Raw genomic sequence first — 57671 nt, forward strand, 5'->3', positions numbered from 1 at the left:
CTTCCCAAAACTAAAGTTAATGCAACTGGGTTTCCGATATCCAATGAAAACATACAGCTTTCGATTATGGTGAAAAAAGCGGCAAATCAGGGTGCTTGGCAGGACCTCTGGATTTCTAAACATCTGGAAGAAAAGCTGGGAGGAAAAATCGTTGCCACGGAAGTGGACGACGCTTCATGGAATGAAAAGAAGAATCTTGCCTTTGCTGCAGGTGAATTGCCTGATTTCTTTATGACAAACAGTGCATTTACATCTAATGATGTTTTGAATTATGGACAGCAGGGACAACTGATTCGGTTGAATGAATTAATCGACAAGTATGCTCCGAATATTAAAAAGTTTTTGGACGCAAATCCCGATGTCAGAAAGTCGATCACGGATCCTAAAGGAAACATATATGCGCTTCCCGGTGTTAATCCGGTGAAAAGAGAAGCCTCAATAGGACGGTATTGGATTAATAAGCAATGGTTGGATAAGCTAGGTTTAAAAATGCCTACCACACTGGACGAATTTTATACGGTTCTGAAAGGGTTTAAAGAGAAGGATCCGAATGGCAATGGCAAAGCGGATGAAATTCCAGCCTCAGGCAGTACAGCAAACCCGCTGAGCATGATTGTCTTAAGTGCTCTTGGATTGGTAGAAGGGTCATGGAATGGCATTACCTTAGACAAATCGGGCAACAAGGTCATTTATGCGCCAGAGCAGCCAGAATATAAAGAATATTTGATTTTTATGAATAAGCTGTTCAAAGAAGGCTTGATCGATCCGGAATACTATACACAGAATATTCAAGCATACCGGGGAAAAGCGCAACAAGGACTAGTGGGTTTCTTCTTTGATGCATCACCAGTTCTTTCCGTAGGTGCAGAGAAATATACCGACTATCCGAGCTTTCCACCACTAACTAGTCCACAAAATAATACGAAAATGTGGCCTGTCCAACGCATTGTAACGCTAGGTGGACTGAGTTCAATGGCCATTACGTCCAAAAACAAAAATCCTGAAGCTACCATGCGTTTATTTGATTATGCCTATACGCCAGAAGGAGGTATGTCCATTCGCTTTGGTCCTGAGGTGGGTGTGCTGCGGCAAGATGCGGGCGTTGTAAAGAACAGCGACAACACATGGCAATTTAAGGCACCTGCAGATATTGACAGCTATACCTATCGTTCGAAGTTCGTGACTAATATGAGCTTGACTTATACAGATCAGTTCTCAGTCAGTAATAAGGAAGCGCCAGATTCGATATTCTTAACACAGAATATCGTGAACAACCAGATTCCTTACGGAAAACCAATTTATCCAAATGTCTTTCTGACAGCAGCGGAGACGGAAAAAGTAAATAAAATTCAAACGGATCTCAAAACATACGCTGAACAGCTAGAAGCCAAATTCATTTATGGCGAGACACCGATCTCCAAATGGGATGAGTATATTGCTACCATGCAGAAAATCGGTTCAAAAGATCTGGTCGACGTATACCAAGCGGCCTTCGACCGTTGGAACAAATAAATGGAGAGCTGACGGAATCAAGGTGGTGATAATGCAATAGCCGAATATACGAAAGCTTATCACGGAGCGAAATAACTACTGTAAACAGCCGAGGAGTGGAGAATAGGTAATCTTCATTTCCTCCTTTTTTATATACGGGAGGGATTAGTGATGAAAGATCAGCAAAATAGAATGAGATTACGTGTAAACAATCGGATAGTTAGCATATTGCTGGCAATCATATTAGTGCTTCAACTTTTTCCAGTCTCCCTATATGCCGATGATCCAGACCCATCCGAATCGCTGGCAAATTACGTGGTGTATGTCGATGGCGTAGGATCAGGGGCTGAAGACGGCACGACACGGAATAATGCGTTTCAATACTTGTCAGAGGCGTACGGAGTATTTGCTAGTTCGTTGGAAGCGGGTGAAAGGGCGGTTATCGTCATTGCCGGACCCGTATCGATTTCAAGTGACACAGGGCTGGCGAAACCGGCGAACAGGGCAGATGCCTACGCATTACCGGCTCATCAGGGGCTAGTCGTGCTTACAAGCAAATACGATGAGGAGGATTACACCTCCACCGGGACACTGGCGTTCAACAACAAGGTACTCCATCTATTTGGTGACACGAAGCTGGAGAAGCTCGTCGTGTCCTCAGCGCTGGCGACGTTGTATGGAGGGTACCATGCGATTCACTTTGGAAAAGGCATCAGCTCGAGTGCGTCGGGGAATTGGGTTGTCAAGGATATTTACGGTGGGACGAATGTGGATGTCGGACTCGCAGCTCCGATCAACCATACATCAATCAGGATTGAAAGTGGGAAATACGACAATGTATACGGAGGCGGTTCCTACTATCAAGGCGTGATCCTGCGGGCGAAGAATTACAGCAGCCACATTACGATGGACGGCGGGACGGTGAGCAACATATATGGAACGGGGCTGGGGAATACAGACAATCCTCATCAGAAAAGCGTAAAGATTGACATGAACGGGGGAACAGTAGGCAATATTTATGGGGCCCATAAAGAGGGAACCGTTTATGAAGGTGTTGAAATCAACATCACAGGTGGAACGGTGACAACTGCCGTATATGGAGCCAATCAATATGTCCGGCCTCCAAGCGGCAGCAACACGTCCTTTACGCCAACCTTGTATGGAAGTGTGACGGTTGCTGTCTATCAAGATGCCACAATAGGAGCTATTTATGGTTCAGAAGCGGGAGCGAATGTCGTCGGAGAAAGAACAGTGGTGCTGGAAGGGTTCGGGACGGAAGAAGTATTAGCAAGTCCGGGGAGTACGCTGGGAAATGCAGATGTGCTGAAGCTGAACCACTCTAACTTGAAGTTGGGTAGTGCTAGCACAGATTTTTGGAGCAGCTTGGACGGTCTAAAGATGACGGATGATAGCCGTCTGAAACTGGAATTTAATCCCGGTGCATTGCCGGCGTTAGGACTTTCGGTGTTGAAGTCGCAAGCACGGTATGTGCTGGATGTACCGCTTATCACCGCCCCATACGGTACAGCTAATCTGTTTGCCCTCCAAACTCCCTTTCAGTATTCATTAGGGTATGAACCTGGAGATGGGTCAACCGATGCGTGTTGGCAATTGTCTCCAAGCTCTTCCGACGCGCCAGCAGATTATGTGGTGTATGTCGATGGCGTGGGATCAGGGGATGAAGACGGCACGTCACGGAATCATGCCTTTCAATATTTGTCGGAGGCGTACGGAGCATTTGCGAATTCCTTGAAAGCTGGCGAAAAGGCGGTTATCGTGATTGCCGGCCCCGTATCGATTTCAAGTGACACAGGACTGGCGAAACCGGCGAACAGGGCAGATGCCTACGCTTTACCGGCACATCAGGGGCTAGTCGTGCTTACAAGCCAATATGATGAAGAGGATTACACATCAACTGGGAGTTTGGCGTTCAGCAACAAGGTACTGCATCTATTTGGCGACACGAAGCTGGAGAAGCTCGTCGTCTCATCAGCGCTGGCTACATTATTTGGAGGCTACCATGCGATCCATTTTGGAAAAGGCATCAGCTCCAATGCATCTGGTAATTGGGTTGTAAAGGATATTTACGGTGGGACGAATGCGGATGTCGGACTCGCAACTCCGATCAACCATACATCCATCAGGATAGAAAGCGGGAAATACGACAATGTATACGGGGGTGGTTCTTACTATCAAGGCACGATCCTGCGGGCGAAGAATTACAGCAGCCACATTACGTTGGATGGCGGAACGGTGAGCAACATTTTCGGAACGGGGTCGGGGAATACAGATAATCCTCATCAGAAAAGCGTGAAGATTGACATGAACGGGGGGACGGTAGGCAATATCAATGGGGCCCATAAAGAGGGGACCGTTTATGAAGGTGTTGAAATCAACATCAAAGGCGGAACGGTGACAGCTGCTGTATATGGTGCCAATCCATATGTCCGGCCACCAAGCGGCAGCAACATGTCCTATACGCCAACCTTGTATGGAAATGTGACGGTCGCTGTCTATCACAATGCCACAGCAGGATCTATTTATGGTTCAGCAACGGGAGCGAATGTTGTCGGAGAAAGAACAGTGGTGTTGGACGGGTTCGGGACTGAAGAAGAATTAGCAAGTCCAGGGAGTACGCTAGGAAATGCAGATGTGCTGAAGCTGAGCCACTCTTACTTGAGGTTGGATAGTACGAATGCGGCTTTTTGGAGCAGCTTGGACAGTTTAAAGCTGACGGATGATAGCCGACTGAAACTGGAGTTTAATCCCGGTGCATTGCCGGCTCTAGGACTTTCGGTGTTGAAGACGCAAGATCAATATGTGCTGGATGTACCGCTTATCACAGCCCCATACGGTACAGCCAATCTGTTTACCCTGCAGATTCCATTCCAATATTCATTAGGTTATGAACCAGGCGATGGGTCAACCGATGCCCGTTGGCAATTGTCCGATGAAGGCTTTTCGATCGGCCAGCGAGGAGCGGATGGCATGCCGCTGGACGTTGATTTGGGGTTGCCGACAAGCTATGATGCTGAACTGGACGGCGAATCTGTATTCCATCGGTATGAACAGCGGTTAGAGGAGCTTGGTGATGCTGCGGAAGCTGCCAACGTCATTGTACCTGCAGTAGTTCAAGGTGAAGTAGAGATTTATGTTGCACCAGACGGAAGCGACACCAATAGCGGCAGTAAATTAGCGCCATTGCGTACCATTCAAAAAGCATTGAGCTACATTCCCTTGATTCGGGCCAGTTTGAACGTCAAAGGGATTGTGATCTACCTACGTGAAGGTACTTATATCTCCGAAGAACCCATTGTACTTGGCGAGCAACATTCTGGAACTAACGAATCGCCTGTGATCCTAAGCGCGTACTTGAATGAAGAAGTGCATATCGCAAGTGGTGTTGAAATAAGCGGCGACGACTTCTCCCCTGTAACAGATGAGTCGGTAAGAGAAAGATTGCCTTCCACAGCATTGGATCATATTGTAGTGACTGATTTGCGAGCACTTGGCATTACTGATTACGGCTCTATCGTTTCTGGCCGGCCTGGCGGTCCGACTTACCAGGTATTTATGGATGGCGAGGCGATGAGGTTAGCTCGTTATCCCAATGTTACCAAGCTTCCACTTGGCAAGGTGCTTGATATTGGGCCTGTAACAGCTAGTTACAGCAGTTTTGCTCAAGGAACGAATGCGAGTTCCACAGGCATTGAATTTGTTGAGCCCAATAATAGACCCTTTAAATGGCTGGATAATGACAACATTTGGCTGAATGGATCATTGTTTGCGGAATGGGATACACGAAATCTGCGTATTTCCGACATTAAGCAAAGTTCATCCAGTATTAAGCTGGCTGGAGGAACTACTCTCGGCGCATTAAGCGGTCCCGACCAGACCTACTATTATTATAATGTTCTTGAGGAAATGGATGTACCTGGCGAGTTCTTTCTAGATACGGTGAATGGGCTTTTGTATATGTATCCGATGCACGATTTAACATATGCAAAAGTGACGTTTGTGTCCAAACCTCATGATATTGTGCAATTAAAAGGAACACGAAATGTCGTGTTAAATGGCTTAAACATTGAATACGGCGGCAAAAATGGAATTGTAATGGATAACAACAATTACAAGACGGTTATCCAGAACAGCACCGTACAGTATGTTGCACAAACCGGTGTCGTGATAGCTGGCAAAAAAAGTGGACTCATCCAATCCACCATTCACGATACTGGGAATAATCCCGCGAGTTTTACAACGGATTCCGATTATTTTGATTACACGCCGGATCAGAACTTTCTGCAAAACAGCTATATTTACAATACCGGCCGACTCAATCCCGAGTACGGATATGTTCACTTAAATGGCGTAGGCAATGTAGTCTCGCACAATTTGATTCAAGGCACTTACGGTGTCAGTATTTATACCACCAATGTCAACGAGTCAATCGTCGAGTATAACGAGATTGTCGGCGGACCTGTAGATACTTATGATAGCGCGGCAATCTACGCCATAGGCTTTCCGGTATCCAAAGGCAATCATTATCGCTACAACTATATTCATGACATCGGTATTTCATCGGAGAGCTACAATCCGCACGGCATTTATTTTGACGAAAGCTCATCTGAGAATTATGTATACGGAAATGTAATGAATAACATACCAACTGGATTTTTCACGAATTCTGGTGGAGACAATGTAGTGACGAATAACATCGTCATGCATGGCAGGTCAAATTCGATTGCCTCCATCTGGGGAAGCTCTAATTTTGACAACTTTACACTGCCACAGCGTCTACTCCGTGCTCCACTATTACAATCCAGTTATAACCTGTATCAAAGTATGTCAAGTACAGCGAAAGCTGCCTTGAGTAGTAGACAGCCTGCCCTGTGTGACTATTACGATAAGATGGGAGAGGTACTTGCCGAACGGGCAACGCTGGGCAGTGCTTATGTCATAACGGCCAAGGAACGTGAGCTTGTAAAAGCCACTGGCAATACATTTATCGGAAATATTTCCTATGATCACAAAAATATAATAGCCAACGGAACCAATCATACAGTAGAACCTAATTTGGTTACGGATATAGATCCTTTTGTCGACTCTGTTAACGGAGACTTTTCTCTAAAGAGTGGCGTGGAGCTAGAATTCGCGTATAAACCGATTCCTTTCGAGCAAATAGGTATTATCGGAACCAAGAGGGGGATAGGAGACTTCAATCCCTACGGTCCTAGTAATGGCAGTCATGGGGAAGTGTATTCAGGTGATGTCTTGCTGCAATGGACCCCAGCGGCTGGAGCAGACCATTACATTGTTACGGTGGCTACGGACGAAGTATTGACGCAAGACGTGAGAGTTATCGATACAGAAAAGCCTTACCATCGATTGGCAAACGATGCTTATTTCCAATATGACCACACCTATTATTGGACGGTTACAGCTGCTACGTATGCCAATTCTAGAATAGGTATACCGGTCAGCCATAGCCAAGTGTATTCATTTACGACAATGTCGTTTGAGGAATATCTCGCAGCAAACAAAGCCGACACGGCTAATTTGGAACTCGCAATTATCCGAGCAGTGGCATTAGTGGGAACAATAGAGGAAGGAATTGAACCTGGACAATACGTAGTTGGTGCCAAATCTACGCTTGAGGCCGCAATTGTTGATGCTGAGCTGATTATGGCAGAAGCGGAGTCCAAGCTGCAAGAGGAAGTGAACACGGCAACCGAAACACTATGGCAGGCGATACAGGAAGCAATTACCCAGAGGAATATTGCCTTCCGGACTTTCGATACCGATCTTGTTAAATGGAGTGAAACAGGTGATGCCGTACCGCCCCGTATAGCTGTTACTCACAACGTATATGAATTATCCATGGGGGTTACAGGAAGTGTTACGGAGATTGTGTATAAAGAAAAGGTCGATCTTCGCGAAATCCTGACATTTGATTTCTATTTGGAGGATTTGGAGCAATGGAATGGTTTTGTAATAAGACAATCCAGCAAAGATGTCATAGCAACCAAAGTCGCAAACACGGACTCTTATTTTATTGTCATTAAGGGCGACCAGTTGGAACTGCAAAAGCGCAATGGTGGGATCAGTTATGGCAATCTAGCTGTTGTGTCTAATAATGATGTCATTCTAACCTCTGGTCAATGGTACAACATAGAGCTGGGGGCCGTAAATGAATCCGGCGGAACTGTTCATGTTTCATTTAAAGTCGATGGTGTAACCGTATTTGATTATGTAGATACGACGAATCCCATCATGGAAGCTGGGTATTTCGGAATTGTGTTGCAGGAGGCGAATGGCATAGCAAAATTACGAGCGGCTGATTCGACACCTCCCACGGAATAAGGAATAACCCTACTAAATCATAGCGAAGGCGGCCTATACCATGAAACAGAAATTTGCTGTACAGCTGTATACCCTGCGTAACGAATGCGCACAAGATTTCCCAGGCGTACTAAGAGAACTGAAGGGAATGGGCTGGGCAGGCGTTGAATTTGCTGGACTGCACAGTTATTCAGCAGAAGAGATTGCCGAAGTGCTGCAAGGAACAGGCTTACAAACGGCAGGTATGCATGTTTCGTTCGAGCGTTTAAACAGTGAACTAGAGAGCGTGCTCACGGAAGCAAGACGATTGAATACGTCAACTTTAATATGTCCTACAGTACCCCGTGAGCTACGGAACGAGGAAGGATTCGAGCAATTTCACGCTCAATTAAATGATACTGCGAAGAAGATACAACCGGGTGGTTTCACGCTCAGCTTCCACAACCATGCTTTCGAGTTTGAAACCATTATTAATGGTAAGAATGCGTTGGAATATATCCTTGAGCCTTCTGCTGATAATGCCGTATTGGCTGAAGTTGATGTGTATTGGGTGGCGAAAGCCCGGCAAGATCCGGCTGCATTTATTCGTTTGTACAGCCATCGGATGCCAACGATTCATTTGAAAGATATGCGAGACGATGAGAGTCGATCGTTTGCGGAAATTGGCACCGGCGTGATCAATTTCGATCCTATTTTAATATGGGGTGAGGGGAATGGTGTTGCTTGGTATGTTGTGGAGCAGGATGTGTGTCAAGGCAATCCGATGGACTGCGTGAAGCTTAGCTTAACGAACTTGCACCGGATAGCGGAAAGGCTTGGAGAAGACCTATAATACTCCCATAGGATTAAATTGTTTGAACTCATAAGCTGTAATTGTACTTGGCTTGAGTTCGATGAGGAGGCTGTCTCAAAAGTCCGTTCGGACTTTTGAAACGGCCTCTTTTTGTTACCACATTAGAAAGTATAAGTTTTCGGTTCCCGAAAACATCTTGATAATTGGCGATAAAAACTACCTTTAAAACGCGGTCGCACATCCTCGAAGGACTTCGATAGAAGTTTTTCTCAATAACGGATGAGCTAATAAACCTGCCTTCCGTAATATAACTGGATTTTTATACGAAAATAAAAACGTAACTTTACTTGCTAAACTAACTTAGCATGGGTTTGAAACGTCACTTTTACGTCGATACTACCTCTTAAAGCAAAAAAAAGACCCTCCACCTGAAAATGGTTATATTCGAAAAAAAAATTAACTCGTTTCCGTAGAGCTTACTTTTATCTCGAACCCCATGTCTTGGATTTGCTTTAAGTAATAGTTTAATGTTTTCTCATTAGGCGTGCGCTCAGGCACGTCTATTTCTTTGTATGCTGACTTGTTTTTCATCATTGCATATATAATCCGGAGTATTAAATGAGCTGTTGCTACACTCGCTTTTTTATCACCTCTTCGTTTTCGAATTCGCCTAAAATGTTGCCCGATACGGTTCTGAGATTTATCATTTGCCCACGATGCTTGGGTCAGTGCTCGTTTCAGATATTTATTTCCCTGAGGGCTTTTTGTTTTTTTTATTTTCCCCGCACTTTCATTATTACCAGGACAAATACCTGCCCATTGTTCCTCCGTGGGGAATCGCTCATGGATGTTGGGGCCGATTTCAGCAAAAATGGCTGCAGCCGTATCTCTTTCAATGCCTGGAATGGAGTCCAACCAGTCGATTTCCTCTTTGTAGATACTTAACTCTCTATCGATTTGAGTCTCTAATTGCTCTACTTGTTCTTCGAGGTACGTTAAGTGCTTCCAATGAAAGGTCATTAGCTTGCGATGATGAACGCGCAGTTTACCATTAAGTGCTTCAATAAGTTCAGGCACTTTTTGTTTAAGTCTAGTTTTGACTATGCTTTTGATTTCATTTTCTTCCAGCACTTCGCCATCCATGAGCTTTTGTAAAAGCAATCGTCCCGATACCCCAAACACATCCGACATAAAACTCGATAGCTTGATGTTGGCATCTTGAAGCATCTTGTGGATGCGATTCTTTTCTGCCGTTATAGCTTGAACAAGCTTTACACGATACCGAGTCCAGTCACGTAAATCTCGCATATGCTCAGGTAATACGACACTTGGTTCAATAAGACCGCAGCGGTGAAGTTGAGCAATCCAGTGGGCATCTTTCTTATCCGTCTTACGTCCAGGTATGTTTTTTATTCTTCGAGCATTAGCTAAAACCAAGTTGCACGTCGACTCTAAAACATTCCAAACTGGTTTCCAAAGCACACCTGTACTTTCCATCGCAACTTCTTGGCATCCATGTTCTAGTAACCAATCTTGAAGTTGAAGAAGCTCTTTAGTCGTTGTTCCAAATGTCTGAATCAGCGATTTTGGCTTTGCTTCTACATCACCTGTAAGTATACAAGCAACTACCGTTTTTTGATGAACATCCAAGCCTGCGCAACACTCACGTATGGCATCCAAACTCATTCCCGCTTTCATAGAAATTAACAAATCTTGCCCCCGTAGAATTGTAATTTTATACACGCACATGGGAGTGCAATTGGCGGTGCTCGAGGGCGGCAATAGAACGGTTTCTCCAACAGGGTCAAGCCCCAATAAATCCTCGTCCATTGATTTGTTATCTTTCATTTTTAACGGTTTTAAAGAAATTGAAACTCAGTTCAGTAAACCACATTATTTTCATTCTTGGGGGTGACGTCGGTAGTCGTCATGGGCGTTTCTCCATCTATTTGAAACGGATTTCTTAAAATTGAAAGATTAACTGTAGTTCTTGAAGTTATATTCCGTCCATTTGCTCGATTTTTGAAATTATATACAAATTAAATGTATTATTTCCATTAAATCGCGAAAATACCTCAGATTCGAGCAATTTAGCTGTAGTTTATACATCTAAATACGAATCGGCAGTCACCTTACGATTGCAAGCCACAAACTAACCTCAACCAGCTACAATTCTACGCCGTATCCTAGTTTCCTTTTCTCAGGTTTGTCTTTTGGGACAGCCGACTGGAATTTGACTTCCACGAACTTGCTTTTTAATTCAAGAAGCAGTGGATGGATCAGAAGAAGGCTTAGTTAAAATTTGATGCTTAAGTACATATTTTTTAAATGTTCAAGGTCGAAGCAAGATTTATAATAGAGGCAAGCTGTTAGTGAAAACGGTTACTATAAACAGAATCAAGGGAGGCAACGCGTCGGTGGATCAATCGCTCGCAAGCGTCGTTGGGTGAAAATTAGCGAAGTCTAAGATATAGGGAGGAGCGGTTTACAATGAGTCAGAAACAAGCTTTAATTGTATGGGGTGGCTGGGAGGGTCATCAACCCGAGGAGGTTGCGGGTATTTTTACAGGTTTGCTGCGGGAAGAGAATTATGCTGTGGAAGTTTCTAATACATTGGACAGCTTCCGTGATAAGGAACGCTTGGCTAATGTTGATTTGATCGTACCCGTGTGGACGATGGGTAAAATCGAGAATGAACAATTGTATCCATTGATAAACGCAGTTAAAGTAGGCGGCACAGGCATTGCAGGCTGTCACGGCGGCATGGGGGATTCATTCCGTAACGAAGTGGAGTATCAATATATGGTTGGCGGCCAATGGGTGGCTCATCCAGGAAATGGTGGCGTAACGTATAAGGTTCGTTTCAAGGATAGTGAGCAGCCCTTGACTGCGGGCATCGGTGATTTTGTGGTCGTTTCGGAAAAATATTATATGCATGTCGATCCAGCGATTAACGTGCATGCGGTGACAGACTTCGATGACGTTGAGATGCCCGTTGTGTGGACGAAAACATACGGCGCAGGCAAAGTGTACTATAACTCACTGGGTCATCAAGCTAACATTGTGCGTATGCCGGAAACATTGGAATTAATGCGACGCGGGTTGCTATGGGCAACGCGCTAATCGTAAGGGGGAAGTAAGAAGATGAACAAAATGAAGGTTGGTATTATTGGCTGTGGGAATATTAGTGCAGCTTATATGAAAAACATTCCTGGATATGCGCATCTTGAGCTTTACGCTTGTGCGGATATTCTATTGAAATCTATGGCAGCCACGGATCCTTACGTGTACCTGACCCGAATACGTTCGGCGATCAGGTGATGATTCGCAAAAACGGTTCCGATTGGGAACCGATTCCGCTTTCACACGGCTACAAAGACCCAAACCGTGGACTAGGAGTTGCGGCTATGGCGCAGGCGCTCATCACAGGAGACAGCTCCGCACACCGTGCTAATGGTGAGTTAGCTTACCACGTGCTTGAGGCGATGCATGGTTTCCATGATGCTTCAGAAGCGGGGCGGCATTATGTAACGAAGAGCAGCTGTGAGAAGCCAGCTGCGTTGAATCCACAAACGGTGTTATAAACAACAATAAGCGATTGACTGTCAGAATGATCATTCTGATGGTCTTTTTTCACCTATGGAAGCAAACAATTATTAAGATGGAAGTGGATGAGTCAGGGAGCAGCGTATTGAAAATTTGATGTTTTAGTACATATTTTTTAAATGATCAGGGTCGAAGCAAGATTTATAATAGAGGTAGGCTGCTTGTGAAAGCGGTTACTATAAACTGAATCAAGGGAGGGATCGAGTTAACATGAGTAAATGCTTTCCCAAGAATGTTGCACCGGTTATCGATGTTTTTCCAGATCTATGTGGTGTGCCTTATCGGTATGGATCAATTCGCAATAAAATGGAGCTGCTTGCCCAACTCGGCTATAAACGTGTTTACCTTGTGATCTCCTTGCCCGGTTATCCAATGTACAGCAATCCGTGGCTGAGCGTGATGAATCCAGACAATCAAGCGGGTAATTACAGCATAGAATCTATTCTATCTGTAGGAGATCCTGTATTTGAACATATATTCGAAGCGCATCGAGTAGGCATGGAGGCCTTTGCTGTTATGAAACCTTATGAAGGCGGAGGCGGCTATACGATTCCTCATGGAAGGCAAGGTTTGTTCAAGGGCCGTTCCCTTTCTTGCATCGGGGGAGAACGCATAGGACTGGACTCATTTCTGCCTGACCATGGCAACATGAGAGTGATGCGGAAACCTATTCCGAATTATGAGCAATTGATTGCTCAGCCGATTACGCGTCTAACGCTTAGCTTCTGTTTGGATCAAGTTGAGGAAAGAATCGGCTATGATCGGTCGGATGTATTTGCCTCTAAACCGGACGCTAGCCTGATTGATCATCCGATGAAGGGAATTCAATTGTGGACGAGTGTCGATAATGGCGCTTATCAGCTCTATGAAGGAAGCTTGGAAATACGTGAGGAGCTGGTTGTTAAGCCTCTATTTGATGCAAACGGATTGCCCTTGTTTGATGAACCGAAGCGATGTCGGGAAGTGCACATTATCTCGCTGAATATTCCTCCGGATGCTGGCTATCTTGCAATAACGATGGAAATGGAGCAGGAGCAGGTCGTGATGATTCCGTATTCCATGATTCGTGTATATGGCGATATGGGCGAGATTCCGGTGACCTGTACACCTTATGTACGAAACGAAGCTGTAACTAATATTACAGACAGTGATGCTGAGGATCCGTTCCAACCATTCGCACCTGGAACGGATAAATGGTTTGATCCTACGTATCCTATCAAAGAGGATGCTGGTTCTGGCAGTAATAACGGAGCTAAGTCTATTTTTAAACGCAATGGGTTTGAATTTGAATGGTATGGAGCAGGTATCTGGGGCAATGGCTGGATGGGAGGCACCTGCTATGGAATTGCACGGGGAAAGATGACATATATGAAAGGCACCCATTGCGAAGCCTATCCAGAAGTGCGGGAATATTGGTTGGATGTCGTGAAAAAATTGATAGCGGTTGGTATCGATGGTGTGGATTTTCGGTTACAGAATCACTCGGGTATGGTTAGTGATTATGTAAACTACGGCTACAATTCACCGATTGTTGAAGCTTATCGAAAAGAATACGGCATAGATATCCTGACGGAACCAGCAGATCCGATCAATGTGATGAGGATCCGAGGGGGATTTTATCTGCAATTTGTCACTGAAGCTGCGCATGTGCTGCATGAGCATCACAAAATGGTTCAGATTCATCTCCACGATTGCTATGAAAACCCGCGATTATCCAGTTCATTTGGTGAACTGGGGTTTTGGGCAATGCCGAAGGTTCTTCCAGATTGGGAGAAATTGATCGAGCTTGCCGATGAGATTACAATCAAAGATTACAATTGGGGCACTTATCGAAACTCATTGTCTACACAGATTAAGGACCGGGCAGCGTCATTGCACAAACCTCTGTGGGTTCATTGCTATATCGCACAGGGAGATGATTTGCGGGCGGAATTCGTCGAGGGTGTTGAGAAGGATGACAGAGTGACTGGCGTGTTATTGTATGAAATTGGACATAATCCTTATGCCTATAACCCATGGTTGGGTATGATCGAAGTGCGTTCTGATGGAGTGGCAGTGTTTAATAAAGAGGTTGTAGATAGGGTTGTTGCGCTTTTTGGCAAGAGCAGTTGAAATACATTGTTTAATTCATGAAAGGTACCTGCATGATGTAAATGAAGATTTTTTGTGGAGGAATCTTGGATGCGATATATTGCGATTGACGTGGGAAGTACATTTCTTAAAGCGGGTCAGCTCGATGTTCAGAATCTTGCGATTACGCATATGGAATCAATTCGTATGCCCGAACCGCTTCCCAATGAAAATCCACTGCGTAAGGAATGGAATGCGATCCAACTGCTTGAACTGATGAAAGGGTTGATCGATCGCCAATTGGCCAGTTGTCCAGGATGTAAGGGGATATGGATTACGACGCAAATGCATGGATTTATTATAACCGATGAGTATGGCGTAGCTGATACCCCTTATATTAGCTGGCAGGACGAGCGTGGCTTAGAGTACGCTGATAAGCTTGGCACAAGCTATTTCTCCGCACTGATGGATCGGGTAGGGGAGAAAGCTTGGAGACGGACCGGACTATGGGAGAAGCCCGGAGTGGCTGCGGTTGGTTTATTTCATATGCTGCAGCAAGCGGATTTGGGGCTGGAGATTAAGCGGGAGAGGCAGGGTAAAGCATGTGCTGCCTCCATGAATGATATACAAACATTAGACTCTAAACGACTGTGCACTCTAGGCGGCTATTTAATTCAAAGCTTGACGGGGAGTCATGTTTGTCATATCACGAATGCAGCGCCTACCGGACTTGTTGATGTTCGGGCAGGAAAATGGGATAAAGATATCGTTAGCGCTGTCGGTTGCCAAGCGCTGCAATTCCCTCGGATTGTGGTTGGTATTGATAGTGTGGGTCATTATCATAGCCGGTGGGGAGGGGTTCCAGTGTATCCCGACATTGGCGATCATCAGGCATCTGTACTAGGGAGTCTAGCTGATGCGAAGAACGAGGCCATCGTCAACATGGGAACAGCTGGCTGGATCTCGCGAGTGTCGGATGCCTATCGGATCGGTGAGTGGGAGTTGCGGCCTTATTTTGAAGGTCGCTATTTACCTACAATTACGAAGCTGCCTGGTGGTCGGAATATGGCAGTACTCGTTCGTTTTATTGCCGATGTGGGACAATCGATCTATGGGATAACATTAACAGAAGATACGCTGTGGGAGCGGCTATTAGCAGAAGCAGACAGTTTTTCGCAAAAGTTCTTAGCTGGGGAAAGGCAAGCAGGTAAAGGACAGCTACATGTACATGTTGGATTTTACGGAGGACAAACAGGTACTGACAGCGGAGCGATTGACTGTATTAATGGCGATAATTTGCAAGTTGGCGGCCTGTTTGCCGCTGCAATGGAAGAAATCGCCGCGATTTATGAGCGTAATCTGTATGTACTGGCAACAGCTGGCGAAGCGATCAGGCGAATCACTTTTTCTGGCGGGGTGATGATGAAAAACGCTTTTTTGCGGGATGCGATTGCGAAGGCTGTCGGAATTGAAGCCGTCATGGCTCCCGAACGTGACGAAGTTTTTCTCGGCTTACTGCGACTAGCGCTAGTAAGCGAAGGCTTGTACGCCAGCGTGGAAGAAACGCGAGAAGTATTGCTGCAGAAATTACATGCCAATAATAAGGGGGCGTGACATGAGCGTTTTAAAAGACAGACTGAAGTCCGGCGAGCTTGTGATTGGAACGATGGCGGTGGAATTTAATACACCGAATCTTCCACGCATGCTCCAGGTCAGCGGCTTCGAATATGTGATTGTGGATTGTGAACATGGTTACTTCGATTATACGTCTGTGGCTAATATGATTGCCGTTGCCAAGGGGTGGGGAATGTCAGTGATCGTACGAATTCCGGATACGACTCGGACCTGTATATTGAAATACATGGACATGGGGGCTAGCGGTCTCTTGGTGCCGATGGTATCGGGACCGGAGGACATGCAACGGGTTGTGGAGTACGCCAAATACAGGCCGATAGGGAAAAGGGGCGTAGCCCTGAACCGAACGCATGCCGGCTATGAGGTTCCTGATGCAGAAGCTTACATGAGGCAAGCGAACGAAGATACGATTCTGCTCGGACAGATAGAGACGGTAGAAGGTTTGGAGCGGATAGATGAGATTTGTGCGGTAACCGGCATCGATGGCATGCTGCTTGGACCTAATGACCTACTTCAGGATATTGGGGGAGATGGAGATGCGCTGAGTACTGAAGCAGCGAGAGCTCATCTCAACGGAGCTATAAGCAAACTCGGGAAAGCTGCTCATCGGCATGCGATTTGGTCGGGTATTATATCATCGGACCAGTCGCATCTGAAGACAAGTGTTGAGCACGGCATGCAGCTGCTGAGCTGGAGCAGCGACGTTCGTCTGATGATGGCACAAGCCAGCATTGGTCTGCGACAGTTGGAAGCATTACGACATCTGCATTAAGCAGTGCTTGAGATGAGGAATGCTTAACTCGGAAAGATTTAATTGAATTGCACCGCACCATTCCGGCCGGTAATATCTCGCAAAAGTGGCATTTACATTGAAAAAGAGGTATATTGGCAGGAATGTCCTTCATAAATGGAGGTTGATGTGGCGTGATTGTGATGGTTGGTATCCTAGTAGCCCTAATAGTGCTCCTAGCACTATTTATTATATATAGCACTCTGTGGGTGAAATATTCCTTTACTCAATTAGGTGATCCAGTGAAAGAGAATGTTACTCTTGTACAAATTTCTGATTTGCATGGACAAACCCGTTTCATCAATGGTTCTTTGAGTACTTTGGTGAATAACGTGAACCCTGATTTTGTAATGATTACAGGTGATTTGGCGTCTACCAAAGAGCAACTGGACCAAGTTTTGATGGAAATTCGTCAGATCAAGTGCGAGCGATTATTATTTGTTCCAGGTAATCATGAACGTTATGGGGTCGTGCAGTCCCGTCTCCAATTATGTTCGGACCAAGACTACGAGGAGATTCTGCGTACGATTCAAGACGCGAATATTACGGTGTTATCTAACCGTGATTTCCCTGTTGAGATTGGAGATAAGAAGTGGTTGATCTATGGATTTGATAACTCCTTATATGGTAAAGAGAAGCTACATATATCAGCTGAAAAGCTCCAAAATTATGACGTCATCATCATGCTAGCTCATTCACCGAGTATAATTGAAACATCACTTCATCAGCACATTCCCTATGACTTATTGCTCGTAGGACACACGCATGGGGGGCAAATTAGGTTATTGGGTCGAACGATTGGCGCATATAAAAACTATCATGTCGGGCTTAAACGTATCGATAAGCGAAAGCATTTCTATATTAATCGAGGGCTCGGAACCTCGCGGTTGTTACCGATACGCTTGGCTTGTTCGCCAGAGATTGCTGTATTCAAGATTGGTTTGTAGACTTGAGATGAGATAAGGCTGCTGCGGAAATTCGCGGTGGTCTTTTTTTGGTGAAAAAAGGAAATAAATACGGGTATGCAGAAGCGCTAGCTGCGGCTAAGAGGCCAGTCATCTTATTTGATCAACCGTACAATCAGAGTCTTGCAAATGAGTTTATGTACCGAGCTTCGAATTGGTTGGAAGTCAAGAACCAGATCGATTATCTAGCTTCAATGAATTTGTAAATAGATACACCAAACAATGTTCTTGTCACTAAACAATGAACGTTATTTATATGCTTGATTACAACGTCTGTCCACTATCAACAGTAATGATTTGGCCAGTCATGGCTTCCTGCTCCAAAGCTGCACATATAAACTGAGCGATGTCTTCAGGAGTTGCAATTTGTTGAAGCAATAGGGTAGGAGCTAGGTTCTGCATGAGTTCTACTCTTCCAGCCCACCAACGTGTGGCTACTGCGCCTGGTGCGACACAATTGACCCTAATATGTGGTGCTAGCGCACGTGCCAAAGATTTGGTTAATCCATGGACAGCCGACTTGGAAATGGCATAGGGAAGAGAGGAACCAACTCCAGTTAATCCAGCTATACTGCCTACATTCACAATGGCACCTTGTCCGCTTGTTTTCATCATTGGGGCAACAGCTCTTGCACAATAGAACATTCCTTTGGCATTTACATCGAATAAATCATACCAAATATCTTCCGTTACTGCGTCAAGATCATAGAGTGGAATATGATGAGTAATACTTGCATTATTAACCAATAAATCAACATTCCCCAAAAGATTTTCAATGGACTTTACCATCTCGATGACTTCATCGTTATTGGAAACGTCAGCTTGTATGGCTATCGCACGGCCACCTTCTTCTATGATCTTTTGAACGGTTTCCTCGGCGTCCGCCTTTGAGCGTGAATAGTTCACTGCGACCGCAGCCCTTCGCTTAGCTAGTGCGAAGCTGACCGCTTTTCCTATACCCGTACCTCCCCCTGTAACGAGCGCTACTTTATTAACGAATGGCATGGAATCTCCTCCTTATTTACTAAATGCTAATCTACATTCATTGTAATGGTTGAACCTTGTTCTGTATAATTGAAGATATTGAACTTTTAATTCAAATATTTTGAACTATTAGATCGGGGCACAACCATGGATATTAAAACGTTAAAAACGTTACACATGATTGTAAAATATGGCAGTTTCCATCAAGCAGCTGAGGAACTGAACTATGCGCAATCTACGGTAACGATGCAAATTCAAAAGTTGGAAGTCGATTTAGGCGTTCAACTCTTAGATCGTGGTAAGAAAATCCGATTAACGGAAGCAGGTCAATTATTTTACGAGGAGAGTTTGGAGATTGTAAAACGAATGGAGAGGTTGCAAACGAACCTATCCCAATTGCAATTGGGTGAAGTGGGGAGCGTTCGAATCGGGTTGACCGAACCAACTGCCAGTTATCGCTTACCTCTATTGTTAAAAGAGTTCATGACGATGTACCCGCGAATTCGTGTTTCGCTTGAAATTGCTAGCACGCCTGCTCTATTTGAGTCATTGCTTCATGGAAATATCGACTTTGCGTGCGGCTCTGCACCAGAGGTTGGAACCGATCTCTATTTTCATCCTTTATTTTCGGAGAGGTTTGTAGCGTTAATCCCTGAAGAGCATCCCCTGAGTCAGTATGAGGAACTTGAACCCAGTCTTTTCCAAAGGCATCGTCTATTAATAACGTCAGCAACGTGTCCCTATCGGAGAAAGCTTGAAATGATTCTCCAAGAGTTAGGTCATATTGATTTAGATACGATGGAGATTGGGAGCATTACTGCATTGAAAACTTATGTCGAAAATGGATTCGGATTTTCACTCCTGCCTGAAATTGTACTTGACCCGTTGCCTCGTGGAACCAAGTCGCTTCCAGTGAGTGGTGCATCTATAGATATGTTGACGGGGCTCATCTACAAATCTGCTCCATTAAGCTATGCGAGTGGACAGTTTTTTCGATTTTTGAAAGAGAAGCTGACCTCCTTAGATGTCTAAGATGGACAGAAAATCATTCCTATGCTAGCTAAATATGATGATAATGATTATCAATGAGAAAATAATTGGATGAATCACAATTGGAGATGATGAAGTTGCAAGGAACGTTGGACAAGTTAGAATTCGCAAATCGTACGATTTATGTCTATACACCACCATCCTACAGCAAGGATGAATCAAGACGTTTTCCGTCCATTATCGTGCAAGATGGCAATTATCTATTCGTAGATTCCATGAATGAGCTTGAAGCTGATTTTGCAAGTGGTGTAACGGAAGAAGTTATTTTCATTGGCATCGAACCGGAGGATCGCAATCGAGAATACACGCCGTGGAGAGCCGATAATCTGATGAATGATGGTGGTTTCTATGAGGGTGAAGCTGATGTGTATTTAAATATGGTCACAGAGGAAATCATTCCATATGTGAGAGCACACTATCGGATCACAGAAGATGCGGCTCTATATGTATGTAGGAGAGCAAGAAGGGGGGGGAAGAACGACCATACAGCAATATATGGTACCGAATACGAGAAAAGCGTATGAGCTATTAGTTCAGAAAATAGCGGGCGGCAACGAATGTATGCGGTTAGAGACAGATCCTGTTGGCTTGCATTTACATAGTTATTTTAATGCGAATTTCCCTCATGCGATCAGATTTATTTATCCAGGTGACAGGAAGTAAATAAAACCAGCAATCAAGGACTTTTAATGAAGTCCTTGATTGCTGGTTTTTCGCGTATTGACGCTCCAATTTGATAGAGCATCTAATAATGCTACAGCGTAACGGATCTACGTTCCATAACTTTGAAGAAGAGTAGAAATATCACGTTCCAGCGTAAGTGCAGCTTGTTTCATCGGTCTTCCCACAGGAATATAGATGACATTGTCTACTGCCATTAGCCTCGATACAACCTCATCGGACAAGACGTTACGGCCATCCAGTAGGATTGGCTGGCTCATGCCCCCAACCATGGAAACCCAATCTAATTCTGCAAATTGCGGCCATTCGGTCATGATGATCATCGCATGCGCACCTGCAGCAGCTTCATAAGCTGTCTCCATCTGGCTCACATTATCAAATGTGTTTAGTTGGACGACAGGATCATAGGTCTGCACCTCAATCCCATACAAGTAACATAATCGTAGGAGAGTGAGAAATGGCGCGTCACGCATATCATTCGTATGGGGTTTGAAAGAAATACCGAGCACAGCAAGTCGCTTACCGCGTGGATTTCCCCATAGTGAAATCAGCTTCTCCACCAACTGAGGAATGCGTTCCTCATTGATTTGAGCGGTTGCTTCGAGTAAGGGAAGCGTGCGGCCAATAGCTTTGCCTGATGACAGAAGGGATTGCAAATCTTTGGAGAAACAGGAGCCACCATAACCAATGCCTGCTTGCAAAAAGTGAGAACCGATGCGTCGATCCGCACCTACACCTTGCATGACCTGCCGATTGTCTGCACCGTAGCCTTCGCATAGATCCGCTATCATATTGGCAAAAGAAATCTTCATTGCCAAGAAGGCATTGGACGCGTATTTGATCAGTTCTGCGCTGCGACGATCACATACTTGAATTGGTGCAGGAATCCCTCGGTAGAGTTGTTGAAGTGCTGCCTTAGCTAGATGCGATCGACAACCAATAACGATGCGATCCGGGTTCATGAAATCGTTAATCGCACTACCCTGACGCAGAAATTCGGGATTGAACACGATTTCTGTATGCAGTCCGGCAGCATGCAGATCCGCCTCCAATTCATCGCAAGTGCCCACAGGTACTGTGCTTTTCATAATGATAAACGGAGGACAGATGACATCTGCTAGCTTTAATTGCGAGATCACATTGTCAACTTGACTCAGATCACTTCGACCATTCTCACCTGTTGGCGTTCCAACGGCAATCATGAGCGCATCAGCATCTTTCGCTGCATGGACGACATCAGTATCAAAGGACAAACGGTCTTCATGAAGGCACGTCTCAAGCATTTCCTGCAGATTAGGCTCCCAAATGGCTAATTTATGCGCACGAAGGTCCTGGATAATAGGTTCCCGATCGACAGCTGTGACAAGATGACCCAACTTCGCAAAGCAAACCGCAGCTACCAAACCAACATATCCCGTTCCAATAATCGTTAATCTCATGTGGTTTCCCCCTTCAAGCCGAATAGAAGCCAGATTTCTTGCCGATACGTCGAAAATCAATGATCATCTCATAATCATGAAGCAATTGATCGAAGATCGCGTGCCACGAGCGACCGAGTGCGAATTCTCTCGCTTTGAAACGAAACTTCGCCATTCGGTCACTGTCTTCTACCAAAGAGATGATCTCTTGAACGAACGATTGCGGTTGACGCGGAGCGCATAACATCCCATTTTCCCCGGAACTCACCATTTCACGAACTCCACCGCTATTCGCTGCTATCACAGGAAGCCCTGATGCCATCGCTTCTTGAACGACATTGCCGAACGTTTCCGTGCTTGAAGGAAAGACGAAGAGATCAGCAGAAGCATAGATCTGAGCGAGTTCCTCGCCACTTTTATATCCAGCAAAGGTAACATTCGAAGGAGCTGACTCCCGCAGTTCATGCAGCTGAGGACCATCTCCAACAATGAGCCAATGTACTTGCGCTTTCACAGAGTCCGGCAACAATTTCATAATCGCGGATAGGGTATCTATATCTTTCTCAGGCGCAATGCGACCTACATAAAGGAGGAGATAAGGAGCAGTAATGCCATATCGTTCGCGAACGTCGACACTCTTCTTATCTGGTGAATATAAGGCGCAGTCGACGCCTCTCGTCCATAGCAGCAAGCGATCTATTCCTTGTTCTTGCAAGATGTCTAAAGTATCGCGAGAAGGAGCGAAAGTGGCATCACAGGAGTGATGAAACCATTTCATGTAACTCCAATACAGGGGAATTGCAGCTTTCATGTGGTAATAAGCCAAGTAGCGATCAAAGTGAGTATGATAGGAGGCTACATGTGATATGCGGTGTTTGCGAGCATAGTGCAGACCACATAATCCAAGGTTAAAAGGGGTTGCCAGGTGGAGCAGATCGGGCCCAAAACGATCAAGCTCAGTGCGAATAGCGGCTAAGTTCGGTAAGGCAAGGCGACATTCGGGATACAGAAAAAAAGGAATGCTGGTTACGGGGCGAATGGGATCGGAATAAACCATATCAGCCGTGCTTTTTGGAGAAAAAACAAGATGCTCAATACCTCTTCGATTCAAATAATCCGTTAAACGTCCAAGTGTGAGTGCAACGCCGTTCATTTGAGGAACAAAAGTGTCGGTAAACAACGCGAGACGCATATGAATCCCTCCTGTAGTTCCAAGTTTAGTTTCAGCGTAGCAAGGTAGTGTTCGGGGAATGTCAAGGGAATATGAAAGTCATATTATAATTTGGCCTTTGTTCTATGGTGATTTGCAAATTATATACTGGCGAGAAATGTTTTTCCTGTATACAAGAAAAATGAATATTGCTTCGCGTTTAGCTTCCCTTGTATGGTGAGGTCGAATGAACATCGTAACGCTGATATTGCATGTAACGATGTATTTCACGACCAATCTAGGAATGAAAAGGAGCCATACAAGATGAAGAATAAGTTGAAATTAGGTATCGCAGGGGCAGGAAATATTTTCAAAGTTGCCCATGCGCCAGTCCTTGCTGAACATCCTGAAATCGAGCTCGTAGCCGTTTGCGATCCGATTGCCGATAGAGCGAAACAGCAAGCTGAGCAATGGGGGATTCCGCATTACTATACGGATTATCAAGAAATGTTGGCTAATCATCCTGAATTGGACGCTGTTGACATCTGTGCACCGAATAAATTCCACAGCGATATTGCGGTTGCGGCACTTGAAGCTGGTCTTCATGTGTTCTGTGAGAAACCAGATGCGATCTCGCCGGAAGAAGCGAGCCGAATGGCGATTGCTGCTGAGAAATCGGGCAAGCTCCTGATGACGATGCGGAATAATCGGTTTCGTCCAGCAATCCAATTCCTGCACAAGTACGTGACTGCTGGACATGCCGGAGATATTTATACGGGTCGTTGCGGTTGGGTAAGACGCAGAGGAATCCCAGGTAAAGGCGGATGGTTTACAACCAAAGAATTGTCAGGCGGAGGCCCACTGATTGATTTAGGCGTACATTTTATTGACGTTGCAGTATGGCTAATGGGGAATCCAAAACCTGTTTCGGTTGTGGGAGCCACGTATACTAAATTTGCTGATACCTCTCTAAGTGATTCCGCACATAGTCAATTCGGTGAGAAATTAGATCAAGGCATCTACGATGTGGAGGACTTGGCTACTGGCTTTATCCGGTTTGACAATGGGGCAACACTCCAAATTGAATTCAGCTGGGCCTCGAATATTGAAGAAGAGATGAATTTTGTTGAATTGAGAGGAACTCAAGCAGGGTTCACTTTTAAACGCGGGGAAACGAAGATATTCACAGAAATTGAAGGCACCTTATGTGACATTACACCGAAGCTTCCGAAGGACAACCACGGTCATGGTGAGCATTTGCATCACTTTATCGATTGTGTGCAGGGCAGAGATCAACCAATTATTACGCCAGCGGATGGCTTGCACATGATACAAATTTTATCAGCTATTTATGAATCGGCGCGTACGGGATCTGAAGTGAAACTATAAGGTAACCAAGAGCTATAATTTATATGTTTGTGGTTAAGGGTAAGCGCAGCTTACCCTTTTACTAATAGGGGTTCTGTAGATGATTAGATGGATAATATGTAGTTAATTCTCAGGATTTCCTAGTCAATTCCACAATAGATGGAAAACCTGCAGTTAATTTTTAACATTTTAGTCGAAATAAGCTTAAGAGGCAATTTTAACTACATATTCTACAGTTAAATTAAATTTCCAACTGAAAATTCCGAAAATAACTGTAGTTTTTCCAGTTAATAGAAATTTCCGGTTGTCATTCTCACAAGACCTCACCCAGCCCTGTCAGGCTTCTCAAATTTAGATAAGGAGTGTAAACAAGATGATTAGAGAACACGTATATTTACATAATGTGACAGAAGTAGAGGAGCATCCAACGACGAGAGAATTGCAGCTATATCGGTTTCCTAAGCATGTGCGCCATGCAATGGGGGATCGAGGACGTATCGTGTCCGAAGAGGCCAGCGGTTGTGAGATTAGGTTTGTAACAGATGCTCCTACGATTCGTGTCACGCTCTGTATACCGGAAACGGACGGGGATGTGTTTATTTTCAAAGGGGGACTGTTTCATTCCCAGCATCGATTGCATGCAGGTGTAAGGCATACGCTACAACTGGATTCACCGAATCGTATTCATACCGTGGATCGCGAGCAACTGCTGCAAGCTGGATTTGCTCCCGAGGTATGGCGGATCTTCTTCGGAAGGACGACTTGTCTTATTTCCCATATGCACACATTCGGTTATCCTGTACGCCCACCACAACCGCATGAAATGCCACAACTGAAGTGGCTTGCATACGGTTCGTCGATTACGCATGGCATGTATAATCAGCCAATGACCTACATTCAACAAGCTTCACGAAGATTAGGTATGGATGTGTATAATTGCGGTCTTAGCGGTTCCTGTCTATGTGAGAAAGAGGTTGCAGATTTCTTATCGGATCGTCAAGATTGGGAGATTGCGACTATGGAGTTAGGTGTGAACATGCGGGATCGTTTCACGGTGGAACAATTTCATGATGCTACCGCGTATTTGTTGAATAGACTGATTACGAATCATCCGGATAAGCCAATTCTCGTCCTTACGATTTTTCCAAACTTTGCGACCTACAATGACAGTGAAACTACGAAGAAAGATGCCGCATTCAACGAGATCCTTCGCACGCATGTAAAGAAATTCAATCATCCTCATATACATCTCATTGAGGGTACTGACATTTTAGATGACTTCTCAGGGTTATCCGTAGATCTCGTGCATCCTGGAGAATACGGCCATATGAGAATGGCTTCTCAGTTGGCAGAGCAAATAAAGAAGATTGTACACGGGAAAAGCTAAGCTGATAGGATTAACGAGAAAGTTGATGATGTCTTTTTTGCCTGATTTCCTTTAAAATGAGTTGTAAAATCGATGCTATCCAGCAACAGGAGAGATGTGCCGTGCAGAAAAAATGGTTGTATCGCTTAATCATGTCTTACATTCCTATCTTTTTCGCGGTGATCTTTTGCCTAATGCTGTTATTTTTTATGACCATGAGTGATTTGGTTCGTAAACAGACACTTCAAGCTAACGAAGTTTTCGCTGGACAGGTTGTACAGATTCTAGATTCTACCTTAAAAAATATAGACACAGTCGCCAGTAAAAATGTGCTGCTAAACAGTAAAATTACGGCTTATTTTAATAGTAAAGCGCAACAGTCCGTATATAATTATTATGAGGTGACGGAAGTTCTTCAGGATTTCATGGCATCTGTCCCTATGATCGAATCGGTATATTTATATCGAGAGTCTGATGGCAAAATCATCATGCAGCACTTCTCGTCGGAGCTAAGCCAGTTTGGTGACAAAGCGTTCGTCAAAGCATCAATGTCGGTTCAAAGCCCTATGATATGGAGTAATCTGCGGACACTATCGATCTTCCAAGATGAGGAGCAGGCGAAGCGTGTCATATCATTGGTCAAAAAAGTTCCTTATTACTCCGGTGAGCAAGGACTAATCGTGATTAATGTAAGAGCAGACTCTCTGCATGATTTGACGCGCGAAATGAAAATTGATGGTGTTTCCTCTTTGTGTCTTGCTGATAGCAACGGGAATAGCTTCGAAGGCTCTGGTCGGAAATGTGTTCAACCGGGTCAAGATGAATCGGATGATACGATTGTCAAATCGTCGTATTCCGATTGGACACTACACATTGGGATGAAGCACGAGGGTCTCTTCGCGTATGTTTCAACCTTTTCTTATGTATGGGTATTGCTTGGGTTTATGACCATTATTGGCGGGATTGCCGCTATGACTTATATTAGTCATCGTCATTATCGCCCGCTCGATCAGGTTATGAATCGGATTTCCACATTCTCGGAGCACAAGAACAGTTTAGTGAAGCGCCAGGAAACGGATGATGAATTCGCTTTTATCGACAAATCCCTCGAAAGTTTAATTGAACATACGAATAACTATGATAAATTACAAGCGGAAGGCATGTTATTCCGTCGTGCTCAACTGTTTAAGGATGTGCTGGATGGCACGCGTGTATTGCCAACGCATAAACTGGCAGCTGAACTAGCAGCTGTTGGGCTCCATGAGGCATTCGATCATATCGTGGTTGCCGTTATTGAGATGGATGATTATCGGTCATTTGCAGAGTCGTATACGCAAAAGGATCAATCCCTTTTCAAATTTACGCTGCGGAGTGCTGTTCAGGAAATTGCAGAAGCAGAGAATGAGCATCTCTGGACAGAGTGGATTGCTCCTCATCAGTTAGGTTTACTGTACCGAACAGAGGGAGAAGATCGTGAGAGACAAACGATTCTCAAGATCAAAACAATGGCCGAACGTGCAAGAGCTTGGATCGAACAATATTTGACTTTCACCGTGACGATTGGGATAGCGAATATACTCAAGCAGACGGAGACGCTATCCGTTTCCTTCCTTGAAGCACGCAAAGCATTGGAGCGCAAGATTTCGGTTGGTCCAAATGGTGTACATATCTATGATTCTCGCTGGGACTTGCTTACGGAGGGAAGAGGGCTGGATACGTTGCAGATGGATCTACGTGAGGCTGCTCAGCTATTCCGCATCGGAAATCCCGAGTGGGAGATGCTGCTCCAACAATCGTTTGATACTATGGTAGCGGGGTTCTATACCAAAGCAGAATTAACCAGCTTGCTGCGTACTTTCAAAATGCAGTTGCATCGCGAAATGCAGGAACTGCCGCAAGAGTTTCAAGAGAAATGGCTTGGGGGCGGCTATGTGCGAATGAATGCCCTGGCGGATGACTTTGAGTGGATTGGGGAAGCGCAAGCGAAGCTGCTGCCGCCTCTGAAGGAGACACATAGTGAGCTGCAAGAATTGCGAATGAATCGTGAGCAATATACATTGGCATCAAACGTACAAGCCTACTTGGCTGCTCATTATGGCAACCCGGATGTATCGTTAGCACAAGTTAGTGAAACCTTTGATGTGAATACCAAAACATTAAGTCGTATCTTTAAAGAAGAAATCGGTGAGAAGTTTGTTGATTACTTGGCGAGAATTCGAACAGAACAAGCGAAACAACTACTGGAAGAAACAAAGGAGCCTGTGCAGGTCATTTCCGAGAAGGTAGGTTACTTGTACCCGATGTCTTTTATCCGCGTATTCAAGAAAATCGTAGGTACGACGCCTGGCGATTATCGCAAAGAATTCGAGGAACGCAAGGGAAATCCAAGCTAATTCTCATCATCAACTTTCTCATTCATTCGTTAGAAACCCGGCCATTGGCCGGGTTTCTTTGCTTCCACAATAAACATGTATACGAGAAAAGTGAATATTGCTCGGAGTGCTTGGAAGACGGTATGTTGGTGTCAGCCAAGGCACAACACAACTGACACAAGGAGGTATGACATTGGAAACAAGTCCAATACTCGAAACAAGAACTAAGGCCAACATGAAAGCCAATCAGAACCCAACATCGAAAGCTAGAACCTTTTGGATGAGCCGCCGGGTTCGGCAAAACATCCCCCTCTGGATCATGTTTCTACCGATCGCGGCCTTTTATCTCATTTTCAAATATACGCCGATGCTTGGACTTGTGATTGCTTTTAAAAACTACAATTTCTATGAGGGGATTTGGGGAAGCCCGTGGGTGGGCTGGCAGAATTTCCAACATCTCTTCACACAAGCGCAATCCGTACAAATTATTCGTAATACGCTTGTTCTAAGCGTACTGACCGTGTTCGTGAGTTTTCCATTCCCAATTATACTTGCCATTCTGTTAAATGAAGCACGCAAGATGTGGTTCAAACGTATGGTGCAGACACTCGTCTATTTGCCTCACTTCTTCTCATGGGTCATAGTTGGGGGAATCGTCGTTACCTTGTTTTCGCAAAGTGGCGTGATTAATGCGGGAGTGGCGAAGCTGTTCGGAGAATCCTATGCTTTTCTATTTCATGAATGGTCTTGGGTTTCCATCTTCCTAGGGTCGGGGATTTGGAAAGAAGCGGGCTTCAGCGCCATTATTTATCTGGCCGCATTGACCACCATTGATCCAAGCCTCTATGAAGCAGCAAGTATGGATGGCGCGAACAAATGGAAGCAGACTTGGCACATTACCATACCGGGAATTAGTCCTACGATTATCCTCATGCTCATCTTGGCAATGGGGCATGTGATGGAAGTTGGATTTGATCAAGTGTATGTGTTGCAAAATTCAATTGTCTCCAATGTATCAGATGTGATTTCAACTTTCATTTATCAAACGGGTTTGCAGGGCGGTCAATTTAGCTTAACAACAGCACTTGGTTTGTTTGAATCGCTTGTAGGGCTTGTGCTTGTTGTGATGACGAATGCAATCGCGAAACGGTTTAACCGTCAATTATGGTAAAGGGAATGATGTGTGCATGAAAACGACTTCAGGTGAAAAAGTATTTTATGGCATTAATTATGTGATTTTGGCCGCAGCTGGGTTGCTTTGTCTACTTCCCTTAATGCATCTGGCTTCGCTTTCATTAAGCGGTAAAGATGCGGTATTGTCAGGCTTCGTTGTTCTCTGGCCTGTAGATTGGTCTACGGAATCGTATGCGTTGCTCTTCAAAGGTACGCCGATTATCCAAGCTTTTACGAATAATGTGATCATTACTGTTGTTGGCGTTGCGCTGAGTATGATCTTTACCGTGCTGGCGGCGTATCCGCTTTCCAGGAAAGTATTCTACGGTCGTAAGTATCTAACGCTTGCTATCGTGTTTACGATGCTGTTCCAAGGTGGATTAATCCCTACTTATTTGGTCATCAAACAAATGGGCCTCATTGATTCCTATGGTGCGCTATGGCTGCCATCTTTGGTTAGTACGTTCAATATGCTCATCATGCGATCTTTTTTTGAAAATATTCCCGAAGAGCTGGAAGAAGCAGCTCGAATGGACGGCTGCGGCGAATGGAAGCTGCTGATGCGAATTATTTTACCCTTATCCATGCCGATGATTGCTACAATTGCCCTCTTTTACGGCGTGCAGTACTGGAACTCCTTCTTTAATGTCATGATCTATGTGAACAGCCCTGAGAAGTTAAATCTGACTGTACTGATTCAGCAAATGATCAAGAGCCAATCGCTCGTGACAGATATTAATAATCTTGGTCCTGAAGCTGTCGTTAATGTGACACCAGAAGGGATGAAAGCGGCGGGGGTTATCATCATGATCATTCCAATGCTCATCGTATATCCGTTTCTGCAAAAGTATTTCGTTAAAGGGGTGATGATCGGCGCCATCAAAGGGTAATGGCAGTAAAAGACAAGACGTATTAGAATGTAAACAGCGATACTAATTCGGGAGGTCACTATCAATGAGACAACAAACATGGACAAAACGTAAAACAACTGCAACAGCAGCGCTTGCGACAGCGCTTGCTCTGGTTGTCGTAGGCTGCAGTACCAAAGATGAGAAAACGTCAACGACAAGTCCAAGTGCGGCAACCCAAGCGACACCGGAGAAACGTGGTACCATTACAGCATCGCTCTATGATCGCGGAAATATCCCAGCCGAAGAAGGGACGATCATTAACAATCGCTGGACGAAATGGGTGAATGAGAAAGGTCCTGCAGATGTGAAATTCGTTCCGATTCCACGGTTTGAATCCTTGCAGAAATACAATGTCTTATTTGCCTCAGGTTCTGCGCCAGATCTTATTTTCGAATTCGATAAATCGTATCTAGGTCAGTTGTATAATCAGAAGCAATTGATGCCGCTGGATGACATCATTAATAAATACAGTACAGAATACAAGGCGAGACTTGAGAAATATCCTGCTCTGAAAAAGGCAACAACGATGCCAGATGGCAAAATGTACTTCTTGGGCCGTCCCTACAATTTGGATCCGAACCATTACTTATTCGTCCGTGCGGATTGGCTTAAGAAGCTGAATTTACAAGTGCCGAAGACAACGGAGGAGTTGTTAGCGGTCGCAAAGGCTTTTACCGAGAATGATCCTGACGGCAACGGCAAGAAAGATACACAAGGTATTGGACTTAGCTTTATTTCAGGAATTATTCTTAACCATATGTTCGGAAATGGATTCACACTCTTTGGAACAGATCAATATCCGTGGAATCTGAAAGATGACAAGGTTGTTCATGATTGGGATAGCTTGAAAGCAGCGATTGCTTATCAGAAAACGATTTATGAAGCTGGTTATACGGATAAGGATTTTGTGACGGATAAAAATGGGGCGAAATCTGCGCAAGATTGGATGGCTGGTAAAGTGGGGATCATCGGAAGTTCCCTTCCGACGAAGAACTATGAAACCTTGAAGAAGAATGTACCGGATGCGGAAATTATTCCGATTGCATTGCCGAAGAGCGCTTTTGGTCAATTCAGTCCCTTATTGAACAATCCGATTGCTGTTACGGGTGCTGTCAACGCTGCAGCGAAGGATCCAGCAGCCATTGTCAAAGAAATTGATTTCATGTCCAGCGATGCTTTCAAAACAACTGTAAATAATGGCAATGAAGGCGAACATTACAAAAAAGGCGCGAATGGTTGCCCAGAGCCGATCGATGCGGAGAAAACAAAGAAAGAAGTTAGCTATATAGCGGATTTAAATATGCTGGCTTCGTTAGCCAAGGATTCCTGTACGGGTCTTGAAAATAAAATGAATCCAACGCCGATTGAGAAAGACATGCTCGAAGTTCTGAAGCAAGGGCGCATCGCGTATGTCGATCCGAGCCGTCCAATACCAGGCGTGACGCATCGTGATTTCTTACCACTTCTTCCACAGGAATTGGTAGCGATTAATACCAATGCAAATAAAACGATTGTTGATTTGGCTACGAAAGTGATTGTTAGTGGAACTAGCTACACGATGGATCAATTCATTACAGAAGCGAAAGCAGCATGGGAAAAAGCAGGCGGACCGAAAGTTGACGCTTTCTATGATGAATGGTATCAAGCGAATAAGAAAACAGCCTTGTTAATGAAAGATTTGTATGAGATCAAATAAGATTATCTCCTGAGAAGTGGATAAGGAAAGTGTCTCTTAGGAGGCACTTTCCGTGTTTATTGGAGCATAAATGAGAGTATAAGAGGTGACTGCAGTGATAACAATGAAACCGAATATACACAAGCTGATGAATGAAACCTTTCTATTCGAGAACAAGGATGTCATCTTGGAAGATGGTATGGTCAGATACAATAAACCTGGTCATACACGAGAAATAGCACATTTAGGATATTGCCATGAAGGCAGACAAACATCGCATTATTACACATTTGGTATGCTATTAGGTCATCTGGATGAACAAGCTGGATTACACATCCTGGGGTCCATTGCTAGGCTGCAACGGACAGATCCATCAGACCCGCACTATGGCGGGTTTCGCTGGTATCAAGAAGAGGAGCATGTGAATGATACGAACGCTGCCTTCTTCATCCTAAGACCACTTGTCATCTTGTCTATCTGCTATCCAGACGTAATACCGACGAGTCACAGAACGGTCATTCATGAAATGCTGCGCCATGCAGGTGAATGGTTTCGTAAAGAATGTGGGGATCCTATTCTTTATTATCCGAATAAGATCGTGAGTGATGGCGCACTACTGTTAGCGATCTCGTATTTACTTAATAATCCAGTTTATTTAGATGCAGGCATCCGTTTCTTCGAACGCTGGGAGGATTATACGACACGTAGAGGTTGGGGATGGGGAGAAAATATTAGCTTGGTGTATTTGTCCGTCATCTTAAATGCACTTCAGATTGCGATTAAGGTATTGGCGGGACAGGGGCACCCGCTCGAAGGACAACTTGCTACTCGCATTCAGAATATATATCTTTTTCTACAGTTTCAAGCTGGTGAAGAGTTTGTTCCCACGATTCGCAGTTATAATTTCAGTGGTGAAACCACACGAGATGATATGATTTGGACTCTTGCCGGCCTTGTGGGTGTAGATGGTTTACAGCCAGAGAAACTAACGATGAATCATCTGTTAAGTCTACTTGTATTTGAATCGGAGGTATCTGATCGGGCAGGAGGAAGTCCCCCTCAACCAACGCCGAGAATATGGGCAGAGCCTATCTTCGATAAGAGTTTCGCTTACTATTGGATTGGCGCTAGCTCAAGGCTCGGTAGCATTAGCCGGTTCCCCGTCATCGCAGGCAGCTACCAATGGCCGGATTGGGGACTTGGCTGGCAATCCTTCCCAGTGAGTTTCAGTGTAACTGGAGAGCAGGTGTCATTCCTGCGATGGTACGTTGATCTAGGTGATGAGGTTCGTACACATCCAGGAGAATCGTACCGTACGTCTTATTTGGCACCGGCGCTGTTCAAGGAGTCGTTCTTTCCCGATATACAAACGCGTTCAGCCCAATCCGAACATTGTTTGCTTACGGTTCGCAGCATGTCGAATGTGAATCATGGGGCAGCTGAAATCGCAGATGAGTGGGTCATACACCGCTATTCCGGCGTGATTGAGGAATTCACTACTGCTGCAGAAGGCAGACACTGGCTGCTGCTGAGATATGCGAATACGACAATTGCGATCACAGCTTTGAACGGCATGACAAGCAATACGTCGCAGAGACAACTAATTGACGTTGACATTATGCATGAATCGAACCGAGTTAAATTAAGGCAAGTTCTGCACTATGGGCAAGCAGGTCTGGTTCGTCATGCGCGATTGGAAACGGGATGGGCCGTACTTTCATTGGAGGATCTCTCGAATAAAGAAGAGATTCATCACTATTTGGAAGGCGTACGAATTGAAGATCGTAGCTTCGCAGATGGAGAGGTTCCGCGAACGAGTTATACAGAAATCAGGCAGATCCAACTAAGTATTGCAGGCTTGGAAAAGGTCCACTTGCATGTAGATCCGCATGAATAGACACTAGAAAACCTCCTTAAGCGATATACGGGAAAGTTGAATATTGCTTAAGGAGGTCTTGGCGTCTTATGTTTACTTCCGGGAACAACATTACACAAGAAAAGGTGGAGGAATAATGAGTAGAGTCATCGCGAAGTCCAAAATTGTATGCGCTTTCTTGGTGTTTGCCCTACTGGCAGGTCTTTGTTTACCAGTAGCGGTGCCTAACGTCATGGCAAGCTCGGACGATGTATTCGTCGAGAATTTTGATACAAATACGCTGGGTGTTAAGCCCGCCAACTGGACCGGAAATCCGCCAGCAGCCGATGCTCCTGCGCCAGTTCCTTATATCGCTAAGGCAACTGTCGAGAATTTAGCTGATTACCCCTCGCCATTGCTGAAGTTCGAGAAGAACGGCAAATCAACGGGTAATCTCCAAATCGAGCGCGCTTTCGCAGGTGCGAGCAGTCAGTCGGTATTTACTTATAAAGTGAGAGCGGAACAAACGTCAGGGACCGTGTATTTGCCATCACCCAAAAGCGGAGCAACCGCCATGGCTAAGTTCGCGATGAATGGGGGGAACTTCCAATATATGAAGAAAGGAGCATCGACTTGGACGACCATTCAAGCTTTTACAAGTGCCACTTGGTATGAGGTGAAATTGCTTCTCAATTCAGATACGGATACGTTTGATGTCTACATTAACAATGAGAGGAAACTCACGAATGAACCAATGGCGGAAACAGGATCAGTAACTTCCTTTTATTTGGGATTGTACAAGGATACAATTGGTACGGCTTACTTCGATGATTTTCATATTTATTCGTATGTCCCAGCTATCTCGGTTGCTGTTACGCAAGCGGTTTATGAGATGAATGTGGGTACAAGCCAACCGCTAATCGTTATTTTCACACCTCCAACAGCAACGAACCAAAGTTTGACATGGTCATCCAGTAATACAGCGATCGCAACGGTTACGTCAAATGGTGTGGTGACAGGGATAGCACCGGGCACAGCGAACATTACGGCCAAAGCAGCAGACCAAGTTCCGGATGCGACCTATGTCGTGAACGTGAACGGAATAACGCCGGTAAACGAGGAAGCAGGAGATCTCTTATCCCTACCATTTGATGCGGAAACAACGGGGTCCAAACCAACGGCTTGGAAAGTACCGGCACCATCTGCGGCGGTTAGCCCTGCTCCTGATCCATATATATTGGCAGCAACGATAGGTGAACTCGCAGGTTACCCAGGCAAAATGCTGAAGCTTGAGAAAAATGGGAAGTCTACCGCATCATATAATATTGAAAAAACAATTACAGGTGCAAGTTCTAAAGTAACCTTAACGTACAAATTTCGAGGGGAACAAACGGATGCCGTCATCTATTTGCCTTCTCTTAAGAGTGGGGCTACTGGTAGTTCTGCATTGAAGTTTGCATTAAATGCAGGACAATTCAGCTATATGAAGCAAGGAGCAGCAGCTTGGACGAATATTCAGCCGTTCACAAGTGGTGAGTGGTACGAAGTTAAGCTTATGCTGGACACCGATGCGGATGTCTTTGATTTTTATATTAATGGCAATCAGAAGTTATCACGTGAGCCATATGATATTGGTGGCGTACCCTCTGTGATGTATTTGGGGGTGTATAAAGATAGTATAGGAACAGCTTTCTTCGATGAGTTTCAAATGTATTCCTATCACCCTGCAATAAGTGCAACTATGAGTTCTGTCGAATTCAATTTGGCGAAGGATGCTAGTTGGCAGTTACCACTCCTGTTTATACCTGCAAACGCTACTGTACAGAGTGCCATATGGACATCCAGTGAACCTGCCATTGCTTCAGTAGATAACAAAGGTGTTGTACTGGGGCTCCAGCCAGGAACGACACTCATCACAGCACAGCCTTATGAGAATATTCCGCAAGTCTCCGTAACTGTCCACGTCTATGAAGTGCCAATTACTGGGATTTCAATTGCAGCTGTCACAGGTGCCGTACCTGTGAGATCCAGGCAGTATCTGCAAGCTACACTAACTCCTGTGGGAACAACCGAGGCGCATATTGTTTGGGGAACAGCGAATGCTGCCATAGCAACCGTCGACAGCTATGGTGAACTGACTGCGATTGGAGCCGGTACGACGACCGTTTATGCAACGAATAAGGAGGGAACGATTCAAGGACAGACGAATGTGACTGTCGTGAACAGATCCGTCGCGAATGACTTGTACGTTTCGCCAACGGGCGATGATACGAATCCGGGGACATTGCTTGCACCTTTTAAGACAATTCAACGGGCGCAAACAGCTGTTAGAGGGCTGAACGCTAACATGCAGGGCGATATCAACATCTATTTACGTGAGGGTACTTATACATTAAGCGATACACTTCGGTTTAATGAGACAGATTCGGGCAGTAACGGTTATTTTGTAACCTACCATAGTTACCCAGGTGAGCATCCGATGATTAGCGGAGGACAAACGGTTACGGGATGGAATCCGTTTGACAGTGAACAGCATATTTATCGGGCATTCGTTGGTACGAATTTTCAAACCAGGCAGCTCTACGTGAATGGTGTACGTGCGATTAGAGCACGTAGTGAAGGCGGATTAATTAACGCTGCCAAAACAGCTACGGGGTATACATCTGATGATACTATGCTGGCGAATTATCATCGCATCGGCGATCTTGAAATGGTGTTCAATGACCTCTGGTCCAATTCACGTGTGAAAGTTGAGTCAGTGAATGTGAGTGGCAGCAAAACGCAGATAACGATGAAAAATCCCGGATGGACAGCATCTTCCGTTCGTGGATTATCGTCGGTAACGGTCCCCGTTTATTATGAGAATGCATATGAACTGCTTGATCAAGAGGGAGAATGGTACTTCGACCCATCAGACGGATATCTCTATTATAAGCCAAGAGCTTGGGAGGATTTAGCTACGGCTCAAGTCACTGCACCTGTTTTGGAACAACTGGTATCGGTCATTGGGCAATCAGCGGATCTTCCTGTGCGCAATCTTCAGTTCCAAGGGTTGAAATTCATGTATACAACATGGATGAGACCGAGTACAGATTGGGGACATTCGGATGCACAGAATAACTATTTACGCTATGCAGGAACGCCTGACGAGCTTCCAGATGCTGCTATTGAAGTTGAGCTCGCGAATACGGTTAATTTCATCGGCAATGATTTTGCTAAATTAGGAATTACAGGATTAATCATGCAAAATGGCGTACAAAATAGTTTGATCGAAGGGAATCGCTTCTACGACATTTCCGGGAGTGCGATATCTGTAGGGCAGCCGATTTCGAATGATCGTCAATATTATAATCCTGCAGATCATCGTATGGTGATGAAGAATAACGATATCCTGAACAATTTAATTTATGATATTGGGATTGATTTCAAGTCCGCTTCCGCGATTTCGGCTGGGTATCCGCTCGATATGGACATCAGTCATAATGAAATTTATAACATTCCGTATAGCGGCACGCATATCGGGTACGGGTGGGATAAGAATTTTGACCCCGTAACCAAGAATATCAAAATTCAAGACAACATGATCTATGACTTAATGGGCAAAGGGGTTCGCGATGGCGGCGCCATCTATAGTCTTGGCACTAATGGCGCCAATCCGCAGGATAAGAATCTTGTATCCGGCAATTATATTCGTAATCAGATGGATGATAGTGCCGTGTTATATGCAGATCAATCATCTGCGTATTGGCGATATGAGAACAATGTCATCGACTTGAAAGAATCGAAACCATGGCATGGTTCTAAGCGGTGGGCGCAAGCATGGACGAATCTTATTCATGATCTTGATTTTGTAAATAACTATACGACGGAAGCCTATTACGTGAATATCGGAATTAACAATACGTTCGAAGGAACGAAGGTAGTACCAGATGCGAATTGGCCTGAGGCTGCGAAGACGATTATTGCGCAAGCGGGGATCCAGCCAGCCTATCAGGACTTGCAGGCAGGTATTGTGAGTCGATGGTCGACAGAGCGTCTTAGTCTCAATGTCGGATCCACAAGTACGGTTAAAGTCCTTGCCCATAACGGCAAAGACCAGCCCCTCAGTCTAGAAGGCAGTCAGCTTTATTATAAATCCAAGAATTCTGACATTGCTACGGTTGATGCACAAGGGCAAGTAACCGGGATTTCGACAGGCAGTACAAAGGTTGTTATCTATATCGTGAATGGCGCAGTTATGCGTGAGCTTGAAGCGGATATTTATGTCGGTGATGTGTTAACGGATATTCGATTAACTGACACAACGGGAAATATCGTACATGTGGAACAAGGGACGACTACCGTGCTTCATGCTTTTGGGAATACGTCATTCGGCAATCGGACAGAGTTGGATCATGTGACCTTTACTTCATTAACACCTGAAATTGCAACAGTGAGCAGCGATGGCACACTAACAACGCTTCAGGCAGGTTCAGCAGTCCTCTTGCTGAAAGGTGATTTCCTAGGCCAGCAGCGGGAAGGTTATTATTATGTGAAGGTTTGGAACAATACGACTAAAGATACTTACAAGTTGCGTAAGGAATTAGGTGATTTGGATAGCTGGTATGTGTACCCGACAGCATTGAATAATGTGCAGAGTGACACAGACAGTATTACCATTACGACACCGAATAGTGGTCACGCCGTGTATCAGGGTCGTACATTTATGAACGAGTTTATAGATTTTAATTTGAAAATCAATGCAACGAGTAGTTGGTATGCGCTTCTTTTTGGCAAGCAAAGCAATACGCTTGGGTATAGTCACGGAGATGAAGATAATTATCTCATGGTGGTTTCCGAATCAGGCATTGAGCTTCAGCGCTACAATAAAGCCCAACGAACGGTGATATACGGTACGATTGCCAATTATACAAGTCTGGCAGGACCAGCCATTCCGAATACAATGCTTCCGTTCAATCAGGAGCGTCATCTCGAGCTTGGGACATTTAATGAAGCCGATGGTGTTCGCATTATTTTAAAAGTAGATGGCGTCGAAGTGTTTAATTATTTGGATACAGCCCCACAAGCCATTCGTCAGCCAGGATATTTCGGACTTGTTTCGAGGAACGGCAGTATGACATTCTCTAAAACCGATGACTCTGCGCAACCGATCGTTGGTTTAATCATGAATGGAGCAGCAGAGATGGTAGTTGGCGAGACATCGCATGCCACAGTGAAGGCTATGGATGACACTGGTGTGATCATCGTGCCAGCCACAGGGGTTACTTACGAAAGCGATCAACCCGATGTTGCAAGTGTTGGCGCGGATGGCATGGTTGAAGCCGTAGGGCAAGGTACTGCGCATATAACCGCTGCGTACGCGGGGTTAACGGCGACATTTGAACTGGTCGTTCGTGCGGAGGAAGGAACTACGGAACCAGAAAGAGAGCCAACAACGGAACCAACAGAAGAGCCAAATACAACCCCGAGTACGTCAAGTCCTGCGTCTGGACCATCTGCTCTGCGTGAGCAGCTGTGGACGGAGAGTGAGCAAGGCATTTTGTTGGGAGCCGATGGACGAACTACGACGGTGCAAAACTACCCTGATGGTACTAAGGGACAGCTCGTTCGCATCTCGGCAGATGCACTAACCCAAGCGTTGGATAGTCTGAAGGGGGCATCAAAACAAATTATCATTGTACCCGCCACAGGCGCAGTTGGGGGAAGTGGAACAACAGTTACGCTGCCGAGTAGTTCACTCGTGAAAGCAGCTGAGTCAAATCCCCAGGCAGTGCTTCTTATTCAAACAGAGGGAGCTTCATATAGCTTGCCATTACAGCTCCTTGATCTTCATACAATAGGGAAGTCGTTAGGAGTTACACAAGATGGGATCCAAATTTCAGTAACGATTAAAGCAGTCCATGGGGAGCAAGCAGCGAAAGCTAAACAAACGATGCAACAGCTCTCTGCTAAATCCATTTCGGATATGATCGAATTTCAGGTGTTTGCCGAAGGTGCAGGTCAATCCATTGAGTTGAAAAACTTCAACCAATATGTGGAACGAAGTCTTGATTTGCATGACACTATCGCTGCGAATGAAGTAACAGCCGTGATGATCGATGCGAGCGGGCAATTAACCTTTGTCCCGATGATGATCAAGCAAGTGGGTGGGGAGTCGGTTGCGGTACTCAAAAGAAAAGGAAACAGCGCCTACTCGGTTATTCAGTACAGCAAAACATTCGCTGATCTCGCCCATCACTGGTCCCGTTCAGATGTGGAACTCCTCGCATCTAAACTGTTGATTAAGGGAAGAAGCGAGGAAGCTTTTGCACCAGATCAACCTATTACTAGAAGTGAGTTTGCTGCTTTATTGGTTCGTGCACTTGGATTAAACGAATACACAGAAGGAGCAAAATTCAAGGACATCTCGCCAAGCGAATGGTATGCAGGAGCAGTAGGAGCAGCTGTACTCGCTGGTCTTGTAGATGGCATGTCTGAGAATGAATTTGCCCCAAGTGCAACAATAACCAGGGAGCAAATGGCCGTCATGATTATTCGTGCGTTGAAAGTAGTTGATAGCAATACCCCGATAGAAGAGGCATCTTCTGTTCTTCCTTTCAAAGATGCAGCTGAAGTATCCACATGGGCGCTTCCAGCCATCAAGCAGTCTGTTGAACTTGGTTTATTGCAAGGTGTAGATGGGCAACACTTCGCATCTGCTAAACCTGCAACACGCGCAGAGGCTGCTCTTATTTTGAAACGGTTTTTACAGCATGTGAAATTCATAAACGAATAACACACCTACACGTCCGGCGGAACTTGCTACAGTTTCGCCGGATTTTATATGACAAGGGAGGAGGAAATTGAAGTAAAGAAAAGTAGTAAGTGAGTAAGAAAGTGAGTCAAAATGTATGCGGTTACATTTTTGATGGGAGGATGTTCGTATGAGATCTCAATTTGTAGTACGTTTCTTAACTATCTGCATATTTTTGTTGGTTTCGTTATTTGTCTATAAAGGTTCTACGGTCCAAGCTGCAATTCAAGCAACCTATTATGCTTCACCAACTGGAAGTGGAACGATTTGTTCACTAGCTTCGCCATGTTCGCTTAGTGGCGTAAGAGATAAAGTACGTACAGTGAGTACCAGTATGACGGGCGATATTCAAGTCTTCTTGCGAGGAGGCACGTATACGCTGAGCACGCCATTAACGCTGGATTACAGGGATTCCGGATCAAACTCATACCGTATCATCTGGACGAATTATAATAGCGAAATGCCAGTCCTAACTGGCGGTCAATCGCTGACGGGTGGATGGACTATACATGATGCGGCAGCTAATATTTATAAGAAAACAGGGGTTACTGCAGAATTCCGACAACTGTACATGAATGATGTTCCAGCAACTCGAGCTAGAAAACCTAATGTAACGAGTCCAGACACCTTCGCATCGTACTACGATACGATTAGTGCCGATATTACGAATAAACAGTACAAAATCAATCTAGCAGAAATTAGCAACTGGGCTGACTTTAATCAAGTCGAAATGGTTGTTCAACCCCATTGGTACCATAATCGATTGCGGCTATCCTCTTTCACCACAGATACGAATTATGCTTATGTTCGATTCCTTTCTCCTGACCAAGATCATGCTTTCGATAAATCAGCTCCTAATTATGCCTCGAATGCTTACTATTTTGAAAATGCCTATGAATTTCTGGATGCGCCTGGCGAGTGGTACCTGCAAACGGGAACGGACACGCTATACTACAAGCCATTAAGTGGGCAAAATATGTCAACGATTCCTGTGACCATCCCTGGACCAGATGTCTTAATGAATGTTGTCGGAACCGCAGCAGCTCCTGTCCATCATCTAACCGTGAGTGGGCTTAACTTCACCTATGCAGGTTGGAAAAGCCCAGGTTCGAACGGAGTCGTCATGACGCAAGGGGCTAATCCATTAAGTGGGCCTGTCGTGCCAGGCGCTTTGCAGATAACGTATGCTAATGAACTACGCGTAATCAATAATACGTTTCGTCATTTAGGCGGTACTGCACTCAAGTTGGGTAACGGACTAAAAGATAGTCAAATCGTGGGAAATATCATTGAAGATGTTGCGGCCAACGGCATCGAGCTAAAGTCACCTAAAAACGCAAGTAGAGATGATCTCACTGAGCGCGTGCTAATTGGCAACAACACGATTACGCGTGTCGGTCAACACTATACGAACGGTATTGGGATTGTTGGTTACTTTCTGAATGGCGTCGTCATCGAGCATAACGATATTTCATATACCCCTTATATGGGTATTCAAGTCGGCGGACAAGGCGGATGTAATTGTTCCACCGGAATGGCAAATAATCGCATTCAATACAATGATATTCACCATGTGATGCAGGTTCATGACGATGGAGGGGCCATCTATTTGCTTGGTCGGCAGCCAGGTACTTATGTTTTTGAGAACTATGTGCATGATATCGCCAAAAGCAGTTACGCCATGAGCTCTCCCGTAGCAGGCTTATATCTGGATAACTACAGCGAGTTTATTACCGTACAACATAATGTCCTTGCTTCGATCCAGACAACCACAGGTGCGTATTTAACCTATGAGCAAACAGGGATTGGTGCTATGAACAATCAATGGGTCAATAATAGTACACAGGATGTTTCGGTCATCAATCAAGCTGGGACGGCGCTGAGTTATGTGGAACCGATGCTGGTACGATTGGATGCTAATTTTAATGGGGAAGCGACAGGAAGTGCACCTACGGGATGGTCGATTACGAATGGCAACGGCTCTGTAACAACGGCCGAAATCCCATCTGCAACGGACAAAAGTGTGTTGATCGCAAAAGCTGTTTCAACCACATCATCGATGGCGAATAAAACGTTGGCCACTTCTGTGAGTGGAATTATATCAGTCAAAGCGAACATTCGTGCGGAACAAACCTCCGCGTGGAAAATGGCACCATACATTGTTGATAGTTCTGGAGTTCAAGCTGTTTCAGTTGGATTCGATGGCGGTTACATCAAAACGTACAACGGCTCAACCTTGACTGCCGTTCAGCCATTTACCGCAGGAACTTGGTATGAGTTACAGGTCGTAATGGATACGAATACGGATCTTTTTGACCTTTATGTCGATGGCATCAGACTCGTAACAGACGCCAGCTTTCGTAATCCAGTGACACATATAAGAACAATTAGCTTTGGTATTGGCACGGGTCATATTGGCAGTTTTTATTTGGATAATGTTCAGGTATTTGCTCCGTAATATGACTTATATCATTTAGAAGGAGGGATAATTTAGTATATGAATATAGGAGCGATTAATCATCTGCTATTTTCAGTGTCGGATTTGGAGGAGTCGATTGGGTTTTATCAGAGAAGGAATTACCTCGTCAAGACATTCGTTATTCGTATACGCATATGGCCTTTACGATAGCTGAGCAATATTTCGATAAGCTACTTGAAAAACTACAACGATTACATGTACATATTCTTCCTGGGCGAAATAGAGACGTGAGAGACAAACAGTCCATCTATTTCACCGAACCTGATGGACATAAATTCGAGTTCCATACGGGGTCAATGGCAGAACGACTAACCTATTACAGAGAGGATAACACGCATATGATGTTTTTTGATTGAATCCAATAGGTGAATCTAGGGACTATGGGGCGAGATAGTCGTTGAGATTGGAAAAAAAACGACTTAGGGAGAGCGAAAGCTTAAGTCTCGCTTCCGTAAGTCGAAATAATCGACTTAGGGAGAGGGAGAGCTCAAGTTTCGCTCACGCAAGTCGAAATAATCGACTTAGGAAGAGGGAGAGCTCAAGTTTCGCTATCGTAAGTCGAAATTATCGACTTAGGGAGAGCAAATGCTCAAGTTTCGCTCACGCAAGTCGAAATAATCGACTATCCCCGATTCTAGGTGCCCCGGCCTGCGATCAAGGCAACATCTCGAGGAAAGACTTCGATGCTGCCGACATGGGAACGCCACGAAGTGTGGCAATCCCGATTTGACGCGTAGGGGGTGGAGATGCTAAGGGAATTTCGATGAGATCGCCAGCGGCAAGTTCCTCACCTACGTAGTTGCCGATGACGAAAGCGAGGCCGAAGCCTCGTTTGGCGAACTGAATAAGGAGATCGATGCTGCCGAGCTCGAACTCAGGTGTGAGGGATACGCCCTCTGAGGTGGCGAAATCATCGATAAAGCGCCGCGTGCTTGCCCCTTTTTCCAATAACAAAAGGGGGTATTTGTATAAATCCTCAAGGGATACCGGGCTTTCTGCCAAATGGGCATAGGCCTTCCCGCCGACTAGACAATCTTGAATTGCTGTACTTTCACGAATGTCAATTTGTTTGTCAGATGCTGGGAGAGAGACGATGCCGAAGTCGATTTTACCCTCTTTGAGAAGTGTGATAGTTTCAGGTGTTGTACGGTTCGTAACACGGATTCGCACACCTGGGTATTGCTCATGAAAAGCTTCGAGATAGGGGAGGAGATAATACTTGCACAACGTATCACTTGCCCCAATATTAATTTCTCCGCTTTGTAAGCTATGCATGTCTGCGATAGCTTTTTCGCCAATTTTCATAAACTGAAATGCCTGCTCGATGTACCGAAATAACACTTCCCCCTCCACCGTGAGCGTGACTCCTTTGGCCGTCCGAAAAAAGAGTTGACCAGCGAGCGCGGCTTCCAATTGCTTAATGGTATGACTTACCGCGGGTTGAGTAATATGAAGCACTTCAGCTGCCCTCGATAAACTTCCCGTAAGCGCTGTCCAATAAAAGACCCGGTACCATTCTAGATTAACATCCATTATCATTACCTCGCTTTATATCTGGTATTACTTATATCAATTATTCTAATGCCATTAAGGCAATTATAATAAGCTATGTGAGGCAAAACAAGTGTAGGAGGCGTTAGATTTGGCGGTAACGGCGATAGTTGGTGCAAATTGGGGAGATGAAGGTAAAGGGAAGATGACGGATGTCTTAGCAGCACAATCTTCTTATGTTGTTCGCTATCAAGGAGGAAGTAATGCAGGGCATACCATTATAAATGACTACGGTAAATTTGCACTGCGGATGTTGCCATCCGGCGTGTTTTACGACCATGTTACGAATGTCATTGGGCCGGGAACGGCACTCGATATCGATATCTTGTTGGGTGAATTAGATGAACTTGCAGCTAGGGGCGTGCCTAAGCCCAAATTATTAATCTCTGAGCGCGCGCAAGTTGTCTTGTCCGTGCATCGCCTCTTCGATGAACTTGAAGAAGAGCGACTTGGTTCGCGTAGTTATGGTTCAACGAAGAGAGGGATTGCGCCATTTTATGCAGATAAATATGCGAAGCTCGGCATTCAAGTTACCGATTTATTCAATGCAACGCGATTGAAGGAGCGACTTGAGCATCTGCTCACAGCGAAAAATGTCTTACTTCAGCATCTATATGGACGAGCAGCTATCGAGTCAGATGACCTATTAGAACAGCTGTTGAATCAAGCCGAACGCATAGCTCCCTTTGTGTATGACACCACGACACTGCTTCAAAATGCCGATGCAAGAGGAGAGCTTATCGTAGTGGAAGGACAGCTCGGTGCTTTACGGGACCCGGACCATGGGATTTACCCGTATTCGACATCGTCTTCGACGCTTGCCGGTTTTGCCTCTGTTGGGGCAGGGCTGCCGGCTAAATCGATCTCTGAAGTCATCGCTGTAGTCAAAGCCTACTCGAGTTGCGTTGGGGCTGGACCATTTGTCACGGAAATTGCGGGAAGTGAGGCGGAAGAATTGCGTCGTCGGGGAGGCGATGCCGGTGAATACGGCGTGAATACGAAGCGTCCTAGACGCATGGGCTGGTTCGATGCGGTTGCAACCAAGTATGGCTGCATGGTCCAAGGGGCGACAAGTGTCGTGCTAACCAATCTGGACGTATTAGGTTACCTGGATGAAATTCCAGTCTGTGTTGGCTACGAATTAGCAGATGGCACAGTTGTTGATCGATTTCCAGTCAATGCCTTCTTGGACTCGGCTAAGCCCGTTTTGTCACAATTGCCAGGGTGGAAATGTGATATCTCACAGATAACCTGTTTGGAGGAGCTTCCAGAAGCAGCAAAGAGCTACATTCAATTCGTTGAAGCCGCTATTGGCGTGAAGATATCAACGGTTTCTGTCGGACCTAGACGTGATCAAGTCATTTCATGCTAGCTTCTGCTCGTTTTAAATAGCCGCCGCGAGGTGGCTTTTTCTAAACTGTGATAGGATAAATGGGGAGCGGCTTGCAACTTAATTGAATTGTCACCGTCTATTGAAGTAGGATGTTAAAAACTGGGTGTTACGTAAACCTAGTGTGTTGTATGAAAACAACTAAATTCAATAAACGAGGCGATGCTATGAGATGGTTGATAACGCTAATGCTACTGGGTTGCGTTAGTTGTTTGGCTGGCTGCTCTGCCTATGCACTACAACATGATTTGAGCAGTGAAGTGAGACTTCAGCAACAAGAGGATGTAAAGTTGAACGTTAAGCAACTGTTGCGTACTGAATTAGAAAAGGACAAGGATATTTCAGTTGGTATTAGTAAACGAATCATTAATTATAAGATTCATGATGACATTGGGATTGTAAAAAAGGAAAAAGATACCTACTTTATTGTCAAGTATGACATTTTGCCGGCTTCACTGGAGTTCATTATTGTTGGTGGCGGTGAAAGAACCGAAGATGGCTGGATCAAGAACTGTGTGCGTTATGTGACTCTTGAAGAATAGATACATATGGGAGGATCTATCTATGATGGAACACACGATTGCTCAAAGATTAGAAGCACTTGGCATTATACTGCCTACAGCAAGTGAACCAGCAGCGAAGTATATGAATTATGTGAAAGCGAATGGACTTTTATTTGTATCAGGCAAGGCGCCATCTGGCAATCCAAAAGGTAAATTGGGGAAGGAATATACAACACGAGAAGGATATGACTTTGCGAGATTAACAGGGATCGAAATTCTTGCTGTTGTGCAAGCTGCATTAGGTTCTCTGGAGCCTGTTAAACAAGTCGTCAAACTGCAGGGTTTCGTGAATGCCCTCCCAGAATTTGAAGAGCATCATGTGGTGCTGAATGGATGTTCGGATCTGATGTTGGATGTGTTTGGTGAAAAGGGGAAGTCTGCACGATCGGTTTTCGGAGCTGTATCACTACGAGATAACTTGCCGATTATTGTGGATTCTATTTTTGAAATAGAGGATTGAGAACTTGTTTTTATTACAATGAATGAGCGATCCATGATGCAAATGATGGAATCGCTCTAATTTAGGTAGTGAAGCAGATTGGAATCAATGTTATCATTGGCATGTATATTTATTGAACGAAGGATAATTAATATGTGCACGATCTTATCAATAATGGAGGAGGAATTAAGTTTTGAACAAAGCAAGATGGAAGCTGCTTACCTATGTACCTTTTCTAGCTATCATCATCGTTATCGGAATCATTCAGTCATTCATGTTGGCCAATGAAAACGTCAAGCCATATCCGGAACCTTTCGGCCGCGCAACAGAATTGCCAGAGTTGGCAACCTATGGTGAATCCGTACAAGTGATTGAGGAAGGCGTATTCACGTATCTAGCAGGAAAAACAATTGCCTTCAACTCCCTTGATGAAGAAGGGCGAAACGGTGCAGAGTCTAGACCCTTACCTGATACTGGTGTATTCCAAGGCTATAAAATGATAGATAAGAATCATATTCTATGGATTGGGGACGGCAATCAATTATATGCCAGTGAGTGGAAGAATGGGTCATGGAGTCCGAAGACCACACTCATTGCGAATGAAATCGATCATCTCCAAATGGTTATAGGACCCCATGAGGAGAACGTTCTGCTAGCTTACAATGAATCCATGCTGTATGTCGGTGAATTCCATCCGAATGTCAAGATGACTTGGACGAAACTTGATATCGGGAATATCAAACAAATTCAAGGTGTATGGGATGCGTCGGGCAGCGGCATTTCTCTTGTATACGCGATTAGTCAAGATGGCAAGGAGTCTTTTCATTATGCGAAGCTTGCAAAATCAACCTGGATGCCACAATTGCAATTGAAGCTGAAGGATATAGATAATGCGACGAGTAGTTTGGATGAAATAGCCCTAGCCAGAGATGGTTCAACATACATTACCGCATATACGACAAGCTCACGTAAGTCAGGCAAAAGTACCTTACATAAGATCACTTTCCCATCTGATCAGCCAAATATGTTGCAAGATGAGGTCATTAACCTCCCTGTTACGAAAGGAATCGATTCTGATACGATCTTGCATCCATCGTTTATGAAGCTGACTTCGAACGAAGTAACGCTTGTGGTTTCATCGGTATATGAGAAAAATCGGCGTCAAACGAGTCAAGAGGTGTACAAGGTAGATTTTAAGGATGGCAAGATGTTAAAGGCTGAAAGGGTTAGCCAATTCGGTGGTTTTGCCGTATATCCGACTTATGCCTCATATATGGGAAATGCATTTGCTGTATGGTTGGATGCTGTGAACGAGGGGACGTATCGTGTCTACTATGCCACCGATCAGATTGCTTATCAAGAGCGATTGAACAGTCTTCGTGCAGCGGATGTGCAAGAGGCAGCCGGTAATTTACCGCTGTTTTGGGGAATTGGCGTACTCACTGCCCTCATTAGTTTGAAATGGATTCTGTTACCTGGACTCTATCTCATTGTGAGTAGTGTTTTCTGGCAATATCATTATGACGAGCACGCCAAGCGGCACTTTGGAATAGCCATGGCGATGTATCTCATTGTCAAAGCACTATTCTTAGGCGATTATCGTAAACCCATAGCTCTGCAGGTGATGCCGGATTTCTTGCAATCGGTGTGGTGGAGCTTGGTGTTGCTTCTTCTGTTTGCTGGAATTTCCTATGTACTAACCCGATTATGGAGAAAAGGTTTGACTGAACGAAATGTTGGGCTTGAAATGTTCTATTTCGTAGTCCTTGATGTTTTCATGACGAATATGTGGTATTCCTTCTTTATGTCTCCTGCTGCCTTGTAACGATTTTCGTGCAAAAGAATTGAAATGAATGACATTCATTGTTAGAATAGAAGGATGAATAAACGTTGTGTGACTGGCGGAGCATGGGGAACCATGAGGGAGCACATCGATAACAGCCGTACGCCTGGGCAAGAGGTAAGGGGAAATCCCCTTACCTCTTTATGTTTGATCCAAACTTGAGAGGAATGATAAGATGACCGCGCAAACCGTAATCTTGGAAGTTAATCGAGTGGCAACAGACATGAAAGAGGCGTTGAAAAGTAGAATTGATATATTAGCTGAGAAAGGAATCGTTCCTTGTTTGGCTACGATTTTGGTAGGTGGTGATCCGTCTTCCGCCACTTATGTCAAAATGAAAGGGAATGCTTGCAAACGATTGGGTATCAAGTCAATTCGAATTGAGCTTCCAGAACACATCTCGACTGAAGAGTTGATTGCTGAAATCCAGAAACTGAATGTGGATCCTAGTGTCCATGGGATACTGTTACAACATCCTGTTCCTCAGCATATTGATGAGCGAGCTGCATTTGAAGCGATTCGCATCGAAAAAGATGTAGATGGCGTCACGACGCTTGGTTTTGCTCAAAATGCCTTCGGCTTTGCCAGCTTCCCTTCTTGTACGCCAGCGGCGATTCTTGCCATTATGGACTATTACCAGATTGAAATGGAAGGCAAACACGCTGTTGTTATTGGCAGAAGCCCGATTCTCGGCAAACCCGTTTCCATGATGTTGCTTCATCGGAATGCGACCGTAACCATGTGTCATTCGAAGACGGTGAATTTGGAAGAGATGGTACGATTAGCGGATATCGTCGTAGCGGCCGTGGGGAAACCGAACTTTATACAAGGGGATTGGATTAAACCAGGAGCCGCCGTGTTGGATGCGGGGTATAACGCAGGCAACATAGGGGATGTTGATTATGAGGCGTGTAAGGATAGGGCATCAGCGATTACCCCTGTTCCTGCAGGCGTCGGGCCTGTCACGATAGCTACGTTGTTGAAACATACGGTTGATGCGGCAGAGAAGTTAGCGTAGCCTAGGTCGAGAAGGGGGAGTACGATGAAATTATTTCACGTCAGTGAAGAAAAAGATATTTCGATTTTCAACCCTAGACTGCCTTCAAGAAAAGATCTGGATCCAACCGTTGGATTAGTATGGGCGATTAATGAAAAATGCTTTTCCAATTTCTTAACGCCTCGGAATTGTCCGAGGGTAACTTATTATGCGAATGAGGCAACCACGGAAGAAGATAGGAAGCACTATTTGTCTTCAAATGTCATGCAGCATGTCGTGGCGATTGAGCATAAATGGTTTGAAATTATGAAGAATACAACCTTATATGTGTATGAATTTGATTCATCGGATTTCTATGAGCAAGATCTTGGAGCGGGTTACTATGTAAGTGAGCAATCCCAAGTTCCCATCCGTCGGTTTCAAATAAAGGATTTATTTAATGAGCTTTTTCAAAGGGGAATCGAAGTCCGGCTTCTTGCGAATTTGTGGGATTTATGTGATAAAATTGCACAATCGAGTTTTCAGTATTCCATGTGCCGGATGGGCTTTGCCGAGCAGCGGTTAACCGAATCGTAGACCATATTTTTCGGAAATATAGTAGAAATGGAGGGGATTATGTTGACTTTAACCATCTACGTTATTGATGCTTTCACAGATAAAATATTCAATGGAAATCCTGCTGCTGTTTGCTTAACTTCAGAACCGCTTGAGGAAGAGTTAATGCAGCGAATTGCTTCGGAAATGAATCTGTCAGAAACAGCTTTTATGTTTCCACAGTACAACGGATATTCACTTCGATGGTTCACACCTAGTTCTGAAGTGGATTTGTGTGGACATGCGACATTGGCAAGTGCGCACATGCTGTGGGAAACAGGAAATTTACCTTTGAACCAACAAGCAAGTTTCTATACCAGAAGTGGACTTCTAACGGCAATAAAGCATGATTCTTGGATTCAACTTAATTTTCCGTCAGAACCAGTGATTGCTTGTGAGTATCCGTCAGAATTAATGGATGCACTCCATATTCAACCTGTATTTGTAGGTCGAAATAGATGGGATTATTTCATTGAAGTTGAATCGGAAGATATCGTTAAGAACCTAAGTCCTGATTTCTCTTTGTTGCAGACGATTCAAACAAGAGGGATTAATGTGACAAGCCGGTCGCAAGCATATGACTTTGTTTCGAGATGCTTTTTCCCAGCGGTAGGTGTGAATGAAGACCCTGTAACAGGCTCATCTCATTGTGGTCTTGCACCCTATTGGGGCGAAAAATTAAATAAAACAGAAATGTACGCCTATCAGGCATCCGCAAGAGGCGGTGTATTACAAATTAGTTTACAGGATGATAGAGTTCTTATGTCTGGCCAAGCAATAACGGTTATGAAGAGCGAATTGTTCATCTAGCATAAGGAGATGTAGAAATGGCGCGCGTTTTATTTATCAATGTTGGATCTGAGGGACATATTAATCCGACAATTGGCGTAGTGCAGGAGTTGGTTGCACGTGGCGATGAGGTTGTCTACTTTTGCATAGAAGCGTTTAGGGAGCGTATCGAAGAGGCAGGTGCAATTGTACGGACAGTTGATGGACAAAAGTTTATTAAAGCCTTTATCTCAGGTGGAAGAAATCATTTGCTCGAAAGAGTCAACGGTCTTCTACTAACCGCAGATATTGTGATCCCAAGCGTGCTTGAACAGATTAAGGATGAACACTTTGATTATATGATCCATGATGCCATGTTTGGTTGTGGTCGTATACTGGCTCAGCTGCTTAAGCTTCCAGCAATTAATTCTTGTACGTCTTTTGCACAGTCAAATGAATCTATCGATCTAGAGTTAGAACAATTTGCAACTAATGTCTCTGCGGAAATAGTAAAACCTATTGATGATCAGTTTCACAAACTGACGTTGATGATGAAAGAGAAATACGATGTAGACATCGATTCTCCGTACGAAGTTTTGTGTAATCCAGCACCGCTTACACTCGTTTATACCACAAGGGAATTTCAGCCAAATGGTGAATCTTTCGATCAGACGTATCAATTCGTAGGACCTTCCATCTCAACACGGGTATACGCAGAAAGCCCTGATTTCAAAGAAATCCAAGTGAAGAAGCCCATATACATTTCATTGGGGACTGTGTTTAACCGATCTCTTGATTTCTATAAGCTTTGTATCGAGGCCTTGGGAGACACGGCACATACCATTGTTATGTCCATTGGAAATACCGTACAGTTATCTGATTTAGGAGAAATACCTAACAACTTTTTCGTGAAACCCTATGTTCCACAGACGGAATTGCTCCCCTACACGAAATTATTTATCACACACGGTGGCATGAATAGTGCGCATGAAGGTCTGTATTATGGGGTTCCGCTGATCGTAATCCCACAAGGCGCCGACCAGCCGATGATTGCTGAGCAAGTTGAACGCATCGGAGCAGGCATTACGCTGCAGATGCCAAGTTTGCAGGCCAATCAACTAAGGAATGCCGTGGATCAGGTGTTGAGCGGCACCTCCTTTTTACCTGCCGTCGCTAGCATACAGGAATCGTTTCGAGAATCAGGCGGGTATCGTCAAGCTGTTGATGAGATAGTGGCATTTAAACGACATTATGGAATTAAGTGAAACAAGACCCCAGCACATGTGCTGAGGGTCTATTTAATATGCCAAACAGAATCCTAATTATGGTAAAATGAATGATGATTACTTTATTTGGTAGTTGAGAGGAGAAATGCAATTGCCCATGTCTGATGAAACAAACAATGAAATACTGGTAGAGTTAAAGAAAATAAACGAAAAACTGGATCAATTACAATCGTCAAAAGGATTGTCAATGCCGATGAAATTCGTAGCCATAGTATTGGGTTTTGTAATAATTGGTCCTGCATTGACAATCATACTATCTTGGTTATTTCATTGATATTACCTGCTCAACTATCCTCAACACATCACGATTCAGAAAGGGGATTCCTATGATAAGGATGTATACCGATCCCAGAGGAGAGGCTTACAAGCAAGTTATCGATCTAGCGATACGAAACTCAGCGTGTTTTGTCCTAAGCGAAAGATTATGGCATACTGCAGAAGGGGCGGAGAAGCCTTACGCAAGTGTACTAGAAGCATTGCAACCTTACTTAGTGAAGACAATTATCATCCAACGTGAGAATATTGAAGATATTATCCGAGTCAAAGAATCTTATCGCAGTCATGCTTTCTATACCGCAGGAACGTATTATTTATATAGATGTTGTGATGAAAGCGGGAATCTACTGAAGGCGATGGCCAATAAGCTGTCTGATTGGAATTCCCCTAAACTTCTAGAAGATTTATGTTTCTTAAAAGAAGGTGGAGGAGATTTCCTCTACTCGATCGTACATGAACATACATATGGAATCGATGTAACAGAGGAAGAAGCCACGACTTTGATGGAGCAGATTACAGGACTATTTCTAAAAGTAGCGGCGCATTCAAACTTAGATCGTTTACTAGATGATGCTATTAAACACAAAACGGATTGGTTGTATATTAGTCGTCATCAACTAACCGAGTTACCTGACAGAATCAGGGAGCTTACCGAGCTAAGAGAATTGATTATATTTGAACGAGATCTGTACTACTTACCCGAAGGATTGTTCGATTTAAGTAAGCTCTTTAACGATCCAATATACTTCAATACGTGAGTTGCCAATCGAGCTCAAGAAGCTGAAGAAATTACGATTATTAAACATAGCTATGAATAGGATAGATGAAAAGCCCGATTTCCTTAACGAGATGGGATTGGGATTGATTAATGTAGCTCGAGATTCGTTGTGGGAGCCTGAGTGAATCTTCATATATGTGATAGACTAGATATTGGCTTTCCTTGTTCTTGCACTTATAATTGATTTAAATTTAACTATCATTGGAGTGTAGCAGACATGGGAGAACAACGTTTAAGACCGATTTACAATGCTGGTGAATCACTTTTGAAGGAAATTCAACGTACGAATGTGCCAGAGGATGGGGTAGCGATTTGGAGTCTAGGTCAGGCAGGGGCGCTGATCAAAGGCGGCAACTCAGACGAAGTTATCTGCATTGATCCCTATTTAAGTTACTCGATTGAATTGGAGAATCCGGATACGGAATTCAAAAGGGAAATTCCGCCGCCGCTAACACCGCACGAGCTCGATGTAAACATTGTGTTACTCACGCATTTCCATAATGATCACATGGATTTAACTACGATTAAAGGTGTTTCTGAGGCACATCCGGAGACCAAATTCGTTGCACCAGCGTCACATGTGAATTTGCTGCAAGATATCGACGTGGTTGCAAGCCGAATCATAGCTGCTAAGCAAGAACAAGTCATCACGGGACATGGTGTGACCATTACCCCTGTAGCGGGAGCGCATACAGCATATGAGACAGATCAGGACGGGAATCAAGTGTATTTGGGTTATTTTATCGAAATAAATGGCGTGAGAATCTTCCATACAGGCGACACGGTTGTCACACCGGAGTTGATTGCACATGCCAAGAAATTTCAACCTCATGTCACACTTCTACCGATTAATGGAGGTGATTATGCACGAACTTCCAGAGGGATTGTTGGCAATATGAACTTCCGTGAAGCCGCAGATTTCGGTGTTGAGATTGGGAGTGATCTTCTCATTCCAATCCATTTTGATATGTTTTCCAACAATCGAGATAACCCGGCTTACTTCGTTGATTATTTATTCCACACCTATCCAGCGCAGAAGTTCCATATGATGTCGGCTGGAGAGCGATTTATTTACTTTACATAATTGATATAGAATGTATGGAGAAAGGGCTGCCTTATGGTAGTTCTTTTTTTGTATTTCGTAAGGTGATTTTCTTAAAATAGATCATACATTTGTATAAATATAAGATCCACTTCGTGGTTATTTCTTGGTATATTAATTAAGGAGAAGTGAACTTATAAGCCGTTAGGGAGGAATGTACATGTACACATTCGGATGGTGCAGTGGGATTCAAGAAGCGGAGAGACTTAAACAAATTGGCTTTGATTATATCGAATGCGCGCTCGTAGCTTTAAATCTAGAAGATGAGGCGGATTTTGCCGCCAAGCTTCCTATGTACTTGAACAGTCCACTCCCGGTACAGGCATTCAGTATATTTTTCCCAGGTGACTTGAAGGTGGTTGGTCCAGAGGCCGATGAAGAGAGAATTCGACGGTATGTCTACAAAGCTGCAAGCGCTTTACATAAAATTGGCGCAACAACGGTTGTTCTCGGCAGTGGAAAAGCACGTTACATTCCAGATGGTTGGGAACGAAATCGCGGCGAACAGCAACTCCTTCAGCTGCTAGCACGTATCGGAGAAGAGTTCTCAGGAACAGGCGTCACACTAGCCATTGAGCCTCTGAATCAGAAAGAGTCCAACATTGTGAATACGGTTTCAGAAGCTGTAATGTTCGCCAAGCAAGTTAATCTACCGGCGATTCGTGTTTTGGCGGATTTCTATCATATGGATGAGGAGCAGGATCCGATATCTACCCTGATTGACAATAAGGATTGGCTTCAGCATATCCATTTAGCGGATACTGGGCGATTGTCGCCTGGCACAGGGCAATATCCTTACGAGCATTTCGCGGCCACGCTCAAAGCATCGGGCTATGCGGGGATGATTTCTGGGGAGTGTACCGTGCATGATCCAGAGAATGAAATTGCGGCAAGTTTGGCTTTTATGAGAGAGAAGTTCCTGTAGAGTCCTATTAACTAGAAGAGGATTTGGCAAAAAGGAGTCGAAATATATAATACCGAGTAATTACATATGAATTCATTTATCGGAATTAGGCAGATAAGGTTGTGACACAATTGTTAAAGGACAAAATACTTCGAAGAGAGCCTGGTATCATAACTTATGGAATGACGCCACCAAAGGAAACACATTCGCTAGAGAAAATGGCTGAAATTTCACAAAAACAATGTGAGCGACTTCAGAAACTTCAAATAGATGGCTTAATTCTTTACGATGTTCAGGAAGAAAGTGATCGAATAGATCAAGATCGCCCATTTCCATATCTACAGACAGTTGACCCGACGACGTACAGTAAGACGTACTTGAGTAAGTTAAATATCCCGAAAATTATTTATCGTTGTGTAGGGAAATACTCAGAGGAACAGTTGGCGGAATGGATTCAAGATGATCTGGACGCGGAGAGATTTTCAGTATTTGTGGGGGCATCTTCCAGTAAGCAAGATGTTCAAATGGGCCTGCCCGAAGCGTATGAGTTAAGCAGAAAACTGAATGATAAGTTAACTTTAGGCGCAGTCGTAATCCCAGAAAGACACATGAAAAAAGATGATGAGCATCTTAGAATGATCAATAAAATAGCGAGTGGCAGTCAATTCTTCATTTCTCAAGCGACTTATAATGTAGAAGCTTCGAAGAATTTCTTATCGGATTATTATTATCATTGCAAAGAGCATAATCTCGAAATGGTACCGATCCTCATGAATATTGCGCCGTGCGGTTCTACGAAGACCCTAGAATTCATGAAATGGCTCGGGATCTCTATACCGAAATGGTTGGAAAATGATTTGAAGTACTCACAGGATGTCTTAGACAAATCTGTCTCGGTTTCTCAACAAATTTTTGAAGAAATTTTCGAGTTCGGCTTGGAAAAAGGGATTCCGATCGGGTGCAGTGTCGAGAGTGTCTCCACACGCAAAGTTGAAATTGAAGCTTCAATTGAATTGGTTCATGAGATCAAAGCGATGATGGAGAAGAAAATGAGATCGTCGTTTGTTTTTTGAGGATGTAAAGAAGAAGGAGCAGATCTGCGTGAGCAGTTGCTCCTTGTTTGTATTTTTGCTAAATTCTGTATGAAGTAGATCAGGCATTGTCAATGCGAGTTGGCTTTGTGGAAGATTGGAAGTAAGATAGGGTTAGAAGAGTTTTTCAAATCGGAGAGGATGAGTTAAGAATGGTCATAAACCATGAATCTCAAATTGGGGAAGTTCTATCAACCAGTCGTTATGCAACACATTCTTTTAGTAAACAGACTTTCGAGGTCATTCGGCTCTTGGCTGGATTAGGTGTGGAGGGCGATGCACACATGGGAAAGACGGTAAAGCATCGCTCACGTGTTGCGCAAGATCCGAATCAACCGAATCTTCGCCAGGTTCACCTCATTCATTCGGAGTTATTTGACGAAGTAAAAGCTTTAGGATTTCGTGTTGAGCCTGGTCAGTTGGGCGAAAACATTACAACACGTGGTATAGATTTACTTGAATTGCCAACCGGATCAAAGCTAACAATCGGGGAAGATGCAGTCATTGAGATTACTGGACTACGTAATCCTTGTGTTCAGATCGATAATTTTCAATCAGGACTGCTGCAAGCAGTTTTGGACCATGACGCAAACGGGAATCTTATTCGTAAGGCCGGAGTGATGGGTATCGTGTTAACGGGGGGAGAAGTTAGGGTTGGAGATGAAATCCGCGTTATTCTTCCTAAGGAGCCCTATCAACCACTCGAACGCGTATAAAGAATGAAAGGGAATTGGCATGAAAACAATAGGATTAATAGGCGGTATGAGTTGGGAATCTTCGTTACTGTATTATCAAATCATCAATCAGCGAGTAAAGGAAAAATTGGGTGGTCATCATTCGGCCAAAAGTTTGATGTATTCCGTGGATTTTCATGAGATTAAGAGGCTCCAGTTTGAGGGTAAATGGGATGAAGCAACTAGCATGATGATCGAGTCTGCTCAAAGACTGGCAAGAGCTGGTGCGGATTGCATTGTCATATGTACGAATACGATGCACAAGATGGCCAAAGAAGTTGAAGAATCCGTATCTATCCCGTTACTTCATATTGCTGATGCAACTGCGAAGGAGATTGTAAAGGCTGGGATTAAGAAAGTCGCTTTGCTTGGCACGGCCTTTACGATGGAA

Annotated in this window: 40 protein-coding genes, 2 pseudogenes and 1 riboswitch (2 of these 43 cut by a window edge); of the genes and pseudogenes, 37 read left to right on the forward strand and 5 right to left on the reverse strand. The window is 44.4% G+C overall.

The window, feature by feature from the left end; all coding sequences use genetic code 11:
• The 3 genes from A8708_RS22165 to A8708_RS22175 form a co-directional block, all read left to right on the forward strand.
• Positions 1 to 1512, forward strand: partial view of a type 2 periplasmic-binding domain-containing protein gene (locus tag A8708_RS22165; protein WP_068667476.1) — the 3' portion only. The gene continues 132 nt to the left of window position 1, outside the view; only the last 1512 of its 1644 coding nucleotides appear in the window; its start codon lies off the left edge, out of view; its stop codon occupies positions 1510 to 1512.
• A 150-nt stretch (positions 1513 to 1662) separates the two neighbouring features.
• Positions 1663 to 7851: a right-handed parallel beta-helix repeat-containing protein gene (locus tag A8708_RS22170; protein WP_068667477.1), complete on the forward strand. Its 6189-nt coding sequence runs from the start codon at positions 1663 to 1665 to the stop codon at positions 7849 to 7851.
• A 40-nt stretch (positions 7852 to 7891) separates the two neighbouring features.
• Entirely contained in the window at positions 7892 to 8662 is a 771-nt protein-coding gene (locus tag A8708_RS22175; RefSeq protein WP_068667478.1) for a sugar phosphate isomerase/epimerase family protein, read from the forward strand.
• Positions 8663 to 9079: 417 nt separating this feature from the next.
• Here A8708_RS22175 and A8708_RS22180 read toward each other — a convergent pair whose 3' ends face one another.
• A complete protein-coding gene (locus tag A8708_RS22180; protein ID WP_239696797.1) occupies positions 9080 to 10471 on the reverse strand; it encodes an IS110 family RNA-guided transposase in 1392 nt (463 codons plus the stop codon).
• Positions 10472 to 11113: 642 nt separating this feature from the next.
• On the opposite strand from A8708_RS22180, the gene A8708_RS22185 reads away from it, so the two are divergent.
• From A8708_RS22185 to A8708_RS35585, 8 genes and pseudogenes are all read left to right on the forward strand, one after another.
• On the forward strand, positions 11114 to 11746 hold the full coding sequence (locus tag A8708_RS22185) for a ThuA domain-containing protein (protein WP_068667479.1): 633 nt from the start codon (positions 11114 to 11116) through the stop codon (positions 11744 to 11746).
• Between the two features lie 21 nt (positions 11747 to 11767).
• Entirely contained in the window at positions 11768 to 11944 is a 177-nt protein-coding gene (locus A8708_RS35580) for a hypothetical protein (protein WP_157264951.1), read from the forward strand.
• Positions 11878 to 12207 (forward strand): annotated as a pseudogene (locus A8708_RS22190) (gfo/Idh/MocA family oxidoreductase); the annotation flags it as partial. The gene A8708_RS35580 and the pseudogene A8708_RS22190, both read left to right, overlap by 67 nt.
• A gap of 232 nt (positions 12208 to 12439) precedes the next feature.
• Positions 12440 to 14341, forward strand: coding sequence for an alpha-amylase family protein (locus A8708_RS22195; protein ID WP_068667481.1), 1902 nt, complete (start codon positions 12440 to 12442; stop codon positions 14339 to 14341).
• Positions 14342 to 14410: 69 nt separating this feature from the next.
• Entirely contained in the window at positions 14411 to 15913 is a 1503-nt protein-coding gene (locus A8708_RS22200) for a sedoheptulokinase (RefSeq protein ID WP_068667482.1), read from the forward strand.
• A gap of 1 nt (position 15914) precedes the next feature.
• On the forward strand, positions 15915 to 16706 hold the full coding sequence (locus A8708_RS22205) for an HpcH/HpaI aldolase family protein (RefSeq protein ID WP_068667483.1): 792 nt from the start codon (positions 15915 to 15917) through the stop codon (positions 16704 to 16706).
• Positions 16707 to 16867: 161 nt separating this feature from the next.
• Positions 16868 to 17671, forward strand: coding sequence for a metallophosphoesterase (locus tag A8708_RS22210; RefSeq protein ID WP_068667608.1), 804 nt, complete (start codon positions 16868 to 16870; stop codon positions 17669 to 17671).
• Between the two features lie 50 nt (positions 17672 to 17721).
• Positions 17722 to 17895: a hypothetical protein gene (locus A8708_RS35585; RefSeq protein ID WP_157264953.1), complete on the forward strand. Its 174-nt coding sequence runs from the start codon at positions 17722 to 17724 to the stop codon at positions 17893 to 17895.
• Between the two features lie 58 nt (positions 17896 to 17953).
• On the opposite strand, the gene A8708_RS22215 is transcribed toward A8708_RS35585, so the two are convergent.
• Positions 17954 to 18694 carry an SDR family NAD(P)-dependent oxidoreductase gene (locus tag A8708_RS22215; RefSeq protein ID WP_068667484.1) on the reverse strand — a complete coding sequence of 247 codons (741 nt, stop codon included), beginning with the start codon at positions 18692 to 18694 and terminating at the stop codon, positions 17954 to 17956.
• Between the two features lie 126 nt (positions 18695 to 18820).
• Between A8708_RS22215 and A8708_RS22220 the strand changes: the two genes are divergently transcribed.
• The gene (locus A8708_RS22220) at positions 18821 to 19705 is read left to right on the forward strand and encodes a LysR family transcriptional regulator (protein WP_068667485.1); all 885 of its coding nucleotides are present in this window, start codon (positions 18821 to 18823) and stop codon (positions 19703 to 19705) included.
• A 65-nt stretch (positions 19706 to 19770) separates the two neighbouring features.
• Positions 19771 to 20247 (forward strand): alpha/beta hydrolase-fold protein, encoded by a 477-nt coding sequence (locus A8708_RS22225; protein WP_068667486.1) that lies wholly within the window; start codon positions 19771 to 19773, stop codon positions 20245 to 20247.
• 246 nt (positions 20248 to 20493) lie between these two features.
• Here the strand turns inward: A8708_RS22225 and A8708_RS22230 are convergent, their stop codons facing one another.
• Positions 20494 to 21843, reverse strand: a complete 1350-nt coding sequence (locus A8708_RS22230) for a UDP-glucose dehydrogenase family protein (RefSeq protein WP_068667487.1) — start codon at positions 21841 to 21843, stop codon at positions 20494 to 20496.
• Between the two features lie 13 nt (positions 21844 to 21856).
• The gene (locus A8708_RS22235) at positions 21857 to 23014 is read right to left on the reverse strand and encodes a glycosyltransferase family 4 protein (RefSeq protein WP_068667488.1); all 1158 of its coding nucleotides are present in this window, start codon (positions 23012 to 23014) and stop codon (positions 21857 to 21859) included.
• A 282-nt stretch (positions 23015 to 23296) separates the two neighbouring features.
• On the opposite strand from A8708_RS22235, the gene A8708_RS22240 reads away from it, so the two are divergent.
• From A8708_RS22240 to A8708_RS22285, 10 genes and pseudogenes are all read left to right on the forward strand, one after another.
• Positions 23297 to 24361, forward strand: a complete 1065-nt coding sequence (locus A8708_RS22240; protein WP_068667489.1) for a Gfo/Idh/MocA family protein — start codon at positions 23297 to 23299, stop codon at positions 24359 to 24361.
• Positions 24362 to 24713: 352 nt separating this feature from the next.
• Complete coding sequence (locus A8708_RS22245; protein WP_068667490.1) at positions 24714 to 25727, forward strand: SGNH/GDSL hydrolase family protein; 1014 nt, start codon at positions 24714 to 24716, stop codon at positions 25725 to 25727.
• Between the two features lie 101 nt (positions 25728 to 25828).
• A complete protein-coding gene (locus A8708_RS22250; protein WP_068667491.1) occupies positions 25829 to 28099 on the forward strand; it encodes a helix-turn-helix domain-containing protein in 2271 nt (756 codons plus the stop codon).
• A 214-nt stretch (positions 28100 to 28313) separates the two neighbouring features.
• Positions 28314 to 29249: an ABC transporter permease gene (locus A8708_RS22255; RefSeq protein WP_239696798.1), complete on the forward strand. Its 936-nt coding sequence runs from the start codon at positions 28314 to 28316 to the stop codon at positions 29247 to 29249.
• 16 nt (positions 29250 to 29265) lie between these two features.
• Positions 29266 to 30141: a carbohydrate ABC transporter permease gene (locus A8708_RS22260; RefSeq protein ID WP_068667492.1), complete on the forward strand. Its 876-nt coding sequence runs from the start codon at positions 29266 to 29268 to the stop codon at positions 30139 to 30141.
• A gap of 64 nt (positions 30142 to 30205) precedes the next feature.
• Positions 30206 to 31858, forward strand: coding sequence for an extracellular solute-binding protein (locus tag A8708_RS22265; protein ID WP_068667493.1), 1653 nt, complete (start codon positions 30206 to 30208; stop codon positions 31856 to 31858).
• 94 nt (positions 31859 to 31952) lie between these two features.
• Positions 31953 to 33734, forward strand: a complete 1782-nt coding sequence (locus A8708_RS22270) for a hypothetical protein (protein ID WP_068667494.1) — start codon at positions 31953 to 31955, stop codon at positions 33732 to 33734.
• 115 nt (positions 33735 to 33849) lie between these two features.
• On the forward strand, positions 33850 to 40467 hold the full coding sequence (locus A8708_RS22275; protein ID WP_068667495.1) for an Ig-like domain-containing protein: 6618 nt from the start codon (positions 33850 to 33852) through the stop codon (positions 40465 to 40467).
• Positions 40468 to 40615: 148 nt separating this feature from the next.
• On the forward strand, positions 40616 to 42943 hold the full coding sequence (locus tag A8708_RS22280) for a right-handed parallel beta-helix repeat-containing protein (RefSeq protein WP_068667496.1): 2328 nt from the start codon (positions 40616 to 40618) through the stop codon (positions 42941 to 42943).
• A 39-nt stretch (positions 42944 to 42982) separates the two neighbouring features.
• Positions 42983 to 43320 (forward strand): annotated as a pseudogene (locus A8708_RS22285) (VOC family protein).
• A 298-nt stretch (positions 43321 to 43618) separates the two neighbouring features.
• Here the strand turns inward: A8708_RS22285 and A8708_RS22290 are convergent.
• Positions 43619 to 44497 (reverse strand): LysR family transcriptional regulator, encoded by an 879-nt coding sequence (locus A8708_RS22290; protein ID WP_068667497.1) that lies wholly within the window; start codon positions 44495 to 44497, stop codon positions 43619 to 43621.
• 109 nt (positions 44498 to 44606) lie between these two features.
• Between A8708_RS22290 and A8708_RS22295 the strand changes: the two genes are divergently transcribed.
• From A8708_RS22295 to A8708_RS22360, 14 genes are all read left to right on the forward strand, one after another.
• A complete protein-coding gene (locus A8708_RS22295) occupies positions 44607 to 45887 on the forward strand; it encodes an adenylosuccinate synthase (RefSeq protein WP_068667498.1) in 1281 nt (426 codons plus the stop codon).
• A 149-nt stretch (positions 45888 to 46036) separates the two neighbouring features.
• A complete protein-coding gene (locus A8708_RS22300) occupies positions 46037 to 46447 on the forward strand; it encodes a hypothetical protein (RefSeq protein ID WP_204787611.1) in 411 nt (136 codons plus the stop codon).
• A gap of 25 nt (positions 46448 to 46472) precedes the next feature.
• Positions 46473 to 46928, forward strand: coding sequence for a RidA family protein (locus A8708_RS22305; protein ID WP_068667610.1), 456 nt, complete (start codon positions 46473 to 46475; stop codon positions 46926 to 46928).
• Between the two features lie 172 nt (positions 46929 to 47100).
• Entirely contained in the window at positions 47101 to 48732 is a 1632-nt protein-coding gene (locus A8708_RS22310) for a hypothetical protein (RefSeq protein WP_068667500.1), read from the forward strand.
• Positions 48733 to 48791: 59 nt separating this feature from the next.
• Positions 48792 to 48869: riboswitch (ZMP/ZTP riboswitch) on the forward strand.
• A gap of 56 nt (positions 48870 to 48925) precedes the next feature.
• Complete coding sequence (locus tag A8708_RS22315) at positions 48926 to 49768, forward strand: bifunctional 5,10-methylenetetrahydrofolate dehydrogenase/5,10-methenyltetrahydrofolate cyclohydrolase (RefSeq protein WP_068667501.1); 843 nt, start codon at positions 48926 to 48928, stop codon at positions 49766 to 49768.
• Positions 49769 to 49792: 24 nt separating this feature from the next.
• Positions 49793 to 50323, forward strand: a complete 531-nt coding sequence (locus A8708_RS22320; RefSeq protein WP_068667502.1) for a DUF6886 family protein — start codon at positions 49793 to 49795, stop codon at positions 50321 to 50323.
• A 39-nt stretch (positions 50324 to 50362) separates the two neighbouring features.
• Positions 50363 to 51151, forward strand: a complete 789-nt coding sequence (locus tag A8708_RS22325) for a PhzF family phenazine biosynthesis protein (protein ID WP_204787612.1) — start codon at positions 50363 to 50365, stop codon at positions 51149 to 51151.
• A gap of 17 nt (positions 51152 to 51168) precedes the next feature.
• Positions 51169 to 52374: a macrolide family glycosyltransferase gene (locus A8708_RS22330; protein WP_068667503.1), complete on the forward strand. Its 1206-nt coding sequence runs from the start codon at positions 51169 to 51171 to the stop codon at positions 52372 to 52374.
• A 347-nt stretch (positions 52375 to 52721) separates the two neighbouring features.
• Positions 52722 to 53429, forward strand: a complete 708-nt coding sequence (locus A8708_RS22335) for a leucine-rich repeat domain-containing protein (RefSeq protein ID WP_157264955.1) — start codon at positions 52722 to 52724, stop codon at positions 53427 to 53429.
• A gap of 237 nt (positions 53430 to 53666) precedes the next feature.
• Entirely contained in the window at positions 53667 to 54533 is an 867-nt protein-coding gene (locus A8708_RS22340; protein WP_068667505.1) for an MBL fold metallo-hydrolase, read from the forward strand.
• A gap of 178 nt (positions 54534 to 54711) precedes the next feature.
• Entirely contained in the window at positions 54712 to 55476 is a 765-nt protein-coding gene (locus tag A8708_RS22345; protein WP_068667506.1) for a sugar phosphate isomerase/epimerase family protein, read from the forward strand.
• Between the two features lie 197 nt (positions 55477 to 55673).
• A complete protein-coding gene (locus A8708_RS22350) occupies positions 55674 to 56528 on the forward strand; it encodes a methylenetetrahydrofolate reductase (RefSeq protein ID WP_239696799.1) in 855 nt (284 codons plus the stop codon).
• A gap of 170 nt (positions 56529 to 56698) precedes the next feature.
• Positions 56699 to 57262, forward strand: coding sequence for an MOSC domain-containing protein (locus A8708_RS22355; RefSeq protein ID WP_068667508.1), 564 nt, complete (start codon positions 56699 to 56701; stop codon positions 57260 to 57262).
• A gap of 19 nt (positions 57263 to 57281) precedes the next feature.
• Positions 57282 to 57671, forward strand: the 5' portion of a protein-coding gene (locus A8708_RS22360) for an aspartate/glutamate racemase family protein (protein WP_068667509.1). The gene runs 321 nt beyond the window's last position; the window shows 390 of its 711 coding nt (coding positions 1-390); the start codon lies at positions 57282 to 57284; its stop codon lies beyond the right edge, outside the window.

Origin of the sequence: Paenibacillus oryzisoli (assembly GCF_001653565.1) — a bacterium.
In the GTDB taxonomy this organism is placed as follows: Bacteria; Bacillota; Bacilli; order Paenibacillales; family NBRC-103111; genus Paenibacillus_E; species Paenibacillus_E oryzisoli.

What these genes read in the sequence shown, in the direction of transcription:
- A8708_RS22280 (WP_068667496.1), top strand. Translation starts at nt 40,616, where the DNA reads ATGAGATCTCAATTTGTAGTACGTTTCTTAACTATCTGCATATTTTTG.
- A8708_RS22220 (WP_068667485.1), top strand. Translation starts at nt 18,821, where the DNA reads ATGGATATTAAAACGTTAAAAACGTTACACATGATTGTAAAATATGGC.
- A8708_RS22210 (WP_068667608.1), top strand. Translation starts at nt 16,868, where the DNA reads ATGGTTGGTATCCTAGTAGCCCTAATAGTGCTCCTAGCACTATTTATT.
- A8708_RS22240 (WP_068667489.1), top strand. Translation starts at nt 23,297, where the DNA reads ATGAAGAATAAGTTGAAATTAGGTATCGCAGGGGCAGGAAATATTTTC.
- A8708_RS22320 (WP_068667502.1), top strand. Translation starts at nt 49,793, where the DNA reads ATGAAATTATTTCACGTCAGTGAAGAAAAAGATATTTCGATTTTCAAC.
- A8708_RS22265 (WP_068667493.1), top strand. Translation starts at nt 30,206, where the DNA reads ATGAGACAACAAACATGGACAAAACGTAAAACAACTGCAACAGCAGCG.
- A8708_RS22255 (WP_239696798.1), top strand. Translation starts at nt 28,314, where the DNA reads ATGAAAGCCAATCAGAACCCAACATCGAAAGCTAGAACCTTTTGGATG.
- A8708_RS22205 (WP_068667483.1), top strand. Translation starts at nt 15,915, where the DNA reads ATGAGCGTTTTAAAAGACAGACTGAAGTCCGGCGAGCTTGTGATTGGA.
- A8708_RS22330 (WP_068667503.1), top strand. Translation starts at nt 51,169, where the DNA reads ATGGCGCGCGTTTTATTTATCAATGTTGGATCTGAGGGACATATTAAT.
- A8708_RS22355 (WP_068667508.1), top strand. Translation starts at nt 56,699, where the DNA reads ATGGTCATAAACCATGAATCTCAAATTGGGGAAGTTCTATCAACCAGT.
- A8708_RS22215 (WP_068667484.1), bottom strand. Translation starts at nt 18,694, where the DNA reads ATGCCATTCGTTAATAAAGTAGCGCTCGTTACAGGGGGAGGTACGGGT.
- A8708_RS22275 (WP_068667495.1), top strand. Translation starts at nt 33,850, where the DNA reads ATGAGTAGAGTCATCGCGAAGTCCAAAATTGTATGCGCTTTCTTGGTG.
- A8708_RS22290 (WP_068667497.1), bottom strand. Translation starts at nt 44,497, where the DNA reads ATGGATGTTAATCTAGAATGGTACCGGGTCTTTTATTGGACAGCGCTT.
- A8708_RS22350 (WP_239696799.1), top strand. Translation starts at nt 55,674, where the DNA reads ATGGCTGAAATTTCACAAAAACAATGTGAGCGACTTCAGAAACTTCAA.
- A8708_RS22175 (WP_068667478.1), top strand. Translation starts at nt 7,892, where the DNA reads ATGAAACAGAAATTTGCTGTACAGCTGTATACCCTGCGTAACGAATGC.
- A8708_RS22180 (WP_239696797.1), bottom strand. Translation starts at nt 10,471, where the DNA reads ATGAAAGATAACAAATCAATGGACGAGGATTTATTGGGGCTTGACCCT.
- A8708_RS22185 (WP_068667479.1), top strand. Translation starts at nt 11,114, where the DNA reads ATGAGTCAGAAACAAGCTTTAATTGTATGGGGTGGCTGGGAGGGTCAT.
- A8708_RS22245 (WP_068667490.1), top strand. Translation starts at nt 24,714, where the DNA reads ATGATTAGAGAACACGTATATTTACATAATGTGACAGAAGTAGAGGAG.
- A8708_RS22260 (WP_068667492.1), top strand. Translation starts at nt 29,266, where the DNA reads ATGAAAACGACTTCAGGTGAAAAAGTATTTTATGGCATTAATTATGTG.
- A8708_RS22300 (WP_204787611.1), top strand. Translation starts at nt 46,037, where the DNA reads ATGAAAACAACTAAATTCAATAAACGAGGCGATGCTATGAGATGGTTG.
- A8708_RS22335 (WP_157264955.1), top strand. Translation starts at nt 52,722, where the DNA reads ATGATAAGGATGTATACCGATCCCAGAGGAGAGGCTTACAAGCAAGTT.
- A8708_RS22230 (WP_068667487.1), bottom strand. Translation starts at nt 21,843, where the DNA reads ATGAGATTAACGATTATTGGAACGGGATATGTTGGTTTGGTAGCTGCG.
- A8708_RS22195 (WP_068667481.1), top strand. Translation starts at nt 12,440, where the DNA reads ATGAGTAAATGCTTTCCCAAGAATGTTGCACCGGTTATCGATGTTTTT.
- A8708_RS22340 (WP_068667505.1), top strand. Translation starts at nt 53,667, where the DNA reads ATGGGAGAACAACGTTTAAGACCGATTTACAATGCTGGTGAATCACTT.
- A8708_RS35580 (WP_157264951.1), top strand. Translation starts at nt 11,768, where the DNA reads ATGAACAAAATGAAGGTTGGTATTATTGGCTGTGGGAATATTAGTGCA.
- A8708_RS22235 (WP_068667488.1), bottom strand. Translation starts at nt 23,014, where the DNA reads ATGCGTCTCGCGTTGTTTACCGACACTTTTGTTCCTCAAATGAACGGC.
- A8708_RS22345 (WP_068667506.1), top strand. Translation starts at nt 54,712, where the DNA reads ATGTACACATTCGGATGGTGCAGTGGGATTCAAGAAGCGGAGAGACTT.
- A8708_RS22315 (WP_068667501.1), top strand. Translation starts at nt 48,926, where the DNA reads ATGACCGCGCAAACCGTAATCTTGGAAGTTAATCGAGTGGCAACAGAC.
- A8708_RS22305 (WP_068667610.1), top strand. Translation starts at nt 46,473, where the DNA reads ATGGAACACACGATTGCTCAAAGATTAGAAGCACTTGGCATTATACTG.
- A8708_RS22170 (WP_068667477.1), top strand. Translation starts at nt 1,663, where the DNA reads ATGAAAGATCAGCAAAATAGAATGAGATTACGTGTAAACAATCGGATA.
- A8708_RS22200 (WP_068667482.1), top strand. Translation starts at nt 14,411, where the DNA reads ATGCGATATATTGCGATTGACGTGGGAAGTACATTTCTTAAAGCGGGT.
- A8708_RS22325 (WP_204787612.1), top strand. Translation starts at nt 50,363, where the DNA reads ATGTTGACTTTAACCATCTACGTTATTGATGCTTTCACAGATAAAATA.